The 55888-nt window shown below is 54.2% G+C and carries 60 protein-coding genes and 1 pseudogene (2 of these 61 running past the window's edge); 39 read left to right on the top strand and 22 right to left on the bottom strand.

Going from position 1 to position 55888, the window contains the following annotated elements:
• From B5D39_RS01070 to B5D39_RS01090, 5 genes are all read right to left on the bottom strand, one after another.
• Window positions 1-1151, bottom strand: partial view of a DUF927 domain-containing protein gene (locus tag B5D39_RS01070; RefSeq protein WP_078788535.1) — the 5' portion only. 877 nt of this gene lie to the left of the window's left edge; the window shows 1151 of its 2028 coding nt (coding positions 1-1151); the start codon lies at window positions 1149-1151; its stop codon lies off the left edge, out of view.
• Between the two features lie 233 nt (window positions 1152-1384).
• Window positions 1385-1702 (bottom strand): hypothetical protein, encoded by a 318-nt coding sequence (locus B5D39_RS01075; protein WP_078788536.1) that lies wholly within the window; start codon window positions 1700-1702, stop codon window positions 1385-1387.
• Window positions 1703-1705: 3 nt separating this feature from the next.
• Entirely contained in the window at window positions 1706-1960 is a 255-nt protein-coding gene (locus tag B5D39_RS01080) for a hypothetical protein (RefSeq protein ID WP_078788537.1), read from the bottom strand.
• Entirely contained in the window at window positions 1957-2592 is a 636-nt protein-coding gene (locus B5D39_RS01085; RefSeq protein ID WP_078788538.1) for a hypothetical protein, read from the bottom strand. Before B5D39_RS01085 ends, B5D39_RS01080 begins: the two co-directional genes overlap by 4 nt.
• Window positions 2593-2613: 21 nt before the next feature.
• Window positions 2614-2865: a helix-turn-helix transcriptional regulator gene (locus B5D39_RS01090; RefSeq protein WP_078788539.1), complete on the bottom strand. Its 252-nt coding sequence runs from the start codon at window positions 2863-2865 to the stop codon at window positions 2614-2616.
• A gap of 109 nt (window positions 2866-2974) precedes the next feature.
• Here B5D39_RS01090 and B5D39_RS01095 point away from each other — a divergent pair, with 109 nt between their 5' ends.
• The 4 genes from B5D39_RS01095 to B5D39_RS17255 all read left to right on the top strand — a co-directional run bounded on the left by B5D39_RS01095 (window position 2975) and on the right by B5D39_RS17255 (window position 6037).
• Entirely contained in the window at window positions 2975-3718 is a 744-nt protein-coding gene (locus tag B5D39_RS01095) for a helix-turn-helix domain-containing protein (protein ID WP_078788540.1), read from the top strand.
• Between the two features lie 331 nt (window positions 3719-4049).
• Window positions 4050-5222 carry a type I restriction endonuclease gene (locus B5D39_RS01100; RefSeq protein WP_078788541.1) on the top strand — a complete coding sequence of 391 codons (1173 nt, stop codon included), beginning with the start codon at window positions 4050-4052 and terminating at the stop codon, window positions 5220-5222.
• Window positions 5223-5442: 220 nt separating this feature from the next.
• Entirely contained in the window at window positions 5443-5718 is a 276-nt protein-coding gene (locus tag B5D39_RS01105; RefSeq protein WP_078788542.1) for a BrnT family toxin, read from the top strand.
• The gene (locus tag B5D39_RS17255) at window positions 5702-6037 is read left to right on the top strand and encodes a BrnA antitoxin family protein (RefSeq protein WP_244161316.1); all 336 of its coding nucleotides are present in this window, start codon (window positions 5702-5704) and stop codon (window positions 6035-6037) included. The genes B5D39_RS01105 and B5D39_RS17255 overlap by 17 nt, the downstream gene beginning before the upstream one ends.
• A gap of 82 nt (window positions 6038-6119) precedes the next feature.
• Here the strand turns inward: B5D39_RS17255 and B5D39_RS01115 are convergent, their stop codons facing one another.
• Window positions 6120-6539 carry a type II toxin-antitoxin system HicB family antitoxin gene (locus B5D39_RS01115; protein ID WP_078788543.1) on the bottom strand — a complete coding sequence of 140 codons (420 nt, stop codon included), beginning with the start codon at window positions 6537-6539 and terminating at the stop codon, window positions 6120-6122.
• 11 nt (window positions 6540-6550) lie between these two features.
• The gene (locus tag B5D39_RS01120) at window positions 6551-6730 is read right to left on the bottom strand and encodes a type II toxin-antitoxin system HicA family toxin (protein ID WP_078788969.1); all 180 of its coding nucleotides are present in this window, start codon (window positions 6728-6730) and stop codon (window positions 6551-6553) included.
• 595 nt (window positions 6731-7325) lie between these two features.
• On the opposite strand from B5D39_RS01120, the gene B5D39_RS01125 reads away from it, so the two are divergent.
• Together B5D39_RS01125 and B5D39_RS01130 are read left to right on the top strand one after the other, a co-directional pair.
• Window positions 7326-7769 (top strand): DUF6932 family protein, encoded by a 444-nt coding sequence (locus B5D39_RS01125; RefSeq protein WP_139366638.1) that lies wholly within the window; start codon window positions 7326-7328, stop codon window positions 7767-7769.
• A complete protein-coding gene (locus tag B5D39_RS01130; RefSeq protein WP_078788544.1) occupies window positions 7766-8692 on the top strand; it encodes a hypothetical protein in 927 nt (308 codons plus the stop codon). The genes B5D39_RS01125 and B5D39_RS01130 overlap by 4 nt, the downstream gene beginning before the upstream one ends.
• Window positions 8693-8855: 163 nt before the next feature.
• Here B5D39_RS01130 and B5D39_RS01135 read toward each other — a convergent pair whose 3' ends face one another.
• Window positions 8856-9635: a hypothetical protein gene (locus B5D39_RS01135; protein WP_078788545.1), complete on the bottom strand. Its 780-nt coding sequence runs from the start codon at window positions 9633-9635 to the stop codon at window positions 8856-8858.
• Between the two features lie 552 nt (window positions 9636-10187).
• Complete coding sequence (locus B5D39_RS01145; protein ID WP_161947400.1) at window positions 10188-11426, bottom strand: tyrosine-type recombinase/integrase; 1239 nt, start codon at window positions 11424-11426, stop codon at window positions 10188-10190.
• Between the two features lie 130 nt (window positions 11427-11556).
• On the opposite strand from B5D39_RS01145, the gene smc reads away from it, so the two are divergent.
• The 14 genes and pseudogenes from smc to B5D39_RS01215 all read left to right on the top strand — a co-directional run.
• Entirely contained in the window at window positions 11557-15084 is a 3528-nt protein-coding gene (gene smc / locus B5D39_RS01150; protein WP_078788548.1) for a chromosome segregation protein SMC, read from the top strand.
• 57 nt (window positions 15085-15141) lie between these two features.
• Complete coding sequence (locus B5D39_RS01155; RefSeq protein WP_078788549.1) at window positions 15142-15498, top strand: roadblock/LC7 domain-containing protein; 357 nt, start codon at window positions 15142-15144, stop codon at window positions 15496-15498.
• Window positions 15498-16526, top strand: a complete 1029-nt coding sequence (gene ftsY / locus B5D39_RS01160; protein ID WP_078788550.1) for a signal recognition particle-docking protein FtsY — start codon at window positions 15498-15500, stop codon at window positions 16524-16526. Before B5D39_RS01155 ends, ftsY begins: the two co-directional genes overlap by 1 nt.
• Window positions 16527-16548: 22 nt before the next feature.
• Entirely contained in the window at window positions 16549-16794 is a 246-nt protein-coding gene (locus B5D39_RS01165; RefSeq protein WP_244161317.1) for a cell division protein ZapB, read from the top strand.
• A gap of 3 nt (window positions 16795-16797) precedes the next feature.
• Window positions 16798-17097 (top strand): cell division protein ZapA, encoded by a 300-nt coding sequence (gene zapA, locus B5D39_RS01170; RefSeq protein WP_078788551.1) that lies wholly within the window; start codon window positions 16798-16800, stop codon window positions 17095-17097.
• 261 nt (window positions 17098-17358) lie between these two features.
• Window positions 17359-17937: a 5-formyltetrahydrofolate cyclo-ligase gene (locus B5D39_RS01175; protein WP_078788552.1), complete on the top strand. Its 579-nt coding sequence runs from the start codon at window positions 17359-17361 to the stop codon at window positions 17935-17937.
• Between the two features lie 18 nt (window positions 17938-17955).
• Complete coding sequence (gene rny / locus B5D39_RS01180; protein ID WP_078788553.1) at window positions 17956-19521, top strand: ribonuclease Y; 1566 nt, start codon at window positions 17956-17958, stop codon at window positions 19519-19521.
• A complete protein-coding gene (locus B5D39_RS01185; protein WP_078788554.1) occupies window positions 19522-20307 on the top strand; it encodes a TIGR00282 family metallophosphoesterase in 786 nt (261 codons plus the stop codon).
• Between the two features lie 208 nt (window positions 20308-20515).
• Window positions 20516-21721, top strand: coding sequence for a tyrosine--tRNA ligase (gene tyrS / locus B5D39_RS01190; protein ID WP_078788555.1), 1206 nt, complete (start codon window positions 20516-20518; stop codon window positions 21719-21721).
• Between the two features lie 72 nt (window positions 21722-21793).
• Window positions 21794-22990 (top strand): class I SAM-dependent rRNA methyltransferase, encoded by a 1197-nt coding sequence (locus B5D39_RS01195; protein ID WP_078788556.1) that lies wholly within the window; start codon window positions 21794-21796, stop codon window positions 22988-22990.
• Between the two features lie 3 nt (window positions 22991-22993).
• Window positions 22994-24772: a thiol reductant ABC exporter subunit CydD gene (gene cydD, locus B5D39_RS01200; protein ID WP_139366639.1), complete on the top strand. Its 1779-nt coding sequence runs from the start codon at window positions 22994-22996 to the stop codon at window positions 24770-24772.
• Window positions 24769-26409: a thiol reductant ABC exporter subunit CydC gene (cydC, locus tag B5D39_RS01205; RefSeq protein WP_078788557.1), complete on the top strand. Its 1641-nt coding sequence runs from the start codon at window positions 24769-24771 to the stop codon at window positions 26407-26409. The genes cydD and cydC overlap by 4 nt, the downstream gene beginning before the upstream one ends.
• An 18-nt stretch (window positions 26410-26427) precedes the next feature.
• Complete coding sequence (locus B5D39_RS01210; RefSeq protein ID WP_078788558.1) at window positions 26428-26769, top strand: phage holin family protein; 342 nt, start codon at window positions 26428-26430, stop codon at window positions 26767-26769.
• A pseudogene (locus B5D39_RS01215) lies at window positions 26756-27082 on the top strand (peptide chain release factor-like protein); the annotation flags it as partial. The gene B5D39_RS01210 and the pseudogene B5D39_RS01215, both read left to right, overlap by 14 nt.
• Before the next feature lie 143 nt (window positions 27083-27225).
• Here B5D39_RS01215 and B5D39_RS01220 read toward each other — a convergent pair.
• The 4 genes from B5D39_RS01220 to B5D39_RS01235 form a co-directional block, all read right to left on the bottom strand.
• Entirely contained in the window at window positions 27226-27483 is a 258-nt protein-coding gene (locus B5D39_RS01220) for a hypothetical protein (RefSeq protein ID WP_078788560.1), read from the bottom strand.
• 71 nt (window positions 27484-27554) lie between these two features.
• A complete protein-coding gene (locus B5D39_RS01225) occupies window positions 27555-27773 on the bottom strand; it encodes a magnesium and cobalt transport protein CorA (protein ID WP_078788561.1) in 219 nt (72 codons plus the stop codon).
• Window positions 27774-27779: 6 nt separating this feature from the next.
• On the bottom strand, window positions 27780-28175 hold the full coding sequence (locus B5D39_RS01230) for a type II toxin-antitoxin system VapC family toxin (protein WP_078788562.1): 396 nt from the start codon (window positions 28173-28175) through the stop codon (window positions 27780-27782).
• Window positions 28175-28393 (bottom strand): hypothetical protein, encoded by a 219-nt coding sequence (locus B5D39_RS01235; protein WP_078788563.1) that lies wholly within the window; start codon window positions 28391-28393, stop codon window positions 28175-28177. The genes B5D39_RS01230 and B5D39_RS01235 overlap by 1 nt, the downstream gene beginning before the upstream one ends.
• A 160-nt stretch (window positions 28394-28553) precedes the next feature.
• Here B5D39_RS01235 and B5D39_RS01240 point away from each other — a divergent pair, with 160 nt between their 5' ends.
• From B5D39_RS01240 to B5D39_RS01250, 3 genes are read left to right on the top strand one after another with little or no spacing between them, the layout of a single operon-like run.
• Window positions 28554-30338, top strand: coding sequence for an ATP-binding cassette domain-containing protein (locus B5D39_RS01240; protein ID WP_078788564.1), 1785 nt, complete (start codon window positions 28554-28556; stop codon window positions 30336-30338).
• Entirely contained in the window at window positions 30335-30562 is a 228-nt protein-coding gene (locus B5D39_RS01245; protein WP_078788565.1) for a VF530 family protein, read from the top strand. Before B5D39_RS01240 ends, B5D39_RS01245 begins: the two co-directional genes overlap by 4 nt.
• Window positions 30549-31859 carry a DEAD/DEAH box helicase gene (locus B5D39_RS01250; protein ID WP_244161318.1) on the top strand — a complete coding sequence of 437 codons (1311 nt, stop codon included), beginning with the start codon at window positions 30549-30551 and terminating at the stop codon, window positions 31857-31859. Before B5D39_RS01245 ends, B5D39_RS01250 begins: the two co-directional genes overlap by 14 nt.
• A gap of 132 nt (window positions 31860-31991) precedes the next feature.
• Here B5D39_RS01250 and B5D39_RS01255 read toward each other — a convergent pair whose 3' ends face one another.
• Both B5D39_RS01255 and B5D39_RS01260 read right to left on the bottom strand, forming a co-directional pair.
• Window positions 31992-32378 carry a type II toxin-antitoxin system VapC family toxin gene (locus B5D39_RS01255; RefSeq protein WP_078788566.1) on the bottom strand — a complete coding sequence of 129 codons (387 nt, stop codon included), beginning with the start codon at window positions 32376-32378 and terminating at the stop codon, window positions 31992-31994.
• A complete protein-coding gene (locus B5D39_RS01260) occupies window positions 32375-32620 on the bottom strand; it encodes a type II toxin-antitoxin system Phd/YefM family antitoxin (RefSeq protein WP_078788567.1) in 246 nt (81 codons plus the stop codon). The genes B5D39_RS01255 and B5D39_RS01260 overlap by 4 nt, the downstream gene beginning before the upstream one ends.
• 125 nt (window positions 32621-32745) lie before the next feature.
• Between B5D39_RS01260 and B5D39_RS01265 the strand changes: the two genes are divergently transcribed.
• The 9 genes from B5D39_RS01265 (at window position 32746) to B5D39_RS01305 (ending at window position 43907) form a co-directional block, all read left to right on the top strand.
• The gene (locus B5D39_RS01265; protein ID WP_078788568.1) at window positions 32746-34434 is read left to right on the top strand and encodes a transporter substrate-binding domain-containing protein; all 1689 of its coding nucleotides are present in this window, start codon (window positions 32746-32748) and stop codon (window positions 34432-34434) included.
• 111 nt (window positions 34435-34545) lie between these two features.
• Window positions 34546-35076, top strand: a complete 531-nt coding sequence (locus tag B5D39_RS01270) for an O-acetyl-ADP-ribose deacetylase (RefSeq protein WP_139366640.1) — start codon at window positions 34546-34548, stop codon at window positions 35074-35076.
• Complete coding sequence (locus B5D39_RS01275) at window positions 35073-36302, top strand: ABC transporter permease (protein WP_078788570.1); 1230 nt, start codon at window positions 35073-35075, stop codon at window positions 36300-36302. Before B5D39_RS01270 ends, B5D39_RS01275 begins: the two co-directional genes overlap by 4 nt.
• A complete protein-coding gene (locus tag B5D39_RS01280) occupies window positions 36295-37002 on the top strand; it encodes a response regulator transcription factor (RefSeq protein WP_078788571.1) in 708 nt (235 codons plus the stop codon). The genes B5D39_RS01275 and B5D39_RS01280 overlap by 8 nt, the downstream gene beginning before the upstream one ends.
• A gap of 2 nt (window positions 37003-37004) precedes the next feature.
• Complete coding sequence (locus B5D39_RS01285; RefSeq protein WP_078788572.1) at window positions 37005-37328, top strand: YajD family HNH nuclease; 324 nt, start codon at window positions 37005-37007, stop codon at window positions 37326-37328.
• Window positions 37325-39235, top strand: a complete 1911-nt coding sequence (selB, locus tag B5D39_RS01290) for a selenocysteine-specific translation elongation factor (protein WP_078788573.1) — start codon at window positions 37325-37327, stop codon at window positions 39233-39235. The genes B5D39_RS01285 and selB overlap by 4 nt, the downstream gene beginning before the upstream one ends.
• 62 nt (window positions 39236-39297) lie before the next feature.
• A complete protein-coding gene (locus B5D39_RS01295) occupies window positions 39298-39600 on the top strand; it encodes a hypothetical protein (RefSeq protein ID WP_078788574.1) in 303 nt (100 codons plus the stop codon).
• A gap of 177 nt (window positions 39601-39777) precedes the next feature.
• The gene (gene ppdK, locus B5D39_RS01300; RefSeq protein ID WP_078788575.1) at window positions 39778-42456 is read left to right on the top strand and encodes a pyruvate, phosphate dikinase; all 2679 of its coding nucleotides are present in this window, start codon (window positions 39778-39780) and stop codon (window positions 42454-42456) included.
• A 95-nt stretch (window positions 42457-42551) separates the two neighbouring features.
• Window positions 42552-43907 (top strand): MATE family efflux transporter, encoded by a 1356-nt coding sequence (locus B5D39_RS01305; RefSeq protein ID WP_078788576.1) that lies wholly within the window; start codon window positions 42552-42554, stop codon window positions 43905-43907.
• Window positions 43908-44077: 170 nt separating this feature from the next.
• On the opposite strand, the gene B5D39_RS01310 is transcribed toward B5D39_RS01305, so the two are convergent.
• Both B5D39_RS01310 and B5D39_RS01315 read right to left on the bottom strand, forming a co-directional pair.
• On the bottom strand, window positions 44078-44329 hold the full coding sequence (locus tag B5D39_RS01310) for a YheU family protein (RefSeq protein WP_244161319.1): 252 nt from the start codon (window positions 44327-44329) through the stop codon (window positions 44078-44080).
• A 3-nt stretch (window positions 44330-44332) separates the two neighbouring features.
• Window positions 44333-44872, bottom strand: a complete 540-nt coding sequence (locus tag B5D39_RS01315) for a YaeQ family protein (protein ID WP_078788577.1) — start codon at window positions 44870-44872, stop codon at window positions 44333-44335.
• Window positions 44873-45043: 171 nt separating this feature from the next.
• On the opposite strand from B5D39_RS01315, the gene B5D39_RS01320 reads away from it, so the two are divergent.
• From B5D39_RS01320 to B5D39_RS01350, 7 genes are all read left to right on the top strand, one after another.
• A complete protein-coding gene (locus B5D39_RS01320) occupies window positions 45044-45478 on the top strand; it encodes a DUF4124 domain-containing protein (RefSeq protein WP_078788578.1) in 435 nt (144 codons plus the stop codon).
• 81 nt (window positions 45479-45559) lie between these two features.
• Window positions 45560-48016: an Hsp70 family protein gene (locus B5D39_RS01325; RefSeq protein ID WP_078788579.1), complete on the top strand. Its 2457-nt coding sequence runs from the start codon at window positions 45560-45562 to the stop codon at window positions 48014-48016.
• Complete coding sequence (locus B5D39_RS01330; protein WP_078788580.1) at window positions 48016-48303, top strand: hypothetical protein; 288 nt, start codon at window positions 48016-48018, stop codon at window positions 48301-48303. Before B5D39_RS01325 ends, B5D39_RS01330 begins: the two co-directional genes overlap by 1 nt.
• A complete protein-coding gene (locus B5D39_RS01335; protein ID WP_078788581.1) occupies window positions 48300-48983 on the top strand; it encodes a hypothetical protein in 684 nt (227 codons plus the stop codon). Before B5D39_RS01330 ends, B5D39_RS01335 begins: the two co-directional genes overlap by 4 nt.
• Window positions 48984-49025: 42 nt before the next feature.
• The gene (locus B5D39_RS01340; protein WP_078788582.1) at window positions 49026-50228 is read left to right on the top strand and encodes a hypothetical protein; all 1203 of its coding nucleotides are present in this window, start codon (window positions 49026-49028) and stop codon (window positions 50226-50228) included.
• Between the two features lie 51 nt (window positions 50229-50279).
• Window positions 50280-50966, top strand: a complete 687-nt coding sequence (locus B5D39_RS01345) for a tetratricopeptide repeat protein (protein WP_078788583.1) — start codon at window positions 50280-50282, stop codon at window positions 50964-50966.
• Between the two features lie 144 nt (window positions 50967-51110).
• Window positions 51111-51719 (top strand): hypothetical protein, encoded by a 609-nt coding sequence (locus B5D39_RS01350; protein WP_078788584.1) that lies wholly within the window; start codon window positions 51111-51113, stop codon window positions 51717-51719.
• Between the two features lie 240 nt (window positions 51720-51959).
• Here the strand turns inward: B5D39_RS01350 and B5D39_RS01355 are convergent, their stop codons facing one another.
• From B5D39_RS01355 to B5D39_RS01375, 5 genes are all read right to left on the bottom strand, one after another.
• Complete coding sequence (locus tag B5D39_RS01355; RefSeq protein WP_078788585.1) at window positions 51960-52688, bottom strand: ABC transporter ATP-binding protein; 729 nt, start codon at window positions 52686-52688, stop codon at window positions 51960-51962.
• Entirely contained in the window at window positions 52685-53650 is a 966-nt protein-coding gene (locus B5D39_RS01360) for a FecCD family ABC transporter permease (protein WP_078788586.1), read from the bottom strand. Before B5D39_RS01360 ends, B5D39_RS01355 begins: the two co-directional genes overlap by 4 nt.
• 175 nt (window positions 53651-53825) lie before the next feature.
• Complete coding sequence (locus B5D39_RS01365; RefSeq protein ID WP_078788587.1) at window positions 53826-54656, bottom strand: ABC transporter substrate-binding protein; 831 nt, start codon at window positions 54654-54656, stop codon at window positions 53826-53828.
• A 3-nt stretch (window positions 54657-54659) separates the two neighbouring features.
• Entirely contained in the window at window positions 54660-55688 is a 1029-nt protein-coding gene (locus tag B5D39_RS01370) for a TonB-dependent receptor domain-containing protein (protein ID WP_078788588.1), read from the bottom strand.
• Window positions 55660-55888, bottom strand: partial view of a TonB-dependent receptor gene (locus B5D39_RS01375; RefSeq protein ID WP_078788589.1) — the 3' portion only. 665 nt of this gene lie beyond the right edge of the window; 229 of the gene's 894 nt are visible here — the last part of the coding sequence; the start codon falls outside the window, past its right edge; the stop codon is at window positions 55660-55662. Before B5D39_RS01375 ends, B5D39_RS01370 begins: the two co-directional genes overlap by 29 nt.

Consider the following 55888-nt stretch of genomic DNA (forward strand, 5'->3'; position numbering starts at 1 on the left):
CCGGACAGGTTGGCCCGGCTCCGGCCTTTTCCGTTCAGAATGTGATAGGCCGTCATTCCTGCTATTTCTGCAGCGAGTTGCTTCATCTCATCCAGGATTAAACCAGCATCGTTACAGAGGGTGGCCACCGCCTCCAGGCCGTTGCTGGTGGCGTTCCAGGTGGTGACTATTTGGCGAGGATTACCAAACAGGCTGGCAACGATGATCAGAATGGTGGATTTTCCGATGGATGAATCCCCCAGCAGGTTGAAACCGCTGTTTTCCATCTGCAGCAGATGGAGCAGGGCGCTGGAAAAGCCGATTGAAACCGCAAACACTGGGCGGCTGTTGCCTTTGATGGGAACTGAAACGTGGTGTTGCCAGTCTTCAAGGGTGTTGTTGCTGCTGAAACGGTGGCCATCATCCCCCACGTAGTGAACCAGTTCTGAAGTCTGGCCAATGCACCGCTCTGGCGTGACATAAACCAGTTCACCGGTGGGCAGTTGCAGCCAACCGGTTTGGGCCGTGGTTCTGGCCCGGGCCTTGGGGTCTTTTTGCAGCTTGCGGTTTGCCTCAAGGATGAAGTCCATCAGCTGGCCCTTGGCCTTGTAGCTGGTGGCAATGGTCAGGCCCATGTCCAACAGGCTGGCGCGGACATCTTCTGCACCGGCCTTCAGCAGCTTCATCGGCATGATCCAGGTGTGCAGGTGCTGGTCATGGTCTCTGAACTGCACCAGCATGCCCCAGCCTTCCTGCCGGGCATCCCGTACCAGGGCAACCGGCAACAACCATGAACAGACGAAAATCTCTTTGACCACCGGCTCCTCACCGTCTCTGCCATCCTGCTGATGGAGGAAAAAGACGCCGGTGCCTTTAACGACATAGGAGCCAAAGCGTTGTATTGCTGTTTTGGCACCGGCCTTCAGCAGCGGGTGTGCAAGGGGATCACCCAGCAGGGCGGCCTCTTCCCGTACCCGTGCCTCAACTGCTGCTTTGTAATCCACCTTTGCCATGGGCGGCTGATCAGCCGGGGCTGATGCCGGTGCTTCTTCAGCCGGTGCGGTTTCTTCTGCTGCCAAAGCCGGTTTTGCAGCAGCCTTGCGGCTTTTGGCTGGCTTTGCCGGTAATACGGTTGATTTTGCTTTACTTTTTCCGGTTTTTGGGGTAGTCATAAAGGCATCCAATCTTGTTTTTCTTCAGTCTTTGAACCCTCTACTGGTTGCCTCCGGTAGGGGGTTCAGTCGTTTCGGGAGTGTTGCTATCACTAAAAACCTTAATAATTTCAGCTTGTATCGTGTGTATCAGTTTGTTACAACTTCACGAAACTGATTTTATTTAATAATTTCGGACGTATAGCAGTGTTTCAGCTGTTTCAGCGCCAAACAATACATAGGGTAAAAAAATCTTAAACTTCCGGGGCTGGGGTCTCTGGTTCGATCAGCCGGGGGTACAGCCCATCCATTTGGCACTGAATCTGTTTCAGCATCTGGCAAAGAGTTTCATCACCATGACCAGCTGCGTACTGGTTGGCGGCATCGATAGAGTCTGCCAGCTGGGAGAGCTGGTTGATGGATGGTAAGATGAGTGTTCCAAAGTGGATCGGTTCAGGCTTGGAGATACTGGCAGCATCACCAGCCAGCTGCAGCAGGCGGGCCTCATGCTCGGCGGTAAAGCGGGCAGCAATATTCTGTAGTGCTTGGGGGATCTGGTCTTGAAGTGACATGGTTTAGTCTCCTTGCTGGGTGGCAACAGGTGCTATTCTGTCGTTTGGGTAAAGGGTGTTCTGCACTTCCACCAGCATGTTCAAAACATCATCCAGCAGCCAGCCAAGCCGGTTGGAAACCTCAACGCTTTCCTCATCGTAGGCGCGACCATGCAGCTGCCCATGCTGTTCATCCGCCAGCACCAGGTAATGGCGCATGTGCTCCAGTTTTAAGGATACGTCCGGCAGTGTGCGGGTGTGGGTGTCTGGTGTATTCATTGTGTTACCCCCAATCTTTTCATTTCATGGTTGAAGCGGGTGGTGAAGGTGGTCTGAACAAACTGGGTCAGGGGTTTCAGGATTTCTGGTTTACCGATCATTGAGGCTGGAGAGATTACTGCTGATTCTGCAATGGGGAGACGTTCTTTCCCCAGCCGCCGGAAAACACCAACGTGGGTGCCGGTTGCGCTGCCCTTGCCAAACTTGACCCCTGCCAGAAACTGCCGAAGCTGGGTGGTTTTGCCTCTCTCTATCTGGACCCGGACACCTACCTTGCCCCGTTTGATTGCGGTGACGCCTTTACGGCCCCGCTTGGTCATGCCTGCCGATGTCCGGCGATATTCAACAGCCCCGAAGTAGACCAGGCTGATACCCCCAGCCAGAAAACTGATGGTTGCGGTAAGATCGTCAGTCACCCTACCCACTGCCTGGATACGTGGCTTTCCTGATGCCTTGTTCAGCAGATCTGTCTGATTGATGTTGTACCTGCCCCTGATCAGGCGGCTGGCTTCGGTAAGGGTGCTGGTCTGTACACGAGACATGGCAAGCTTTGCAGCTTTACGGACCTTGCCAACGTCGCCTTTCGCTTTTTGCATGGCCTCGTTAAGTCCCTTGACCGACATATTCATCATGGTTGACTCCTTTCTGCCTTTCTAGGCTGCCTGCTGCTGGGTGGTGTGCTGGTTTTCAGTTCGGCTGGCGATGAATGCCTGAACTGTAGAGAGACGGTAACGAACTGCTTTTCCCAGTTTGACGTATGGGGGGAGGTCGGAAGTTCCGTAGACTCTGGCACGGTTCAGGGTTGATACTGCCAGGCCAAGTACGGAGGCTGTCTCCTGGACGGTAAGCAGACGGTCACTGCTGATCGGTTCAGGTTGCTGGGTGGTAGGCGAGTTCTTTTGCATGGTGTGGACTCCTTTCGTTTAATGTGTGATAGAGTTTGACTACGATTTAAATCGTATGTACGATAAGAATCGTATGGTGTCAACGATTAAAATCGTAGGAGCGTAATAAATGGCAGCAAGACCGGCTGGTGGGGGAGTCACTCCTGAAAGAGTAGTCAAGCTTTTACGAGAGGAAGTGGCGAAAACAAGTCAGGCAGCAACGGCAAGGGCGACTGGTCTAACACTCCGGGGAGTTCAAAACTATCTCAAGGGCATAGGCGATCCCACCACTGCAACCCTGCAGAAGTTGGCTGATTATTTTGGGAAGTCTGTAGCGTATTTGAGAGGGGAAGAAACCGAGAACAGAATTTCTAAAGTCAGAATAGTAAAAGATTTGATCCAAAAGCCGGGGTTCTGTGACAATCCTCAAAAGATTGCCCAGTACATCGGTTATTACGGGCTTAAGGCTTCAGCAGAAGAGGTTTCAAGTTCGTTATTGCCTCAGGCTATACATGAGTTGACCAATGCAGGTAATGATTACGAAAAGGCCTCACAAGAGACTATTCAAAATATCGTTATTCCAATTTTAACTGAGGTAGCCTTCTTCGGAGGCACCAAAGAAGATTTTATTAACCAGTTGGAGCTTAAAGGCATTTCAATTACGGGGTACGATATTGGGCTTACATTTGCTGATGTCGAAAAGGAATTTGCAAAAATCAGAAAGGACATTGCAAAAGAGCTTGGCATTTTTGAGTCAACTTTACTGGAAAATGCAAAAGCTTTTTTGGCTATACCAGAGGAAAGACGTGAAGAAGCTCTGGCAATCCTGCAGCGTGAAGGGATCATCCCCCCAACTACAGACCCGGTGAAGTGAGGTTTTCTCACTTCACCCATAAACCATAAACCACCACCAGCCATCACCCGCCCACCTCATCACCCTGCATCCACCGTTTTTGATTTTATTTTTCCCCTTGTATTGGTTTGCCCTGAAACAGCAGCTACAGCGAAACAATGCTGAAATCATTGGACAAAACAGCATTTTTGAGTATGTAACAAGCTGATACATATGATACACGCTGATATTGTTGGTGTTTTTGGTGGTTGGGTGGGGTAATTGAGCAAGAAGATGATGAGGGCCGGTTGCAAACTGCCAAAGTCTTGCTACAGTTGGCTGTAGTTTCTGATTCTTCTAAGGAGCATTCCCCATGCCAGATTTTAAAGATCGCCTTGTCCGCCACGCTGAGCATATCAAGAACGTAAGCAGCCATTGCAGTACTGAGGAGACCACCAAGCAGGCGCTTATTCTACCCCTGCTGGATGCCTTGGGTTTTAGCCCCTATGATCCGACGAAGGTGCAGGCAGAGTACGGGGCAAATCTGCCAGGTATCAAGGCCAATGAGAGGGTGGATTATGCCCTGTTTGTGGCTGGTAATCCGGTTATGTTCATTGAGGCAAAGTCTTGTTCTGATAAGCTTACCAACCATACTGGCCAGCTGGTGAGATATTTCAACTCTACCCCTGGGGTTTCAGTGGCAGCCATTACCAATGGTCGTGAGTGGCGGTTTTACAGTGATCAGAAGCATACGAATATTATGGATACGACTCCGTTTCTTGTGGTGGATTTTGAGTCTCTTGCAGATTCTGACGCTGATAAGCTTTCTCGCTTCAGGTACGATAAATTCAATCCTGATGGTTTACGCAGTTTTGCAGAGGAGCAGACGTTGCTTGAGTGCTTTACCGCTGCTATTGAGAGTTGCTTGCGGGAGCCTGATGCTGATTTTATCCGGTTTGTGGCCACCAGATCAGATGCTGCTGGCAGGTTGACCCCGAAACAGGTTGAAGCGTACACGCCTATTGTGAAGCAGGCCTTGGTAGAGGCTATCAGCAAGGTTGTTGTGGGTGGGCTGTCTGCTCCTGTGCCTGCCCCGGCAACGGAACCGGCTGCAGTACCACGCTGTGATTGCCCCGATGGTGATGTTGTCGATCCTGATAATCCCAAGATTGTTACGACTGAGGCTGAACGCCGGGTGCTGGCACTGGTGCAGGCCATTCTGGACGGTAAGGCAGAAGAGTCTGAGATAGTGGGGAAGGATACAGAGAGTTATTTTTCTGTTTGCTATCAAGGGAAGAACAATCGCTGGCTGTTGCGCTACCACGGGGATAGAGCCACCCCGTACATCAGCTTCAATATCCCGATGACGCTTGAGCGCACGAAGCAGGCAGCCAGGGCAGGTTTGGTGGTTCAGCCAAACAATACGATCGCTCTGGTGAAGCCTGAACATCTGATGAAGCTTTCAAATGTGCTGTTTGATGCACTGGAGTTTTGCAAGAATGATGAGAATTTTAAACGGAAGGGTAATGGTGAAGAGTCAGCGTAATGGGTATACTTTGATTTTATTTTTCCCCTTGTATTGGTTTGCCCAGTTAGTGCCGTTAATCAGTTAAGTTACTGATATAAATAAGCAAAATAGCCATTTTCAACAAGTTAAGGCCGGTTAGGCGGGTTAAGTACTGATATTGTTGGTTTTTTTGGTGGTTGGGTGGTGGGATGTTAGCAGGCAGCATTGACATTATGTTATTTTGTAGTTATAAATAATCATGCGTTATGAGCGGGATGAAGATAAGCGACTGGCAAATCTTGAAAAGCACGGGCTTGACCTTGCTGATGCCGATCTGGTTTACGAGCATCAGCAAAAGCTGACGGTGCCCTGCAAAACCACCCATGAAGAACGGTGGCAGGATTTTGCAGAGGTTGACGGCATTCTTGCCGTGCTTACCTGTGTGTACACCAGGCGGAATGATACGGTACGCTTTATTTCGTTCCGCTATGCCAGTCGTAAGGAAAGGAAGGTGTATTATGGGGCAGATCGTTAGCCATACCAGTGAAGAGCTGAAGGCCATGCGCGCCCGTGGCGAATCAAAAAGCGACTGGACACGGGTAAAACGTAACTATGACGCCGGTATTGAACCTGCTGCTGACGAAGATAGCCCGGACATGTCGGCTGCTTTACGGGAGCATGTGGCAACATTGAAGCGAGGCAGGGTACTGGGCAGCGGAACCAAGGTACAGAAGACGGTACGGTTTGATATTGCGGTGTTCGAGGCGTTTAAGGCAACCGGTAAGGGGTGGCAGACCAGAATGAATGAGGCCCTTAAAACCTACCTGAAGGAACATCCGCTTAATCATGTGTGACCAGCGGATAGGCAGGCAGCAATAGAGTATTTTACCCCCCAATGCTTTCAGCATGGGTGCGAGGCGCTGCAAAGCGCCTCTGCTATTTTAAAGATCCGCCACCCGCGTGCATAATTCTGTCCATTGCAGCGTTTACCAAAAACCGGCTGCGAGTTTCACCTTTTGCAGAAGCATAGCGGTCTATCCTGCTTAAAATACGCTTGGGCATACTGATATTCACCCGTTCTGAGGTGTCATCAAGCAATGTACTGTCAACCTCAACCACCGCCCAGATCCATCCAGCATAATCAGGATCCTTTGCATAGTCTGCGACCCCCTTGGGCTCTGGTATGGTTCCACCGTCATCAAGTACGGTTTCAATCCACAAGGCTATGGCCTCTTTGCTGTTCTCTATCGCTTCATCCAGCGTATCACCGGCAGAAAAACAGCCGGGAAGATCAGGTACCTCTACGCCAAAGGCGGTGGTCTCACTGCCTGGTTCTATCACTATCGGGTATTTCATGGTTTTCCCCTTTACAGCCCTGCCTGCTTCAGTAACTTGCGTACAATCCCTATCCCCATATCCTTTTTGGGGTGAGGTACGCTGATATGTCCCGGTTTAACGGGGTGAACAAAAACATGGTGTGACCCCTTCACACTGCGTAGCGTCCATCCATCGCCCTCAAGTTGCTTTATCAGTTCGCGGCTGTTCATCTTGTGTATTATACACAATAAAATTGCTCTTTCTATAAAAAATACACACCGTACACAAAAAAACAGCAGGATCTTGTGGCTGGAAAACCTCGAAAGCCACTGATCACGAATCAGCCCCCAAAAACTGACGCTCTTTTCCTGTGCCTGGGCTTCCTGCCATATCATTCCCCGATATGAAAAACTGACGCTATTCAGGTGACACGTCCGTTTCTCCGCGTTCAGAAAAATCTCATTCGTAGCCAAACGTCGGGGTCTTGTCAGCCCGCATGGAAGAAACCCCAGGGAGGACCCGCCACTATATATGGTGTGCAACTCCAATTGGCACCCAACATACAGTAGATCAACCATTACCAGAAAATCTTGTAATGGCGCCCAGAACTTGAGGGTTAGATTCTATTCTGGATAGGAGTAGCAGGGGTGTGCTGTGCCTGCCATGTGGCCATGTGAGACAAAATTGCGACGCGGGATATCCTGATCATCTGGGGCGCGGGGGGCTGCGATAATTTTTAACAAACATAACGAAAGTTGTACATTTTGCATCTTCGGTTATAGTAATTGTAGTTGAGTCCAACACATAAATTTTCTATGGGGACTTATGGAACACGAGCCTTTACTTCCTCCAGGTATCCACGACATCACTGAAGATCAACTCGATAATCATTTTCTGAGTTCATTTTCAACGTCAACTACACGGCAGCCGTTAATAAACGGTTTAAAGTCCTTTATAGCGTTCCTGCGTAAACTCGGCATTCCGTGTGAAATGTGGATAGATGGATCATTTACAACCAACAAAGTCGACCCAAATGATATAGATCTGGTTGTTTTTGCTTCTGAGTCAGATGTGAATCAGCTGGATAGTGATAAGCAACTGCTATTAGCAAATCTAATAGACAGAGCATCAAGCAAACGTAGATTTGGATGTGACGTGCTATTTGCTGTGGCAGAAGATTTTGAAATGAGAAGCTACTGGCGTGGCTGGTATGGTTTTGATAGGCAAGAGAGGCCAAAGGGCGTAGCAAAAATTATGGTGACGTCATGATTGATCGTCTTCGTAAATTAAAAAATGATGCATTAAAGCATCAGATAGATCTATCTCAAAAAGCTGGAGACGGTGGTAACTTAGCTTATCAGCTAGCGGCTCAATCTATGTCTAGCCATATTGACGATCTGTCTCAACAAATTGCATTACTTGATGAAAGACCAATCTTTGAATTTTTAGAGTTTAGGTTAATTGCATCCAAATTAAGGGATGGATCTATACCTTTAAGCCTACTTGCTAAAGTAGTAGACGAAATACGACAGATGATAGGGCATGCTGCTTTAAGGCTTTCTCAGGGGGGGATGTGGAGAAAGAGGGTATCAAAAGACCTATACAATGATTTAGATCTGAGATTAGCAGCAATCTTACCAGGTTCTTCTCGGCTTGTAATTTCAACATCTGCCCAAAGAGATCTTTTTGACGACGGTCTCTCAAAAAATGCTTTTGAACGTATATTTAAAGTACTTGATAGCCAAGGAGAAGGTGGACACTTTCTTGAAGCTGTTACCGATCTTGGTCCAGCCAGTGCTCGACGCTTGCGTGAATTTCTACATCTACTTCGTAGCAACTCAGCAGAGTTGCAGCTCTCATGGCGCTACTCAGGCAACACTGTAAAGCAGTGGAACGGGGATTCAGAATCGATTGTAAATGTTGCCTTTGCTCTTGATTCAACGGAATTAATTGCAAAGGATAGCATAGAACTTGAAGGCTACATTGAATTGTTAAGTAAGCGAGAACGCATACACTTAACCACCGACGATTCAAGGACAATTAGGATACTTTTCCCCAAAAGACTTTTAAGGGCAGTTTCAGAACTTCACTTGGATCAACGGGTCAAACTTCTCTGTTCGGTTACTGAAACAGAAAATCCCTTAACTGGCGAATCTTCCATTTTTTATGAACTTGAAGATATCATTGACTGATGTATGTCCGTAACTATTACGGATCATTTACTACTATTTCCTAATCCTATACTAAAAGAGCAGCTATCAGGCAAAGGTGAGTATGTCTTGGCTATATGGTGCGCGGAGGCAGGTGCCTCAGATGATCAGGGCTCTTTTATGGCGGATATCCATTGGAAACAACTTACTTTTTAGGTGATGACATGTTTTTAAACGTCAAGTTTGACTCACTTGATTGACCCTTGGCACCAACTGGACCAGAACTCAGCACAACACCAATCACAATTGACACAATAGAGATCAGTATTCCTCCTATGGCTAGGTATGTGCCTGTCTTATGTCGCCTGTCGGCTTGTATTTGGGCCTGTGTTTGGGCTTGCTTTTGCTCAGCATCATACGCTGCCAAGCTTGCCATATGTCTTAATATCTCATCCTTTACATTAACAAGTTGATCAGCAGCCTTCTCATATTGCGAAAACTGCTCCTCTTCTTCAGCTTTACATGTAACGTCTTTTCTGCATTTTTCAGCTGTAACAAGTGTTTTTGCCTCTTCAAACGGCCTAATTATCTTTGCTGATGCATCTGGTATCACAACAAACAGTGTGTTTTTAGAGAATGAATCAAGATATTCGTCAATCTCTTCAGCAAGTGCAATTGCTATTACGTCATAAGCATCATATGCGGCCCGGTATAGATGTCCATGCGCTTTATCAAGATTCTTATGGCAATATTTAAACTCATCACCTTCGTATTCCTCAGCAATAGGAAGCTGATACAGCACAGCATGAGCTCGGGCGACATGGTCAAACGCCGACCTCAACTCCACTATTGCCGGCACTGAAAGCTTCTGTTCCTTATTAGCTCTTTCAGACGTAATGACGATCTGCTTGACCTTCTGATAAAACCCAATAAGGTCGATGTATTCAATTCTGAGCTGTTCTTGCTGTTCTGCTGTGAGTGGCATTAATTAACCTACCCCGATTGATTATTTATCTGACAAAAAAAAGGAGCCAAATTGGCTCCTTTAGACGCGTGTGTAGTAGTTTAACGTAGCGCTTTAGGCGTATGCTGACGAAGCTTTTCCCTCTTGGCGTTAAGGTCACCGGTACCAACCAAATAATCAGCGTAGCAACGGGTGCTCTGCCTCACGAGAATACCATGTGGGCAGCAAGCATCGTCTGAATTATAGGCCGACCTAAAATTTGTGCCGAAGAGTTCCTTTTCGCTGAGCCCAGTAAGCCTCTTGGCTATATTGCTCATAACCCTTCTCTCCCTTTTGATAAAACAATGAATTAAAAAAATGACTAAATTTTAAACTTACATGTAAGCTGTCAATGAACTGCACTTTTTATATTATATCGGCGAATTGTCAAGCGCTTTTAGGTAATACCAAACCCCACCATCATGTATTTTGTATACAGAACTTACACCACCACTATATCTATGGATTATCAGCAGTTTTTTATTTTAAAACTGTATTTATACGAGTGGCTACTAAACCTTACCACCAAACAGCCTATATGCAAGCGCCTGCCACCAGATTCTTGTCCCCAACTGAAGGGGCATCAGCAATCAATTCCGTGATCCTGTCCGCTATTTTTTGCATCGGCCCCCGCAGCCGTTCTGTTGTGATCTGGATATACCCACCGGTAACATCATTCCCCATGCTGTGATTCAGTAAAGCCTTCAAGCTGTAGTGTGGCACGTCCAGGCTTTCAGCAATAGTGATGAAGGTACGTCGAAGGTCATGGAAACAGAACTGGACATCGGTTACAGCTATGATGTCCCGCTTGTAGTTGTCAGGATTACTCAGGAATGGCGAGGGATGCTTGCCGGGGAAGATATATTCATTCTCATACCCGGCAGCCCGACGCTTCAACAGCAACTTGTAAAGCTGTTCTGACATAGGCATGGTCACCTGATCGTCTTCCGGCTTTTCACCCCGCTTCTTTTCAGGAATGAAAGAGAATGCCTTCCTCTTAAAATCAATGTCAGACCATTTTAAGCGGGCCGCTTCATTACGCCTTAAGCCGGTGTATAGCAGCAACAGCATGTAATCCCGCCCCTTGGGGTTATTGTAATCATTCACCGCTTTAAACCATACCGGCAAGTCTTCAGGCGTGATGAAGGTGGTACGGCGCTTCTTCTTCGCCCAATCACGTTCTCGGACCTCCCGCACACCGTCAACAGGATTCCTGTGGATCACCCCAGGGTGTAAGGCTAGGCCAAACCGGAAAAGGCTTCTGAGCAGCTTGACGGCGTTGATTGCCTGTGACTTGCCGTTGATGATTTCCAGCTGTTCCAGGCGATCCAGAACCATGCTGCCGGTTATAGTGTCCGCTGGTAGTGTCAACCAGTCCTTGAAGTGGTTCTCCATCCAGGCGTTATATTGACGGATTGTTGCCGGGGCCAAGGTCTTCTTGGTAGACATATATTGACGGTGGAGGTCTGCAACGGTTATTGTCTCAGCCTTCGGCTGGCGGCCAGGATGGGGATCAATACCGGACTTGAGCTTTTGCAGATACGTGGTAGCCTCTGATCTGGCCTGTTCACAAGTGAAGAGACCAAAGGCTCCGATAGGTATAAACGGTTTTTTGGTAGTGCCGCGTTGTCTGGAACGGACGAAGAAGGTTAAGGCGTCCTTGGTTGCACGCACACCAAAACCAGCTAAGTCAGTATCAAAATAATCTACCTGGCCGGCTGTCGGCTTGACTATATTTTTAAGGTTGGCCTTGGTGATTTTTAAGCTTGGCATAGTAGCCCCCTGTAGTGTCCAACTCAGTGTCCTTAAAGTGGCCACTGTGACAAAAATACAGTAACAAATGAGCATACTCTATGCAACAGCTTTCAAGTAAATATCATATGTTAGATAACACCATCATACTATGAAAATCAAACGACTCGAGATAGCGGGATTTAAATCATTTGCAGACAAGGTTGTGCTGGACTTCCAGCAGGGCGTAACCGGCGTGGTGGGTCCCAACGGCTGCGGCAAATCCAATATTGTTGATGCCATCCGCTGGTGCATGGGAGAGCAGTCCGCCAAAAACCTGCGTGGCAAGGCGATGGAGGATGTGATCTTCCTTGGCAGCGAAAACCGCAAGCCCTTAGGAATGGCCGAGGTGTCACTGGTCTTTTCCACCGAAGATGGCCGTGCTCCGGCCAAGTATCTGGAATTCATCGAGATCCAGCTGACCCGCCGACTTTACCGCGATGGTGAAAGCGAATACCTGATCAATAAAACCCCCTGCCGCCTGCTGGATATCTCTGAACTGTTTATGGATACCGGGGTCGGCACCAAGGCCTATTCAATCATAGAGCAGGGCAAGATCGGCCAGATCCTGCATTCACGGCCTGAAGAGCGTCGCCTGCTGATTGAGGAGGCTGCCGGTGTCACCAAATACAAGACTAGAAAACAGCTGGCCCTTAAAAAGATTGATGCCACCCGCCAGAACCTTTTGCGGCTTTCTGATGTATTGGGAGAAATCAAACGACAGCTGAATGCCCTGCAACGGCAGGCCAAAAAGGCAGAGAAATTTCGTGAACATCGAGAAGAACTGCGGGAGATTGACCTGCTCTTTACCCTGCATCAGGCCGATAGCCTGCAGGCCGAGCATCAACAGACCCAACAACAGCTTAGTGAGCAACAACAGCGGATACAGGAGGTCTCAAGCGCTGCTGATACGTCAGAAAACCTGGTAGAGTTGCAACGTCTGGCCATGCTGGAGTCAGAAAAAGGGCTGTCTGCACAGCAGGAAGAGCTGTTCCGGGTGAGAAGCGAGGCGGTTGCCTGCGAGAACGGGCTGAGTTTTCGCCGCAAAGAGCGTGAGACCATCACCGAGCGCCTAGCCCGGCTCGAACTTGAGCAGCAGACGATCACAGAACGGCGCGAAAACCTGGTTGCCGAACTGGCCAGGCTGCAGCAGCACCAACAGACCACCGGCAGCGACCTGGCGGCTGCAGAAGCCCAGCTCGCCACTCTGCAGGAAGAACAGCAAGAACAGGAACAGGGCTTTGAGACCTTAAGCCGCCGGATAGAGACCCAACGTCGTGACCTGTTCAGCGCCACCGGTGAGGCCGCGCAATACCGCACCCGCCAGGAGACGGCCCAGAAACGCCTCGCAGTTTTGGCTGAACGGCTTGAGCGTCACAGCCATGAACAGATTGTTGTCATGGAAAAGCAGCATGAAAACAGAAGTTGTTACACCACCCTGACTGAGCAGCTTGAGCTTCGCAGACAGGCACAACAGGCCGCTGCCGCACAGATCACCCTGCTGGCAGAGCAGGAGCAGCTTCTGAAGACAAAGGTGCCGGAACTGGACAAGCTGGTCCAGGCCCAGCGGGATGAACTCAGTCGCAACAGCTCACGGCTGACCTCGCTGCAGGAGCTTGAGGCCCAGTTTGCCGGGTATGGACAAGGGGTGCGGCAGTTAATGACCGAATCCCCACTGCGTGAGCGGTTGGGCGGCATGCTGGCTGATACCCTGCTGGTGCCGGAAGAGTATGAACTGGCTGTCGAATCGGTGCTGGCTGAACGGCTGCAGGCGGTGCTTTGTAACAACCAGCAGGACCTGATCAGCGCACTCCAGTATCTGCGTGAACAGGCAACAGGACGCGCTCAACTGACAGCACCGCAGCAGCAACCGGTCACGCCGCAACAGATTAGCGGAACCACTCCGTTGCTGGCACTGCTTGAGGTTTCCGGACAGGCAGCCACGCAACTGCAGCGGATGCTCGCTCCGGTACATCTGGCCGACTCCCTTGAGGCCGCCCTGGACCTGTCCCGCAGCTATCCTGACCTGACCTTTGTGACACGGGCTGGCGAGGTCGTCGCCTCCGACGGTACCGTCAGCGGTGGCCCACCGGAATCAGCTCAGGGCGGCATTATCCATAAAAAGCGGGAAATCAGGTCGTTAGAGCTGCTGGTGCAGGAACTGTCCCAGACTCTGGCCAGCAGCGAGGCAGAACAGAAGCGGGTCCGATCTGAACTGCAGGAGGTGGGGCAAGAGCTGCAGGCCGCCCGTGCCGATCAACACCAGCTTGATCTGCTGCTGTCAGGACTGATCAAAGATCAGCAGCAGCTTGATGCCGAGGCCGGACGGCTTGCTGAACGCCTGGAACTGCTGGTGCATGAACGGGCAACCCTGGAGGAAGAACAAACTGGCCTGCAGGAAGAGCAGAGAGCGGCAACCATCGGCCAGCAGGAAGCCGAGGCCCGCGCCAAAAATCTTGAGCAGGAGTCGCAGACATTAAGTGCTGAACTTGAAGGCCGCCGCCTGATCCTTGCCGCAGCCCGTGAGGCGCTGACGGCCCAACGGGTGGCTGTTGCCACCCTGCGTGAACAGGGCGAGGCCCATCAGCGAACGGTTATTTCACTCACCTCCCAACTGGCTGAACTGGACCTGCGAATTCAAAACAGTTCAGCAGAACGCGAACAGACCGAAAACAGTCGTCAACGTCTGAATAGCGAGTTGGAGAGCGAGGAACAACGGCTGCAGATCCTGCTTGAACAGCAGATCAAACAGGATGAGCTGCTACAGGTCGTACGCCAACAGCACGAAGCTGCAGCCATGCAACTGGCCACAGCAGAGCATGATGCCCGCCTGCGCCGGGAAGAGCGAGAGGCGATCCGCCAACTGCATGCCGATCTCTCGCTCAAGGTCTCCTCACTGTTACTGCAGCAGGAGCACCTTGAACAGTCACTACAGGATCGCCACCGGCTGAGCCTGAGCGAGGTACGTGAACGGCTGGGTGAGCGGGAACTTGATCCGGTCGCAGCCCGCATCCGCCAGACCGACCTGGAGCGGCTGATCGACGAACTGGGCGAAGTCAACCTGATGGCAATTGAAGAGTACGCCGGCATGGAACAGCGCTACGACTTCCTGGCCGGCCAGAAGGCGGATCTTGAAGAATCCCTGAATGACCTGCAACAGGCGATCCACAAGATTAACCGCACCACCCGCAAACGGTTCCTGGAGACCTTCACCCTGATCAATGAAAAGTTCCAGGAGGTCTTTCCGCGGCTGTTCTGCGGCGGCAAGGCAGAACTGCGTCTGACCGATGAACAGGATCTGCTTGAGACAGGCATTGATATTATCGTACAGCCTCCCGGTAAAAAGCTGGCCAACGTGATGCTGCTGTCCGGTGGAGAAAAGGCGTTAACCGCCGTTGCTCTGATCTTCTCAATCTTCCTGATCAAGCCGACCCCGTTCTGCCTGCTGGACGAGGTGGATGCGCCGCTGGACGATGCCAATATCGGCCGTTTTAACGACATGGTACGGGAGATGAGCGCCATCTCCCAGTTCATCATCATTACCCACAACAAGACCACCATGGCGGTTGCCGACACCCTCTACGGCATCACCATGGAGGAACCGGGGGCCTCACGGCTTGTGTCGGTCCGATTGCATTAAGCCGATAGTTCTGGTATGTAAAACGATCATTTCTGCAGCCATTGCGAGGAACAGACAATGCCGTTTCAGTCCGTATTAAAAGAGCTGGTGGATTCCGTACCCCATGCCGTGGGTGCCATTCTGGTTGATTGGGAAGGGGAGGCGGTTCAGGAATACTGCCATTGCGATTCCTACGACATGCGCTTTGTTGCTGCCCACAAAGGGATTGTGCTCTCACGCCTGCGGGAAACCCATGCTGACAATCAGGGTGGAGTTATTGAGGATGTGGTGGTCACCTCAGAACGCCAGATTTTGCTGATCGGTGTCGTTGACCCAGACTATTCACTGGTATTACAGGCAGATAGAGCTTGTCCAATGGGAGTGGCACGCTACCACTTCAACAATGCCCTGACACGCCTGAAAAAGGAACTTTGATGTCTGAAGAAAAAAAAGGATTTCTGCGGGGCATGTTTGAGCGGGTAACCGGAACTGCTCCTCAGGAACCTGAATCCCCACAGCAAGTTACGGATGATACCCAGAAAAAGCCAGGGCTGTTTGAGCGACTGAAGTCAGGCCTCAAAAAAACCACTGATGGACTGGTTGGTCGGATTGATGCCCTGGTGTTAGGTAAAAAAGAGATTGATGCCGATACGTTGGAGGAGCTGGAAGAGATCCTGATCACCTCTGACATCGGGGTTAAGACAACGGTTGAACTGATCCGCAGCCTGGAGCAGCGCCTCTCCCGCAATGAGCTGAAAGATGGCGCTGCCCTGCGCGGGGCACTGAAGGAAGAGCTGCTCTCGCGCCTGCTGGCACATCATACCCCGCTGCAAACCGATGGTGCAGCACCGTTTACCATTCTGGTGGTGGGGGTCAATGGTGTTGGCAAGACCACCACCATCGGCAAACTGGCAGCAAAATTTGCTGCCGAAGGCAAGAAAGTTCTGCTGGCTGCCGGTGACACCTTCCGCGCTGCAGCCGCAGAACAGCTTGAAATCTGGGGAGAACGGGCCGGAGTAGCGGTCATCCGTCACCAGGAAGGGGCCGACCCTTCGGCCGTCGCCTTTGATGCCTGCAAGGCAGCGGTCAGTCGCGGCACTGAGATACTGATCATCGACACAGCCGGACGGCTGCACACCAAAGTCAACCTGATGGAGGAGATGAAGAAGATCCACCGGGTTATCGGACGTGAAATACCCGGCGCACCCCATGAGACCCTGCTGGTTCTGGATGGTGCCACCGGCCAGAATGCCCTTTCACAGGCCCGTCTGTTCAAAGAGTCTGCCGGGGTGACCGGTATTGCCCTGACCAAGCTGGATGGCACTGCCAAAGGTGGTATTGTAGTGGCAGTATCCCATGAGTTCAGCCTGCCTGTTCGCTACATCGGCGTAGGTGAAGGGGTTGACGACCTGCGTGTATTTGACCCTAACGAGTTTGTGGATGCCCTCTTCCAGACCTCATAACCGGCATAGCACGGAACCGCCCATGCAAATGGGCCTTGACTTTATTCAGGAAAATCAATACATTATTGCACCCTCAGAAGGAGATTGCTCCGTGGAAACAGAACTTTTTGAAAAACTTGAAGAAAAAATCAGCAACCTGCTGACTAACTATGCTGCTTTAAAGGAAGAAAACCGGATTCTGGCAGATGAAAACGAGCGCCTCCGGCAGGAGCGTGAAGGCCTGAAAGGCCGCGTTGATGCTATCCTGAGTAAACTAGAAGGCGTGTAAGGCATGATCAAGGCCCATCTGGTTACGGTACTGGGACGAGAAATCCCGGTCCGCAGCTCCGCACCGGAAGAAAAGGTGCGGGAGGTTGAGGCCTTTGTAAATACCCGGATCGAGGCGATCCGTGAGCGGCTGACCACAGCCGACCCGCAACTGTTGGTAACCCTGGCCTTGCTGAACCTGTCAGAATCCTATCTGGAACTGCAGGGACGCCAGGACGGTTCAAACAGGCTGGAAGCCCGTATCACCAGCATGCTTGAACAACTTGATAATGCATTGCAACCACAAGGCACCAGTTTGAGCTAAAAGCAGGACAAGCACGTGGTCTCTTCAGGGAGACTTTGATATATAAACCACCAACGCATTAACTATTTGTACCTGTTCAGTTTCCGTGGCATCAGCTGCGTACTGATATCTGCACTGGCTTATATATCCCCGGTATGTAAGGGGCCTTCGGCAGACAGAACCATTGGGAACTGCCGAACTATCCTTCCATCCTCCCTGCAGCAGACCAGACCCGACACCCGGGTAACCCCCTGTTTGTGCGTGTGTTATTGTGAGGGCCCTATGCCTAAAAAGGCCTTACGACGTGACCTGCTTGCGCGGCGTCGCGCCATGGATCAGGCCACTTGGCAGACTGCCAGTGGGTCTGCCCAACAACGTTTAGCTGACCTGGAGCTGTTTCAGCAGGCAGCCTGTATCGCCCTCTACTCGCCGATTCAGCAGGAGGTTGACACCGAGCTGCTGTTTGCAACGGCACGCGCTGCAGGAAAACGGGTTTTGTACCCGCTTGTCTGCGATAACAACCTGCAGTTCCGGGAAGTTACCGAAACAGGTCAGCGTACCGCAGGTGCCTTTGGTATCCTTGAGCCCTGCAGACTGGGTGAGGACCACACCCTTGAAACAGTAGACCTGATCGTGGTCCCGGGTGTTGCCTTTGATCTACAGGGGCATCGGATCGGTTTTGGCAAGGGCTACTATGACCGCTGCCTGAGCCAGCTTCAAAAACATGGCATCCTTGTTGGTTTGTGTCATGATTTCCAGCTGTTGGAGCAGATCCCGGCAGAGGGTCATGATATCAGAATGCAGTATATTGTTACGGATAAACGGATTGTCCAGGTAGTGACCGGCAGCCTGCCGGATTAACATAAAGGAGGATGACGTATGATAACAAGTATCGTTATGGCACTGGTAATCGTTGCGGTCGCAGGTGCGGCATATTTTGCCGGCAACCGTTTTGGACGCAAGAGCACTGAAGGACTTGTGGCACAGGCTGAAGAGCTTGCTGCCCGGCTGCTTGAGGATGCCCGGCGTGAGGCAGATAATATTGCCAAGGAAGCAGAACTGAAGGCCAAAGATGCGGCCCTTGAGGCAAAAGAAGCAGCAGAAGGCGAACTGAAGGAAAAAAAGAGAGAAATTCAGGTTCAGGAAAAACGGATACAGCAGAAAGAAGAACATCTGGACAAAAAAGCGGTGCTGGTTGATCAAAAAGAGATGGATCTGCTCAAAAAAGAACAGACTGTATCAACAAAAGAACAAACCCTGACTGCCAAGGAAGAAGAGTTGAACAAGGCAGCTGGCGAGCAGCGTGCAAAGCTGGAGCAGATCTCCGGTATGACCTCTGAAGAGGCAAAAAACTCCTTGATCGAGGCGATGGAAAGTGAAGCCAAGCACGATGCGGCCAAACGGATCAAGCTGATTGAGGATGAAGCCAAAGAAACCGCTGACAAGAAGTCAAAAGAAATCATTGCCGCAGCGATTCAACGCTATGCTGGCGAATATGTTTCAGAAAAATGTGTTTCCGTGGTGCCGCTGCCCTCCGATGAGATGAAAGGGCGGATCATCGGTCGTGAAGGCCGTAACATCCGTGCCCTGGAGGCAGCCACCGGGATTGACCTGATTATTGACGATACCCCGGAAGCAGTGATCCTGTCCGGTTTCAACCCGGTACGTCGTGAAGTTGCCCGTTTATCATTGGAAAAGCTGCTGGCCGATGGCCGGATTCACCCGGGCCGGATCGAAGAAGTGGTTTTAAAATCAGAGGAAGAGGTTGAAAAAGCGATCAAAGAGGCTGGCGAACAGGCCGCCTTTGACCTGGGTGTCCATGGCATTCACCCCGAAGTGCTCAAGCTGATCGGTCGCCTCAAGTACCGCACCTCCTACACCCAGAACGTCTACCAGCACTCACTGGAAGTTGCCTTCCTGTGCGGCATCATGGCAGCCGAGCTGGGGATCAACGTCAAGCAGGCCAAGCGGGCCGGTCTGTTGCATGACCTGGGCAAGGCAGTTGACCATGAGGTGGAGGGCTCCCATGCCGTAATCGGTGCTGACCTGGCCCGTAAGTACGGTGAATCACCAAAGATTGTCCACGCCATTGCAGCCCACCATGAGGATGAAAAACCATCCACCATCCTGGCGGTACTGGTCCAGGCAGCAGATGCCCTGTCCGGCGCACGTCCCGGCGCACGGCGCGAGATGATGGAATCCTATGTCAAGCGGTTGGAAGATCTGGAGCGGATCGCCACCTCGTTTGACGGCGTACAGGGCTCCTTTGCCATCCAGGCCGGTCGTGAGATCCGGGTTATGGTCTCCAGCGACAAAGTCTCCGACGAGCAGTCGGTTCTGATGGCACGTGAGATTGCCAAAAAGATCGAGAGCGAAATGACCTATCCCGGCATGATCAAGGTCAACGTCATCAGAGAAACCCGTGCCACCGAGTACGCCAAGTAAATGTCAGTCAGAATTCTTTTTATAGGTGATATTGTTGGCAGCCCAGGCAGGACGGCCATCAGCCGGGAATTACACCGGCTGGTGGACCGTCATGCCATTGATCTGATTATAGCCAATGGCGAGAACGCTGCCGGTGGTTTCGGCATCACCCCTGACACCGCTGCAGAGCTGTATCGTCACGGGGTCCACCTGCTGACCAGCGGCAACCATATCTGGGACAAGAAGGACAACTCCGGTTTTCTGGATCGGGAAGAGCGGATCATCCGGCCGCTCAACTACCCCCCTGGCACACCGGGCCGTGGCTCAACAGTGGTAGAAACTCCTGCCGGTATCAAGGTTGGGGTACTGAATCTGGAAGGTCGGGTTTATATGAAAAACCTGGACTGTCCCTTCCGTTGCGCCGATGCAGAGCTGGAACAGCTACGAAAGAAAACATCCATCATCCTGCTGGACTTTCATGCCGAGACCACTTCAGAAAAGGCATCTCTGGGCTGGTATCTGGATGGCCGGGTCTCTGCCGTAGTGGGTACCCACACCCATGTCCAGACCGCCGATGAACGGATTCTGCCGGGCGGCACCGCCTACATCACCGATGTGGGAATGACCGGCTCCTTTGATTCGGTCATCGGGGTAGATAAAGGGCAGGCGATCCAGCGCTTTCTGACCCAGCAGTCGGTCAAGTTTGATATCCCCAAAAAGGATCTGCGGATCAACGCCGTGGTGATCGGGGTAGACACAAAGACCGGCAAGGCCGTCAGTATTGAACGAATTAATGCAGCTTGTTGAACAGCTAAAACAAGCTTTTAACGCAGAGAAAAATGAGAGAGATACGAGGCGCAGAGATTATATTTTCAGGCAAGATCAGCTAGTTAGTTCTCTGCGTCTTTGCATCTCTGCATCCCTGCGTTAAGTTTTTTATCCGTGGCAATCCGCTCAATCAGCGTCATCCGCGGTCTATTATCATGGCTTTTCATGCCTTTCACGGAGTATTACCATGAGTATCCCCGCTGCCGAACAGATCGCCGTTATCAAGCGCGGCTGTGTTGAACTGCTGATCCAGAAGGAACTGGAAGACAAACTGGCCACTGGCCGCCCGTTGATCATCAAGGCCGGTTTTGACCCCACTGCGCCTGACCTGCACCTGGGTCATACGGTACTAATCCAGAAACTGCGTCAGTTTCAGCAGTTAGGCCATGATGTCCACTTCCTGATCGGCGACTTCACCGGTATGATCGGCGACCCAACCGGCAAGTCCGAGACCCGCAAGGTGCTGACCCGCGAAGATGTTCTGCGCAATGCCGAAACTTACAAAGAGCAGGTCTTCAAGATCCTTGACCCGGAAAAGACCAAGGTGGTTTTCAACTCCTCCTGGCTGAACGAACTGGGCTGCGGCGGCATGATCGGCCTGGCCTCCAAGTACACCGTGGCCCGGATGCTAGAGCGGGACGATTTCCACAAGCGCTACACCACCCAGCAGCCGATTGCGATCCATGAATTTCTGTACCCCCTGATCCAGGGCTATGACTCAGTGGCAATGAAGGCGGATCTGGAGCTGGGCGGTACGGACCAGAAGTTCAACCTGCTGATGGGGCGTGAGTTGCAGCGTGAGTGGGGGCAGACACCCCAGTGTGTCTTGACCATGCCGCTGCTAGAAGGCCTGGATGGCGTCAACAAGATGTCAAAATCATTGGGCAACTACATTGGCATCAGCGAGGCACCCGATGAGATCTTCGGCAAGGTCATGTCCATCTCTGATGAACTGATGCTGCGTTACTATGAACTGCTCTCTGACAAGAGCATTGCCGAAATCGAGCAACTGAAGGTTAATCTGGCTGATGGTTCCCTACACCCGATGGCAGCCAAAAAGGCGCTTGGCCGGGAGATCGTGACCCGCTTCCACGGGGCTGGTACCGGTGATGCTGCTGAAGAAAACTTTGTCAAACGGTTTAAGGAAAACGAGATCCCGGATGAGATGCCCCAGGTCAGCTATGGCATGGCAGATTGCCCGCTGCTGCTGGCCAAGGCCTTGACTGAGGCCGGCCTGACCAAGTCCAATGGCGAAGCCCGCCGCTCCATTGATCAGGGCGGAGTCAAGCTGAATGGTGAGAAGGTCAGCAACACCAATCTGGAGCTGACCGCCAGCGGCGAGTACATCGTCCAGATCGGCAAACGCCGCTTTGCCAGGATCGTAATCGGATGACCGTAATGACTTAATAATCAATCTGTGCAAAAGGGACTGCCTCGGTGGTTCCTTTTGTGTTTGGAGCAGCAGATGGAACAGCGGATAGTAGGACAAGATACGGTCAGGATGCTGGAACTGGGCCACCCCTGGATCATTGCAGACAATTTCACCAAGCGTTGGCCCAAGGGTAAAACTGGTGATCTGGTACAGCTGACTGATGAACGGGGCAAACCTATGGCCATTGCCCTGCTGGACCCAGCTGACCGGATCGTGGCACGGGTGCTGAGCCATCAAGCGATGCAGTTTGACCGTGGCTGGATCAAAAAGAGGCTGCAGTCCACCATCAGCCTACGGGAAAGACATGCTGACCTGAGCAACACCACCGCCTACCGTCTGGTGAATGCCGAAGGTGATGGCCTGCCCGGCCTGACCGTGGACCGCTACGGGGAGTATCTGATGATCCAGCTCTACTGCGAAGGCTGGCGTCCCCACCTGAAACTGGTGACCAGTGTATTGCAAGAGCTGCTGCAACCGCTCGGAATCTATGAAAAAGCACGTCCCCATAACACCCGTGAGCTTGAGGCGGTCAGTGACAGCAAGAAGTACGGCAGATTGCTGGCAGGCAGCGCAGCACCGCAACGGCTGGAGGTACAGGAAAACGGTCTGACCTTTCTGGTCTCACTGGAAGAAGGACTGAACACCGGACTGTTTCTGGACCAACGGGAAAACCGTCGCGGTCTGATGCCCCGCATGGCTGGCAAACGCTTCCTGAACCTGTTTGCCTACACCGGCGCCTTTTCCGTGGCTGCTGCAGCAAGCGGGGCAACCCAGGTCACCTCGGTGGACGTCTCTCCCGGTTATACAGACTGGAACCGGGCCAATTTCAGTGCTAACCGCCTTAATCACAAGAAACACCGTTTTCTGGTGGGTGACTGCATGGCCAGACTTGCGGAACTGGCAAGCAGCAAGGAACAGTTTGATATCATCATGATGGACCCGCCCTCCTTCTCCACCACGGCTAAGGGGCGCTTTACCACCCGTGGCGGCACCAGTGATCTGGTGGCAGCCTGCCTGCCACTACTGGTCGATGGCGGCCTGCTGATCTGTTCTTCCAACCACCAGAAGACTGATCTGGCTGACTACCTGAAAGAGCTGCGCCGGGGTGCCCTGCAAGCAAAGTCAGAACTACGGGTGATTGAGCAAAAGGGACAACCGGCTGATTTCCCCTACCCGGTTACCCTGCCTGAGGGACGCTACCTGAAGTATCTGGTCTGCGTGAAGGGATAAACGTTGACTGAAAAACAGGACACCATACCAAGCCACACCACCCCCGAAGCCTGGCTACGGCAACAGGCCCGCAGTGTCAAAGGCAGTATGCTGACCGCGATCCTGGCCGCCTTTATCGGTGGTCTGCTGATTATCCTGCAGGCCCGGTTGCTGGCCACTGTCTGCCAGCGTGCTGTAATTGAGGGGTTTGGCCTGGCTCCGTTGCTGCCGTTGCTGGCATGGCTGGGTCTGATCGCCCTGCTGCGGGGCTTGGCCGCCTATCTGAGCGAACATGCAGCGATCAAGGCAGCAGCACAGGTCAGACAGCAGGTCCGCACTGCCCTGTACCAGCGGCTGCTACTGCTGCGTCCGACCGGTATGGCTGGCGAAGTGGGGCCGTTGACCGAGGTGGTGACTGCCGGAGTGGAAGGTCTTGAGGCCTACATTGCCCGTTTCCTGCCCCAGATGGTGCTGGCCGGTCTGTTACCACTGGCAGTGCTGCTAGTGGTGCTGCCGTCAGAATGGCGCTCCTCACTGGTGCTGATCTTCTCGGCACCGTTTATCCCGCTCTTGATGGTGCTGATCGGCAAGGGGACCGAAACCCTCAACCGCCGCCAGTTTGCCCGGCTTTCCCGCATGGCAGCTCATCTGCTGGATCTGGTGCAGGGGTTGCCCGACCTGAAGATATTTGGCGCTGCCAAACGGGAGGCAGAGCTGGTTGCGCAGGTTTCGGACCAGTATCGGGTCGGCACCATGGCGGTGTTGCGGGTGGCCTTTCTGTCGGCCTTTACCCTGGAATTCTTCTCAACCGTGGGCACGGCAGTGGTGGCGGTGATCATCGGTTTCCGTCTGCTGGCTGGAAACCTGTCCCTGCTGGATGGCTTGTTTGTACTGTTGTTGGCACCGGAATACTACCTACCGCTACGCAACCTGGGGCTGGCCTACCACAGCCGGATGAACGGTATGGCTGCGGCTGAACGGATTATTCCGTTGCTGCAACAAAAAGATCTTTTGCCACAGAGGTCACAGAGGAACACAGAGGAAGAAATCAATACCGATACTTATTCACCTCTTCATTCCTCTGCGAACCTCCTCGTCCTCTGCGGTGAGTCCATTGAGGTTGTTTGCACATCAGTCAGCTTCCGTTACGGGGGTGATCGTGGCGGGGTACAGGATATCTCGCTGACCATCCCGGCAGGCAGCATGGTCGCCCTGGTGGGTGCCAGCGGCAGTGGTAAATCCACCCTGGCCCGACTACTGCTGGGGCTGGCCCAGCCGGAATCCGGGCAGATCACCGTCAATAACATTGACCTTGCACAGCTGGATCAGGCTGCCTGGCGTTCACAACTGGCCTGGGTGCCGCAACAGCCGTTCTTCTTCAGTGCCACTATCCGGGAAAACCTGCTGCTGGGCAGGCCCGATGCCGATGATCAGGCGATCCAGCAGGCCCTGGCAGCTGCAAGCCTGACGGGAGTGATCAACGCACTGCCGGAAGGGCTGGCAACCCGCTTGGGTGATCGCGGGGCTGGACTGTCCGGTGGTGAACTGCGACGTCTGGCCCTGGCACGGGTCTTTCTGCGGGATGCCGGCCTGGTAGTGCTGGATGAGCCGACAGCCGGGCTGGATGCAGACAACGAACAGCTGGTGCTGGATGCCATGGAGCGGCTAGCTGCTGGACGGACAATGCTGATCATCAGCCACCGCGAGGCCACCATCAGCCGCTGTCAACAGGTTGTGGTGCTGGCAGCAGGCAGGCTGGAGCAGGTCACCACCTCCCAGGAGTATCTGGAGGTGACAGCATGAGAGAACTGCTACGGATGCTGAGGCCTGCCAGACAACACTGGCGCTGGATGGCTGGCGGCATCGGGCTAGGTGTGGCGGTCATCGCTGCCAATGCCGCCCTGATGGCGATCTCCGGCTGGTTCATCGCCTCCATGGCTGTGGCCGGGGTTACCCAGGCCTCCTTTAACTACTTCTTTGCCTCAGCCTCCATCCGTGCCCTGGCCATTCTGCGGGCTCTGGGTCGCTATGGCGAGCGGCTGGTGACCCATGAGGCAGCCTTCCATATCCTGGCTTCGTTACGGGTCTGGCTGTTTAAGCGTCTGATTCCACTGGCACCGGCCGGGCTTGAAAGCTACGCTGGCGGTGATCTGGCCGGTCGGCTGCGGGCCGATGTTGACAGCCTGGAAAACCTCTACCTGCGGATTATTGCGCCGATTTTCACCGGCGGTTTAACCATCCTTTTGGCTGGGCTGTTTGTGTTTGCCTGGAGCGGTTCAGCAGCCCTGGTGTTGGTGACACTACTACTGCTGGCCGGACTGCTACTGCCGCTGCTGGCACGTCATCTGGCTGCACAGCCGGGCAAACGCTCAACAGAACTGGCCGGGGCGCTGCGCACCACGATAACGGAAGGGCTGCAGGGGGCAGAAGAACTGCTGCTGCTGGGGGCAACCGATAAACAGGCCCAGACGGTTGAGACGCTGTCCAGCGGTCTGGTGCAGCAACAGGTCCGGCTGGGGCAGATCAGCAGCCTAACCCTGGCCGGTGTCACCACCTGTGGTGCTTTGGCCATGGCTGGCCTGGCCCTGGTCTGTATCCCGCTGGTACAGGGGGGGCAGCTGACAGGCCCGAATCTGGTGATGCTGCTGCTGTTCAGCGCTGCCTCCTTTGAGGCGGTTGGCCCACTGGCCCATTCACTGCAACTGATCCCTGCCACCAGTGAGGCGATCCGTCGGATTCGGGAGCTGGCTGATGCACAGGTGCCGCTGCTAGAACCGCTGCAGCCCCGAACACCGGAGTCATGCAGGATTGTGCTGGATCAGGTCAGTTGCAGCTATGGTGGTGGGCAGGCAGTGCTGGAGCAGTTCTCGCTGGCCATCAATCCAGGTGAACGGGTGGCGGTGGTGGGCCCCAGTGGTAGCGGTAAATCCACCCTGATTGAACTTCTGCTCCGTTTCCGCCCCTATCAAGGCAACATCAGTATTGGTGGTTGTGAACTGCGTGACATTGCACCGGATCAGCTTGCCGGGCTGGTTGCCGCAGTGCCGCAGCAACCGCACCTGTTTAACAGCACGATCCGGGAAAACATCCTGCTGGGACGTGAGATTACGGATGAGCAACTGACTGCTGTCCTGTCTGACAGTGGCCTTGAACAGTGGATCGCCGACCTGCCCCAGAGGCTGGACACCCCGGTGGGTGAAACCGGCAGCGCCGTGTCCGGTGGCGAGGCGCGGCGGATCGCCCTGGCCCGCGCTCTGGTAACGAATGCGCCGATCCTGCTGCTGGATGAGCCAACCGAAGGGCTGGATGGCGCTCTTGAGCAGTCTGTGGTACAACATCTGACAGATCGCTTGCAGGGCACCACTGTGCTGGTGGCGACCCATCGACCGGCCTGTCTGGCACTGGCCCAGCGGGTAGTACGGATCGGCAAAACGATTTAACCTGAAGGAGAAGAGACCATGAGCTTTCTGATCAACTGGCTGTTATCCGGTCTGGCCATTATCATCACCGCCTACCTGTTACCAGGTGTGCATCTGTCCGGTATCAAAGCGGCTCTACTGACGGCAGTGGCTCTGGGGCTGATCAATGCGGTTATCAAACCGGTCTTGAAACTATTAACCCTGCCGCTGACTATTATGACCCTGGGGTTGTTCAGCTTGGCACTGAATGCCCTGTTGATCATGCTGACCGCCAAACTGGTGCCCGGCTTTCAGGTACAAGGCTTTCTCTGGGCCCTGGCCTTCAGTCTGGTATTGGCACTGGTGAACTGGGTCTTGAGTATTTTCAAACAAGATGATTGAGATTAACGAAGCAGATATCAGGGTGGAGTTCTACCGTGCCTCCGGGCCAGGCGGGCAACACCGCAACACCACCGATTCAGCCGTGCGGATCAGGCACCTGCCGACCGGGATTGTGGTGCATGCAGCCGAGAACCGCTCCCAGCTGCGTAACCGTGAAGTAGCTATGGAGCGGCTACGGCTGGCGCTGGAAAAGCGTAACCGGGTGGAAAAGAAACGCTTGGCAACCAAAGTACCCAAGGGGCAGAAACTGCAACGGGTTGCGGAAAAGCGGATGGCGGCACAGCGCAGGAAGATGCGGAAACCGGAAGAGTAACAAACAAAACTTATATTTACCGCAGAGAGCACAGAGGTTCGCAGAGGAAAGCTGAAACGCAGATATAATTATAAACGACAGGCTATTTACTGTTTATTTAAATAATCCTCTGTGTTACTCCGCGTCCTCTGCGGTGAACTGTTTTACATCAAAAACGATGCGGCTACCGCCTGATCAGTCCCTTTCAGTCGCGTCACCATCTTGTGCCGCTCTTCCGCCGGGATCAGAGCGGCCAGGTGATCACGGGCACTGTCCGGACTGCCGGCAATGGCAGATGCCATCTGAAACATGATCTCAAGAGAAAGCCCGGCACGATGGCCTTCAACCAGCTTGCCTATTTCAGCGCGGCGTTGGTCCTCACTCCAGGTTTTATAGATATCAACACCGATATTTGCGAGCATGGGGTGATCCCTTCAGATTGGATTGAAGTTGCGTTGGTAGCACGGGACAGCAATGGATGGCAACCGCAAAACTAACGTATCAGGCGGTCCAACAGCCGGTCGATCTCCTCAATCACGACAGTTGGCAGTTGATCGGTCTGGACAATCCGGTTCACCAGATCAGCCTGGATAAAACCGGGCAGCAGTTTCAGGATCTCTCCGGCATGTTCGGCAGGCAGGCGGGACAAGGCTACCGCAATGGTCTGGGGATGTTCATTCAGCAGCTCTTTGGCGATACGACGGTAGTCCATGGGTGATTACGGTGCAATAAGCAGACGGCTTATTTCGTCATAAAGCAGAAACTGTTTATCTGCACTGATAACAGGAAGATGATGAGTGATTGATGTTGCGATAATCAGACGATCCTGGGGATCTTTATGATGTTCCGGCAGAGAAGCAGCAAGCCGGGCTATTTCAGCGGTAATTGGCAGGCAGTTGACACCAGCTTCAGAAAACACACCTGAAAACCACTCATCCAGACTGATCTCCAGTTCAATTCTGCCATGTCTGACAAGCCATTCTATTTCAAAACATGAAATTGCAGAAACAGCCAGTGACTCTGCTTCTTCGATAGTTGCAACCAAAGGTGAAGGCAGCTTTCCAGCAGTGCCATTGATCCACCAAAGCAGGATATGCGTGTCAAGCAACAGCATCAGGCAATGTTCCAGTCCTGGGCTGGAGCAGACGACATGACATCGCCAATCTCGCGCAGTTTTCCGCGAAGATGCGCAGGCACTTTGTTCTTCTTCGCTGGCAATGGGGTGTCAAGGAGCAGCATGATTACTTCAACGGATTTGCCGGGCGGCAGCAGCGGCAGGCCGGTAAGATGACCAGTCGAATCTGTCTGCGTTACAATTCGTTGGGCTTGCATGTCAGATAACCTCCTTTTACTTTGTTGAAATATAGCCCAATACTTCAGATATAACAAGCGGTCCTGAATTTCGGGTTGTGGTGCATTTTAATGGAAGCTGGACAGAATCAGTGTTAAAAAATCTCTCTACTACGAATAATCAAATGATGGAAAACAAACTATGGCCCTGATTACCCTGCGCGACATATCCCTGGCCTTTGGCGGCCCTCCGCTTTTTGATGGTATCAACCTGCAGATAGAACCGGGGGACCGGCTCTGCCTGATGGGCAGAAACGGTACCGGCAAATCCACCCTGATGAAACTGATCAGCGGAGAGATCCCGCCTGAAGGGGGCGAAGTCATTCGCAGCCAGGGGCTACGGGTTGCGCTGGTCTCCCAGGAGATCCCCCAGGGGGTGGCTGGTACGGTCTTTGAGGTGGTGGCGCAGCATCCCCATGCGGCCATCGGCGCTGAGCAATGGGAGCATGAGCAGCAGGTGGAGCGGGTGCTGAACCGGCTGCATCTGGAGCCGGAAGCTGAGTTTTCAAGCCTCTCCGGCGGCACCAAACGACGGGTGCTGCTGGCCCGGGCACTGGTGGCTGCGCCGGATATCCTGCTGCTGGACGAGCCGACCAACCACCTGGATATTGAAACCATCCTCTGGCTGGAGGAGTTTCTGGCCAGAAACATCACCACCTGCATCTTTGTTACCCACGACCGGGCCTTTGCCCGGCGACTGGCGAATAGAATTGCCGAGCTGGATCGGGGCAGAATCTATGCCTTTTCCTGCGGGTATGATCAGTTTGTGGAGCGTCGCGAGGCGCTGCTGGAGGCAGAGATCACCCGCCTGGCCCTGTTTGACAAGAAACTAGCCCAGGAAGAGGCGTGGGTTCGTCAGGGGATCAAGGCTCGCCGCACCCGCAACGAAGGCAGGGTGCGGGCATTGAAAGCACTGCGGGAGGAATACCGCCAGCGGCGCACCCGCCAGGGTACCGCAACCATCCGGCTGCAGGAGGCAGATCGCTCCGGTCGGCTGGTGATTGAGGCAGAGCAGGTCGGTTTCAGCTATGGCGACCGCACCGTGATCCGCGATCTCTCCACCACCATCATGCGGGGTGACAAGCTGGGGATCATCGGGCCCAACGGTTCCGGCAAGACCACCCTGCTGCGGCTGTTACTGGGTGAGCTGGAGCCCCAGTCCGGGGTCATCCGCCAGGGCACCCGGCTGGAAGTGCTCTACATGGATCAGATGCGGGACCAGCTTGATCCCCAGAAAAGCGTGGCTGAAAACGTGGGGGAAGGGAATGACACCCTGATCATCGGCGGAAAATCACGCCATATTATCGGCTACCTGCAGGATTTCCTGTTCTCACCGGAGCGTGCCCGTTCGCCGGTCTCAATCCTCTCCGGCGGTGAGCGCAACCGACTGCTGCTGGCCAAGCTGTTCACCAAGCCGGGCAACGTGCTGGTGCTGGATGAGCCGACCAACGACCTGGATGCCGAGACCCTTGAGCTGCTGGAAGACCTGTTGATGGAATACTCCGGCACCCTGCTGCTGGTCAGCCACGACCGGGAATTCCTGAATAACGTGGTCAGCTCCACCCTGGCGATCAACAGCGACGGCACTGTCAAGGAGACCGTCGGTGGCTATGATGACTGGCTGCGGGAGCAACAGCTTGAGGCTGCCCCTCCGGCTGCAGCAAAACCGGCTCAGGAAAAGGGCAAACCGCAGAAAGAGCGGCCTCGCAAGCTCTCCTTCAAGGAAGAGCGAGAGCTTGAGGCGCTGCCGGAGCGGATCACCACCCTTGAGGCAGAGCAGGAGCAGATCCACAGCACCCTGGCTGATCCTGATTTTTATAAAAATCGCGGGGCCGAGGCGGTGACCTTGAATGCCCGGCTTGAAGCCATTGATGCCGAACTGCTAGCTGCCTATGCCCGCTGGGAAGAGCTGGAGGCGTTGCGATGAAAGCAGTAGATCCTTTACACGGCGTCACCCTTGAAACAATTTTAAAGGAGCTGGTCAGCCAGATCGGCTGGGCTGCAATGGGCAATGCCGTTGATATTCGCTGCTTTACCTATGATCCTAACATCAAATCCAGCCTTACCTTTCTGCGCCGCACCCCCTGGGCCAGAGCCAAGGTCGAAGAACTCTATCTTCGCCAGAAAGCGACAACCTGTGAAAAACACTGATATCTCCTTTGATTCCCTTGGCCTGCGCCCTGAACTGCTGAGCGCCATTGCCAGCCTGGGCTATACCAACCCCACCCCGATTCAGGCCGAGGCTATTCCCGTGATATTTGAAGGGGGCGACCTGCTTGCCGGAGCCCAGACCGGCACCGGCAAGACCGCTGCCTTTGCCCTGCCGATCGTCCAGATGCTGGCTGAAACCACCCCTGCAGAAAAACGCCGCAAGCCCCGAGCCCTGGTGCTGGTACCCACCCGTGAACTGGCTGCCCAGGTCAGCGACGAGATGAACCGCTATGCCCGTCGCCTGTCGCTGCGCTCCACCATGATCTACGGCGGCGTAACCATCCAGGCCCAGATTGAACGGCTGCACCGCGGCGTGGATATTGTAGTGGCAACGCCGGGACGGCTGCTGGATCATGCCGAGCGGGGCACTATTGATCTTTCTCGGATCAAGTTTCTGGTGTTGGATGAGGCAGACCGGATGCTGGATCTGGGTTTTATCGATGACATCAAAAAGGTTGCAGAGTATCTGCCTGCCAAGCATCAGGCCCTGTTGTTCTCAGCCACCTACTCCCAAAATATCAAGCAGTTGGCTGATCAGCTACTGGAGCAGCCCAAACGGATTGAGGTGGCCCGCCGCACCCTGACCGCCGAGGCCGTGACCCAGGCGATCTATCAGGTGGAGCGCAGCCGCAAACGGGAGATGCTGTCTTTTTTGATCCGCAAAAACGGCTGGAATCAGGTACTGGTCTTTACCCGCACCCGCTATGGCGCAGATAAACTGACTGAAGAACTGCTCTTTGACGGGATCAAGGCGGCTGCTATCCACAGTAATAAAAGTCAGTCGATCCGCACCCGCACCCTGGCTGAATTCAAACAGGGCACCTTCCGGGTACTGGTGGCAACCGATGTGGCAGCCCGCGGCCTGGATATCGAGCGCCTACCCCATGTGGTAAACTACGATCTGCCCCAGGTGCCTGAAGATTATGTGCATCGGATTGGCCGCACCGGACGGGCCGGAGAAGAGGGGATCGCCATTTCGCTGGTCAGCCAGGAAGAACAGATTCTGTTGGCTGCCATTGAAAAGCTGGTCAAGCAGAGCATTCCGCGCCAAAGTCTGGCAGAATTTCCTCAGTATGCGGTTAGACGGACGGTGAAGGCAAAGGAAGGCAAGCTGGCTAAAGAGCAGGCCAAGCCAAAGAAGACAGAGGTTAAAGCTGCAACCCCCAAGCGGAAAAAGGTGGTGCCGGAGCGTCCTGCCCCCAAGACCGGCCGCCGGGGACAGCGAACAAGCAAGTAGAATCTGCTATTCCGATTCCAAATCAAGAGTGATATCAAGGCGGCGAGGATTGAGGCGACGAAGGCGTACAGGCAGTACGTTGAGGAGCCGAAGACGAGCCAACGCAGAGAGCGCCTTGAGTTGAAATCGGAATTATACCGCTATAATCGTATCACTGTATCTGGCCACCTGCGCATCATGGGTTACAAGCCTGAGCGGTTCATGCAGTGCCTGTGCAACCAGCATCCGGTCAAACGGATCAGCATGCAGGGGTGCCAAAGCCTCAACAGCAACAGCGTGTTCAGGACTGATGGCCAACAGGCGATAACCTGATTCACGAAACCAGCCAAGCGCTTCAGCACTGGAAACCGGCATGTTGGTACGGCCAAGACTGTACTTGATCGATATTTCCCAGATGGAGGCTGCACTGACAAAGATCTCATTCTCTGGCGCGGTGATCAATGCCCTGGCTGCACCGGATAGTCGGGGATCATCACTAATGGCCCAGAGTGCAATATGGGTATCCAGCAATAGTCTCATACTGCCTGCCCCGCGAACAGCCTGGCAATAGCCTCATTATCAGCGTCAAAGCTGTCAGGCAGTACGAATTTTCCCTTGGCAATTCCCAGCCGTTGACCCACCGGTTTTTCAGCAAGTGGCGCCAGACGGGCAACAGGTCTGCCATTACGGGCAATCACAACCTCTTGTTCACGACCGCTTTCAATCGCTTCAACCAATCGTGAAAGATTGGTCTTTGCTTCAAACATGTTTACGTTTTGCATAAATCGCCCTCCTTGCTAAACCAAGTCTAGCAGATGCGGATCTGGTTGGCAAGCAGGCTCACCCAACTACCAACCAACCTGGTGATCAGGTTGTATTTTTTCAGCTATCAGCTACACTTGGTCCCATGCAACGATTACGCATACCAATCATATTCCTGTTCCTGAGTCTCTGTTTTCAGGTCAGCGCCCTTGCCAAGACCATCATCGTGGGCGGCGATCGGGACTATCCCCCCTATGAATTCCTTGATTCAAGCGGAAAACCCACCGGTTACAATGTAGAGCTGACCAAGGCCATCGCCGAGGTAATGGGCCTGCAGGTAGAGTTCCGGCTGGGGGGCTGGTCTGAGCAGTTGCGGGATCTGAAGGAAGGCAGGATCGACCTGTTGCAGGGGATTTCCTGGTCTGAACAGCGGGCCACCCAGATTGACTTCACCCCGCCCCACACCGTTGTCAACCACGCCATCTTTGCCCGCAAGGAGTCACCTGTTGTCAGCTCACTGACCGAGTTGAAGGGCAAAAAAGTCACCCTGCACCGCGACGGGATCATGCATGAGCAACTGCTCCGCCAGGGCTACGGCCCGGATCTGGTACCCACCCCCACCCCGGCCGATGCGTTGCGGCTGCTGGCTTCAGGGCAATGCGACTACGCCGTGGTTGCCATCGTGCCGGGTATGTATATCATCCGCGAATACAAACTAACCAATCTGGTGCCGGTGGCCCGCAGTATCGCTTCACAGAAATACGGCTACGGGGTTCGTAAGGACAATGCTGAACTGCTAGCCAAGATGACCGAAGGGCTGGCAATCCTGAAAAAAACCGGCCAGTATGACGCTATCCATGCCAAATGGCTGGGGGTACTGGAGCCTGAAGGGCTTGCACTGGGCAAGGTGATCAAGCTGGCCGCTCTGGTGCTTACGCCGCTGGTGCTGGTACTGGGGGGAATGGCGTTCTGGTCCCGCTCTTTGCATAAACAGGTTGCTCTGCGCACCGCTGACCTGACCCATGAGATTGCTGAACGGACCGCTGCCGAGCAGGAACTGCGGCGCAACCAGCAGCAGTTGGTGCAGGCCGACAAAATGGCAGCCCTGGGGGTACTGGTCTCCGGGGTGGCCCATGAGATCAACAATCCCAACGGACTGATTTTACTTAATATGCCTATTCTGAAGGATGTCTGTAATGATGCCCTGGCGGCCCTTGAGCAGCAGCAGAACCAGATTGAACTGGGCGGCCTGTCGTTTAACCGTGTCAAGGACGAGCTACCCCTGATGCTGGATGAGATGCAGGACGGAGCACGACGGATCAAGCGGATTGTGGAGGACCTGAAGGACTTTGCCCGTCAGGATGATGCTGCCCTGATGGAGCCGCTGGAACTGAATCAGGTGACCCAGGCTGCGGTGCGGCTGGTGGATCGCTCTTTACGCACGGCAACCAACCGGTTTGAGGCTGAGTACACCGAACCGCTGCCGATGATACAGGGCAACAGCCAGCGGATTGAACAGGTACTGGTCAACCTGCTGCTGAACGCCTGCCAGGCATTAACCGACCAGAATCGTGGTGTTTTCCTGCGCACCTTTATCGATCATGCAACCAATAGTGTAGGAGTTTTAGTCCGGGACGAAGGTTGTGGCATTGCGCCCGAGCATCTGGACCGCCTGACTGACCCGTTCTTCACCACCAAGCGGGAGAGCGGTGGCACCGGTCTGGGGCTGTCGGTCTCGACCGGGATCGTCAAGGAACATGGCGGCAGTCTGTTGTTTTCCTCACCACCTGGCCAGGGGACCACGGTCACATTACTGCTACCTATTACCCAGTAACAAACAAAGCTAAGTGCTTTGGCACGCAGAACAACTGCTTTTCCCAGGGGAATTGACAGCATGCGGTGATCAGGCCTATGCTGTCGCTATTACACGATGAGGAATACAGGTATGCCATCCGCAATCATAGAGATCATCCAGGGCGATATCATCACATTAGCGGTTGATGCCATTGTCAATGCTGCCAATAACACCCTGCTGGGTGGTGGCGGTGTGGATGGTGCCATCCACAAGGCTGCCGGTCCCCGGTTGGTGCAGGAATGCGCCAGCCTGGGGGGCTGCCCGACTGGCGAAGCGCGCATTACCAAGGGGTACAACCTGCCTGCCCGGTTTGTGATCCACACCGTAGGGCCGGTCTGGACCGACGGGACAAAGGGCGAGCCGGAGCTACTGGCGGCATCGTACCGGAACAGCTTTGCGCTGGCCCGTCAGCACGCTATTCGCAGTATCGCCTTTCCAGCCATCAGTTGTGGGGTGTTTGGCTATCCCATGAAACAGGGTGCGGCCATTGCCCTGCAGGAGTCACTTTTGGCCGCCCAATCCGGCGATTTTGACCGGATTATCCTGATCCAGTACAGTGTCCCGGCCCTTGAATGTTTTCAGGCCGTTGCCCGGCAACTGGCGATCCCCTTCCATCCATGAGCAACGTTATCCAGGCATTGCGCATCGCCCTGCGGGCCTTGCGGATCAACAAGATGCGTTCCTTCCTGACCATGCTGGGGATCATTATCGGCATTGCGGCGGTGATCGCCATGATGGCGGTCGGTTCCGGCGCCAGCTATGTCATCTCGCAGCAGATAGCCAGTATCGGCAGTAATATCCTGCTGGTTTTGCCCGGTTCCATGACCAGTGGTGGTCTGCGTACCGGTAGCGGTGGGGTGCAGACCCTGAAGGCAGATGATGCCAGGGCCATGATGAGCGAATGCCCTTCGGTTGACCTTGCCGCATCGGTGGTGCGCAGCTCCGGCCAGATCGTCTACGGCAACCAGAACTGGTCCACCCTGCTGATGGGCACCACGCCGGAGCTGTTTATCATCCGTGAATGGCCGCCAGCCATTGGACGCAGCATTACCAGCTCGGACAATGATGGCGCTGCCAAGGTCTGTCTGATCGGCCGTACCATTGCCCAGAACCTGTTTGGCGCAGAAGATCCGCTGGGCAAGATGATCAGGATCAAGAAGGTGCCGTTTACGGTGATCGGTGTGCTGGAGGGGAAAGGGCAATCGCCCCAGGGCACTGACCAGGATGATGTGATCTTTGTGCCGCTACGCACGGCCCAGCGTAAATTGATGGGCAGCCAGTTCCCGGACACGGTCGGTTCCATTCTGGTTAAGGCCAAGAGCGAAGAACAGCTTCCCAAGGCTGAAAAAGAGATCAATGACCTGCTGAACCAGCGTCATCGCACCAGTAATAGCAAAGAACCTGATTTTACGGTGCGTAACCTCTCAGAAATACTGGCCGTGGCAGAACAATCCTCCAAGGCGATGTCACTGCTGCTGGGGGCGGTTGCCTCCATCTCCCTGATTGTTGGTGGTATCGGTATTATGAACATCATGTTGGTCTCGGTCACGGAACGGACCCGAGAGATCGGCATCAGAATGGCGATTGGGGCCAAAAAGAACGATATCCTGCTGCAATTTTTGACTGAAGCGGTACTTTTAACGGTCATGGGCGGCCTGATTGGTATCGCCCTCGGGGCTGGCGGCGCCACGGTGGTATCCCGTATCCTCTCATGGCCTACCCTGATTTCCCCCCTTTCCATTACGGTCGCCGTGCTGTTTTCCGGCGCCGTGGGGATCTTTTTTGGTTTCTATCCGGCCCGCAAGGCTGCCGGTCTGAACCCGATTGAGGCGTTACGGTATGAGTGATGACAAACCACGTATCATGCTGGTGGAAGATGAGCTGCATCTGGCACGGGGGATCTGTTTTAACCTGGAGCTTGATGGCTATGTGGTCAGCCATTTTGACCGGGGCGAGACTGCGCTGGAGGCGTTGCGAGTGGAACGCTGCAATCTGATTATTCTTGATGTGATGCTGCCCGGCATGGATGGTTTTCAGGTCTGCAAGGAGATGAGGGAGCTTGATTCACGGGTGCCGATCCTGATGCTCACCGCCCGCTCTGAAGATGTGGACCGGGTCAGTGGTCTTGAGAGTGGCGCGGATGATTACCTGACCAAGCCGTTTAACCTGGCCGAGTTTCTGCTGCGGGTCAAAGGAATGCTGCGCCGTTCCTCCTGGTACCGTCCTGATCCGGTGGAAGAAGGCTACCAGTTTGGTGTCAACGAGGCCTACCTGCTCTCTTATCGGGCCAAGACCGCCCAGGGCGAGATCGATCTGACCGAGATGGAGGTGCGGGTGTTGTCACTCTTCTTTCAGCGGGAAGGACAGGTGATTCCCCGTGGTGAACTGCTGGAATCGGTCTGGGGTTACAGCTCTGACACCGAGACCCGTACCTTGGACAACTTTGTGGTGCGGCTGCGTAAGTATTTTGAGCCAGACCCGACCCGTCCGACCCACTTCCTGACCGTGCGCGGGGTGGGTTACCGTTTTTCCCGTAGTGGAGCCTGATCATGCCCCCGCGTCGTCCCCAATCCCGTAAACTCCCTTCTGCTGAAGAACTCAGTCAGTTGGTCAATCAACTGAAATCAGGTAATAAACCCACTAATGCCAACTACCGCGAGCAATCCCTCAAGATCCACGGTTGGATCTGCGCCAAGTGTGGCCGGGAATTTGAACGGGAAAATCTGCAACTGCTGACCGTCCACCACAAGGACGGTAATCACCACAATAATCCCCCCAATGGTTCAAACTGGGAAAATCTCTGCGTCTATTGTCATGATGATGAGCATAGCCGTCTAATTCTGGCGGAGTATCTGAACGGAACCAAACCATGAAACACCTGATCCTCGGCACAGCCGGACATATTGACCACGGCAAGACCTCGTTGGTTAAGGCACTGACTGGTACTGATACCGACCGGCTGAAGGAAGAGAAGGCCCGTGGCATCACGATTGAGCTGGGTTTTGCCCACCTGCAGCTGCCGGGTGGGATTGAGTTTGGCGTGGTGGATGTGCCGGGCCATGAGAAGTTTGTGCGGGCCATGGTGGCCGGTGTGGCCGGCATGGATCTGGTGATGCTGGTGATTGCTGCGGACGAGGGGATCATGCCCCAGACCCGTGAACACCTGGATATCCTGCGGCTGTTGGGGGTGCATACCGGTCTGGTGGCATTGACCAAGTCCGATATGGTGGAGCCGGATTGGCTGCCGCTGGTGCAGGAAGAGGTGCGGGAGTTTGTGGAAGGTACCTTTCTGGAGACTGCCCCGATTATTCCGGTTTCCTCCAAAACAGGGGCCGGTCTGGATGACCTGAAGGCAGAGCTGGCACGTCTGGCTGAGGGTGCAGCGGAAAAGAAGCGGGACGGTGCCTTTCGGCTGCCGGTGGATCGGGTCTTTACGGTGGCCGGTTTTGGCACCGTGGTAACCGGTACCCTGCTGGCCGGTGAGATCAAGCTGGGCGATGAGCTGGAGTTGCTGCCGCGGAAGGTCACCGGTCGGGTGCGGGGTATTCAGGCCCACGGCGCCAGGACAGAGGTCGGGCAGGCAGGTCAACGGCTGGCAGTGAACCTGCAGGGGATCGATCTGGATCAGGCCCATCGTGGTGATGTGGTGGTTCCAACCGGGATCTTCCGCACCAGCCGCCGGGTGGATGTGCGGCTGGATCATCTGGCTTCGGCAAGCCGTGACCTGAAACATCGTTCAACAGTACGGTTCCATTCCGGCACCTCTGAGGTCACCGCCCAGATTATCCTGCTGGAACATGATGCCCTGCCGCCGGGCCAGAGCGGCTATGCCCAGTTACGGTTGGATCAACCGCTGCTACTGGTGTCAGGAGATCCGTACCTGATCCGGGCCACTTCACCCTCGATTACCATTGGCGGCGGCATCGTGCTTGACCCGTTTCCTCCGGCGCGCCGACGGCGCAGTGAAGATGCCCTGCGGTTGCTGGTGTCGCTGGATGCAGCAGAACATCAGCGCACCTGCGGCCTGATTGTTGCCCAGGCACTGCTGTCCGGTGTCTCATTTGATGAGATCGTGCTGCGCTCCGGTATTGCCCGCAAGCAGGCTGAGGCCGCTTTGCAGGGGCTGTTGACGACAGGCGAAATTATACAGATGACCCGTGAGCCGCGTATCTTTCTGGCCAGGTCTGCTGTTGCCAGCCTGAAGCAGTTGCTGGTGGATGAGTTATCCGGCTATCTTGCGGCCAATCCACTTAAGAATGGCATCGGCAAGGAAGAGTTGAAGACCCGTATCCCCAGGCGCAGTGATCAGCGTTTTTTTGCCCCGCTGCTGGCAGAGCTGGAAAAAGAGGGCGCACTGCTTGCCGACCGGGAGTTGGTCCGGCCGGTTGGGATAAAAAAACAGACGGGTGCGCACTCTTCAGGGCTTGGCACCAGAATCTGTAAGCTGCTGGCAGAGCATGGGATTGAGCCGCCCACCATCAGGGAGCTTGGTGACGCACTGCGTTGTACAGAAAAAGAGGTCCGGAATCACCTGGCAGCCTTGGTTCGTGAGGGTTTGGCGGCACGGGTTTCGGGAGATATCTTCTATGATGCCAAGGTGTTGGATGGTATTCGAGATCAGTTGACCAGTCATCTCAAGGCAAAGGGCGAAATCATTCCTGCTGAATTTCGTGAGCTGACCGGGCTTTCACGCAAGTTTATGATTCCACTGCTTGAATTCTTTGATAATGAAAAGCTGACTATCCGGGTTGGTGACAAGCGTATTTTAAGAAAGCGCTAGCACTTGCTTTTATGAAAATCCACGGTACAGTTGTGCCATCACGTCATTTTGAGGAGGATTAAATGAAAGCTGGAGCACTGATTGTTTGCGGTATGGCACTGCTGATGCTGGCTGGCTGCGGTAAAACCAAAGAGACGTATGAAAAGAGTTTTAAAGACTCCTTCAAGACCAGTTTTGTTAAATCCTGTACCGAAAGTGCCAAGAAGGGCGGCCTCAAGGAGGATCAGGCCAAGGCTAAATGTGACTGCGTGGGCACCTATCTGGTGGGTAAATATTCATCCATTGAACTTACCAAATTGTCTGCCAATACTGAATCCGCCTCAAGTAAGCAGATCTTTGATGAGGCCATTAACTCCTGTAAATAGCCGTGCTATTTTCAAGGGTTATTAGTTGCGGGGCGCTACGTGCGCCCCTTTTATTTTCTGGTACAATAAAGGCTTGAGAATTTGCCGCAAATCGTATAGATTCTATAAGTTGTTGATTATACTAATAATAAAACCTTTTCATGGATAGTAAAACCGATCTAATTCAAGGAGGACGCAATGGCAGAGAAGTACGTGTACTTTTTCGGGAATGGCAAGGCTGAAGGCCGGGCCGACATGAAGAATCTGTTGGGCGGCAAAGGGGCCAACCTGGCCGAGATGACCAGCATCGGGTTGCCGGTGCCGCCGGGCTTTACCATCAGCACCGATGTTTGTACCTACTATTATGCCAATGGCGAAACCTATCCAACCTCGTTAAATGATGAAGTTGAAGCCAACCTGAAGCAGGTTGAAGCGATTATGGACCGTGTTTTTGGTGATGCCAAAAACCCGCTGCTGGTTTCGGTCCGTTCCGGCGCCAGGGCCTCCATGCCCGGCATGATGGATACCATCCTGAATCTGGGTCTGAATAACACAACAGTACAGGGGATCATTGCCCAGTCCGGCGATGAGCGCTTTGCCTATGATGCCTACCGCCGCTTTGTACAGATGTATGCCGATGTTGTGATGGGGATGGATAAGCATGCCCTTGAGCATCTGCTGGAGCTGAAAAAGGCAGAGAAAAATGTCCATCTGGATACCGATCTGACCGCTGCAGACTGGAAGGATCTGGTGGCCCAGTTCAAGGCCAAGATCAAGCAAGACCTTGGACAAGAGTTTCCTGAAGATCCCAAGCAGCAGCTGTGGGGCGCCATCGGCGCGGTGTTCGGTTCCTGGATGAACCAGCGCGCCATCACCTACCGCAAGCTGAACAACATCCCGGCTGATTGGGGCACTGCCGTTAACGTGCAGTCCATGGTCTACGGTAACATGGGCGAGGATTGCGCCACCGGCGTGGCCTTTACCCGTGACCCCTCCACCGGCGACAACTACTTCTATGGTGAGTATCTGGTCAATGCCCAGGGCGAGGATGTGGTGGCCGGTATCCGCACACCGCAGCCGATCAACAACCACCAGAAAAAGCCGGGCGACCTGCCTTCCATGGAAGACGTGCTGCCTGAATGCTACAAGCAACTGGCTGATATCAGAAACATTCTTGAGAAGCATTACAAGGATATGCAGGATATCGAGTTTACCATTGAAAAGGGCAAGCTGTTCATGCTCCAGACCCGTAACGGCAAGCGGACCGCCACCGCTGCCATCAAGGTTGCCGTTGATATGGTGCAGGAAGGGCTGATTGATGAAAAGACCGCTGTGCTGCGGGTGGCTCCTTCACAGCTTGACCAGCTGCTGCACCCCTCCCTTGATCCCAAGGCGGAGAAAAAGGTGATCGCCAAAGGTCTGCCTGCCTCCCCCGGCGCTGCCGGTGGTACGGTTGTCTTTACTGCTGATGAGGCAGAAGAACTGGCCAAGAACGGCAAGAAGGTGATTCTGGTTCGGATCGAGACCTCACCAGAAGATATCCACGGCATGCATGCGGCCCAGGGCATTCTGACCGCCCGTGGCGGCATGACCTCCCACGCTGCTGTGGTTGCCCGTGGCATGGGCAAGTGCTGCGTTGCCGGTTGCGGCGATATCAAGGTTAACTATGCCGATCAGTCCTTTGTTGCCAAAGACGGCGTTGTGGTTAAAAAGGGGGATATGATCACCCTGGACGGCTCCACCGGACAGGTTATGCTGGGTGAAGTCAAGACCGTACCGCCGCAACTGACCGGTGACTTTGGCAAGCTGATGGTCTGGGTTGACCAGTTCCGTAAGCTGAAGGTCCGCACCAACGCCGATACCCCCCACGATGCCAAGGTGGCCCGTGAGTTTGGCGCTGAAGGGATCGGCCTTTGCCGTACCGAGCATATGTTCTTTGAGGCTGAGCGGATCGCCGCCGTGCGTGAGATGATTCTGTCTGCTGATGTTGAGGGTCGTGAGAAGGCGCTGGCCAAGATTCTGCCAATGCAAAAGGGCGATTTTATTGGCCTCTTCCGTGAGATGAAGGGGCTGCCGGTTACCATCCGTCTGCTTGATCCGCCACTGCATGAATTCCTGCCCCAGGAAGATAAGGATATCAACGAACTGGCCATTACCATGAAGGTTCCGGCCCAGACCCTGAAGGCCAAGGTGGAGTTCCTGCATGAGTTCAACCCGATGCTGGGCCATCGTGGCTGCCGTCTGGGGATCACCTATCCTGAGATCTACGACATGCAGGTGCGGGCCATCATGGAAGCTGCCTGTGAGTTAGTTAAAAATGAAGGCTTCTCCATTGTACCGGAGATCATGATTCCGCTGATCGCCACCGTGAAGGAGCTGGCCGTATTGAAGGCCAACGCCGTTAAGATTTGCGATGAAGTGATTGCCCAATATGGCGTTAAGCTGGAGTACCTGATCGGCACCATGATCGAACTGCCCCGCGCAGCCCTGACCGCTGACGAGATCGCGGTTGAGGCAGAGTTCTTCTCCTACGGCACCAACGACCTGACCCAGACCACCTTTGGTCTGTCCCGTGACGATGCCGGTCGGTTCCTGCCGTTCTATGTGGATGCAGGCATTCTGCCGGAAGATCCGTTTGTCTCCCTGGATCAGAACGGCGTCGGTCAACTGGTCAAGATGGGCTGCGAAAAAGGTCGTTCCACACGTCCCAACATCAAGCTGGGAATCTGCGGCGAGCATGGCGGTGATCCTGAATCGGTCATCTTCTGCCACAAGATCGGCCTGGATTATGTCTCCTGCTCACCATTCCGGGTGCCTATCGCCCGTTTGGCAGCAGCCCATGCCGCACTGGGTGGGGGCACTGATAATACCAAGTAACCTGGCCTGACGCATAACAACCAGAAAGGGCGGGATCGAGCTGATCCCGCCCTTTTTATTGACGCCTCCTGTCATCAGGGGCTACAGTTCTCCCCATGTCTGCCCTGCTGCGCCGCATATTCCCCTGTCTGGATGGTAAACCTGCCTCAATCCGCTGTTCGGTCTTCCGGCTCTCCATGCCGGTGCTGCTCTCTTCCCTGTTTCAACGTCTGGTTGCCATTGTTGATATCTTTCTGACCGGTGGCTTGGGGGCCTCGGCCATTGCCGCCACCGGGCTTGGTCAACTGCAAATATTCTGCATAATGACAATATTCTGGGGGCTGTCCACCGGCACCACCGTGGTGATCGCCCACCTGACCGGTGCGGGCCGACACGAAGATGCCAGGCGGGCTGCCGGTACTGCGGTGCTGTTCTGCCTGGGTTTGACTGCGATCGTTTCGCTGATCGGGGCCTATGGCGGTGGTGAGCTGGCTCGTCTGATGGGGGCAGCGCCAGAGGTACAGCGGTTGGCCCATGAGTATATCCGGCTGGTCTTTCTCTGGCTGGTCTGGACCACCGGGGTCAACATCCTCTCGGCCATTATGCACGGCGTGGGCAATACCCGCACCCCGATGGAAGGGATTCTGTTGGTTAACATCCTGCACGTACTGCTGGCCTGGCCGCTGATCTACGGCAAACTGGGGATGCCTGCACTGGGGGTTAAAGGGGCGGCAATCGCCATTAACTGCTCGGAATTCATCGGTTGCTCCTATCTGCTCTGGCAGGCATTCCGGCGTGGCTACCTGACCATCGGGCTGCCGGATCGGGAGCTGTTCAGCAGGATCTGGCAAGTGGGTTGGCCGGTGGCACTGGAACGGGTGGCCCAGCAATCCGGCCAGCTGGTCTACTCCAGCGTGGTGATCGCCTATGGCACCACCGCCTATGCTGCCCATCAGATCGGACTTTCCATTGAATCGCTCTCCTTTATGCCCGGTGCCGGGATGGGGATCGCTGCCGCCACTCTGATGGGGCAGTCGCTGGGGGCAAAGAAATACCAGCGTGCCCACGTTAGCCATGTCGAGGCGTTACGGCTGGCCCTGGTGGTGATGGGGGTCATGGCGTTGATTTTTCTGCTGATACCGCAGTATCTGGTGATGATCTTTACCCATGACCCGGAGGTGATCCGGCAAGGTTCAGTATTTCTGCGGATTGTGGCCTTTGCCCAGATTCCGCTGGCAATTTCCTTTGTCTATGCCGGTTCGCTGCGGGGTGCCGGGGATACCTTCTACGTCTTTATCGTGACGTTGCTCACCATGTGGGGGGTGCGGGTGCTGCTGGCCTGGATCGCCGGGCCGGTGCTGCACCTGTCACTGTATGCGGTCTGGGGGGTGTTTCTGGTGGATTGGTATGTGCGGGCCGCCGCCTTTGCCTGGCGGTATCACAAGCGGGATTTACATGGGGTAATGTTATAAGCCTAGAAAAGCAGTTGCACGCGGAGGCGCGGAGACGCGAAGAATAAAATATTTAGTTACGGTATGTTACTGTTTCATCTGTAGGGTTATTCCTTGTTTTCAGGTAACTACTTGATTTTCTCCGCGAGCTTCGCGGCTCCGCGTGAGTAACTGCCGTTTTCAGGATAAAACTACTGCACTGGGACAATATTCCAGCTTCCTGATGTCAGATCAAACAGTATCCGCGCCTGTCCGGCCTTCAACTGCTGCAATACCTGCTCAATCTTCTCCTCCAGGGTAAAACCGGCATCAGACAGCTCAGACCACTCCCGGCTGACAAAATCAGCCAGCAGGGCCTGCAGGATCTCTGGATCAATCCGTTCCAACGGGATCTCAACACCCTCTTCTGTTGCATCAGCCCGGTATTGTTCATCTTCCACCATCAGCTAGCCCTGTGCATAACGTTTGGGTGTCGTTTCCAACGTCTCGTTGCCGTCCTGCAGGTAGAGGTTGCCTTCGGTTATGGTGATTGACCAGGTAACAGCACGCTTAAGTCGGCTAACCAGTTGGTTGATAAACTCCTGTTCCAGGATGATGACCGTGATATTGCTGCTGTTAATCAGCTTGTCCAGATGCTGGCGTTCCCAACCGGGCAGCTTTGCACCAAAGGCAACCAGTGCCACCTGATCAGCATGCCGCCGGGCCTTCAGCAGCCGCTCAGGATCAGGCAGGCCCACCTCAATCCATGATCTGATCCGGTCGTCCGGCGCCTTTGACCAGAGATCCGGCTCATCCCCCTCACTGATCCCCTTGGTAAAGACAAGCCCCTCTTCATACAGCAGGGCATAGGCCAGCAGTCTGCCCACCAACCGCTCCTCGGTCTCAGACGGGTGACGGGCCGCCGTGGCCTGCAGGGTTTCATAGATACCGCGATCAAGATCGGAAAGCTGGATAGTTGCCTTATATATGGTTACCGGTAATGCCATCTGGCAGATACTCCTTGGTCTGTTGGTGGGCTACAGTATCACGGACAACCTGAATGGTGCGTAAAAACTGGTCTGCGGCAGATTCAGCACTAAAACCGGACTTTTAGCTTGATGATTACATGGTTATGGGTAGTATTGGTGTAGGCCAACCGCCCTGTTAAAGGATAGCCCATGAAAAAACTGATCCTGTTCTTACTTCTGCTGGCAACAGCAGCCCACGCAGAAACCTACAAATGGACTGACAGTGCCGGCACAATACACTTTTCAGAATCTCTGGCAGAGGTTCCGGCCAGCTACCGCAAGAGCGCCAGACCGCTGGGGATCAGTACCTCGACAGCCAGCCCGGCTGCCACTTCCGGCTCCACAAAAAGCAGTAATGACTTCAGCGGTGTAGAAAATCTGAAAGAACGGATGCTGCAGGATCAAGGGGCGATGGAGCAGATCCGCGCCTTGCAAAATGATCCTGAAATGCAGGCCCTGTTGAGCGATCCTAATGTCATACGGGCAGTACAATCAGGTGATTACAGCGTGCTGGTCAATAATCCTTCCTTTTTACGGCTGCTTAATAATCCACGGGTTAAAGAGATAGGGAAGCGGATGCAGTAGGCAACAAAATACCGATTAATCAGGAGAATATCCTGATTTGCCACCATCTTTATTGAAGAAAATACGGAGAATCATCTGTTTATGAAAAGTATGTATATCGGCATTGATCTTGGTACGACCAATTCAACAATCGCATCCTTTGACGGAGAGGCCGTAAACGTGATTGCCAATCCGTTCGGTGAAAATCTGACGCCTTCCGTGGTCAGAATCGACCCGCGGGGTGGTACCACGATAGGCCGGCGTGCCTACCGTTTTTTGGAAAGTGACCCGCTTAATACCCGCAGTGAGTTTAAACGCCTGATGGGAACGGAGACAAAACTGGAGTTTCCGATGGCGCAACAATCGTTTCTGCCTGAAGAACTTTCAGCACAGGTGCTTTCATCACTTTTGTCCGATGCCAGCGATCTGCTCGGCTACCAACCGAAAAAGGCCGTCATTTCGACCCCGGCACTTTTTGAGCTTCCGCAGAATCATGCCACCGTGCAGGCCGGTAAACTGGCCGGGCTGGAAGAGGTGGTGCTTATTCAAGAGCCGATTGCAAGCGCTATTGCGGCAGGGTGGCGGAAAGAACTGGGCGGCATGTGGCTTATCTTCGATCTTGGCGGCGGCACCCTTGATGTCTCGCTTCTGGAGACAAAAGATGAGCGGCTACGAGTGGTTGACCACGGCGGCGACAATTTTCTCGGGGGCAAGGATTTTGACAATGCCATGGTTGACTGGGCATTAGCGAAGCTGCATGAACAGTTTGGCCTGAGCGAGGTCCGGCGTGACAATCCTGAGAGCCGATCCATTCTGAACCGGTTGAAGGCAGCCTGTGAACAGACGAAGATTGAGTTGTCCCGTGTACAGAGGTCCATGATATCAGTGCCGGAACTGTGCCGCGACGCAGCGGGCAACAGTGTGGAGGTTGAGCTTGAGATAACGCGGGCCGATTATGAGGCGCTGATAGAATCGCTGGTGGCGCGCGGTCTTGCGGTCTGTTTAGCATTGTTGGAAAAGGCAAAAGTAACACCGGACGAAATCATTCATGTTGTCTTTGTTGGTGGCCCAACGTTGACACCGTTGTTGCGGCAACGGATAGGCGATGCTTTTGGTGGTCGAATCGCCGAAGGTATTGATCCAATGACTATTGTTGCACGGGGGGCAGCGCTCTATGCGGCAACCGCCGGTCTTGATGCCCGGCCAAACGAACCGGCAGCGCAGCAGCCTGCCGGGCTTGCCGTCCGGGTTGAATACCCGCCTGTTACCGCCGATGCCGAACCGTTTGTGGTTGGGCGCTTCATTCCCGGACCGGACGAATTGCTGCCGGCAAAAGTCCTTATTAAACGGGATGATAGCCAGTTTAGCACCCCTGAAGCAACAGTCACCGCCGAAGGAACCTTTGTCCTGCAGCTTCAGCTTCAGAGACATGTGCGGAATCTCTTTCACCTTAGCGCATTCAGTGAGACCGGTGCGCCTATCCCGATTCAAGCGCCTGATTTCGCTATTGTGCATGGGGTTTCCATTGCAGACCCGCCGCTGTCACGATCAGTGGGCGTTGCCCTCTCCGACGACACCGTGCATGTCTATTTCAAGAAAGGCACGGCCCTTCCTGCGCGCAAAACCTTTGCCCACCAGACCATCAGAACGGTAGTGGCGGGAAGTGCAGAAGACCTGCTCTCGGTTCCCATTATTCAGGGAGAATTCCACCGCGCCCACCGCAACGGACTGATCGGCACCCTGACCATTGGTGGCGTGAAGCAAACCTTACCAGCGGGGAGCCGTATGGAGGTCACGCTCCATCTTGACCGCTCCGGGCAGATGCAGGCCCGGGCTGATATTCCCTCAATCGGCCAGAGCTTTGAAAACATTGTCCATATTCTGGTCCCAACCGCCACACTTGAAACGCTGGAACAGGGGCTGGCATCGACTGAAAAGCGCTCGGCTGATCTGCTGCGTAAAGGGTTTTCCAGCGGCGAAAAATCAGCAGTAAAAATACTGGAATCAGTGCCGGGGCTGATGTTGGAGGCTCGCCGCTGCATTGAATCAGCTCGTGGTGACGACCCTGATGCGCAGCAGCGGTTGCATCGTTTGCTGAACGAAATAGACTCAGCGCTTGATGCTGCAGAAGAAGCATTCGAGTGGCCGCAACTGGTTAATGAGGCGAACGAACAGATCCAGATTGCGATGGCGTGGGTGTCGGGCTGGGGGACACCTGCAGAGCAGCGCTTGCTTGACCAGGCCATGGAAAAAGCTTCTACAGCACTTCAGACAGCGGACGCCCTTGAACTTGATCGACAGGTCAAGTCGATCAAAGCGGTAACCCTGGCGGCAGTAAACCGCAATCCAGAATCGGTCTATTATGATTTTGAATGGTATGTGGAAAATATCACCCTTGCCACCGATCTGCCCCGCGCAACAGAGCTGATCAACAAGGGCCGTGGTGCAGCCAGCAACCGTGACCGCGATGCGTTGCGGGCCATCAATCGGCAGCTGTATCCCCTTTTCCCCGGTACAGAAGAAGAACGAAGCAAAAGTTACGGTTCTGGAGTGCATTAATGCCTGAAAAGAATCTTGCTGCAGAAAATATGCTGCGGCGGCATCTGGCCAATCCGTTTCTTGTGCTTTCACTTCCGGTTGATGCGGGCATTGAGCAGATTGAGCGCCAGGGGCAGAAAATCCTGATGATGCTAGCGGCAGGCATGTCTGAATCCGCCTCGTACGAAACGCCACTTGGTACCCGTTCCCTGTCTGAAGAACTGGTGCGCGAGGCGATTGCAGAACTGCGCGATCCAGACCGGCGGCTGATCCATGAATGGTGGGCACGGGCCTGGAGGAAGCCATGAACATTGGCGCGATCCTGCTCATTATGTATCTCTTCAGCCGATTTTTTAAAAACAAGGAGACAACAAGCCCTGTAAGCATACTGGCCGGACAGGAAATCTCATCTCGGACCATCATTGTATCGGTCTACACGGTGGTCTTATTTTTTATTGTTACCTACACGACCATGGTGTACTGCCAGTCCTATCTGGATCAAATCCGCTCCAGCTGGCTTCGTGACATCGCATCGTTCCTTGTCTATATCGTCATCCCCATCATACTGCTTCGTTGCGTACCGCCCTGGCTGGCATGGCGGGTACTGCGTCATCTGGGGCATTCACTTCCCGCACGGTTTATCTTCTGGTTTACGCCTGGCAAGGGAAAGGCTGACCTGGTCGGTTTTGGCCGTCTGGTTGAGGCATCACGTGGACATGATCCCAGCGCCACAAAGCCTCCACCTTCAACGCTGAAGAAAAGACTCCGCGTTTTTTTTATGCTGGGCGAGCAGGAACCACAGGGAGACCTTGATGCCTGGGCAGTTGCAGCAGACGCCCTGTATGCAGAGATCTCCGGCGACACGCAAAAAGCGGGAAACTACAGACATTCCTTTAACCTGCTGCCCCGGCGCTCGCAAGTTCCCCGGCTGATACGGATCTTTGCCTTTGAACAGTTTGCCCTGCATGCCGCCCGGCGCGGTGCCTAGGGAACGGTTGACAACTGCGCTGCCTTCGGTGCGGGACGCAGTATGCCTCTGCTCAGATTACTGGCCAGGGGCCACCTGACCGGCAGCTGTAACCGGGCATTGCTGGTGCTGTACTGGATCATTGCGCCATGCCGTCTGGCCACCTTTCCGTATCTGCGATCATTGCTGTCACCGCAGAAATCTTCTGATGTTCAGACCGTAACACCGCCTGATGAGACCTTCCAGATTGCGCATTTGCGTTTGCTGAATGATGCTGCCGAAGGCAGGCCGATTGAATTGGCACAGGTGCTTAGTATTGCTGCAGCATGGCAATCGACGTTCACCAGTGAGAGTTATGCCGCCACCCTTGCCCGTGGCATGGAAGTCGGCGCGCGGGATTCCCATGGTGTTGCTGATGCGATCCCCGAAGAACTGCTGGCCGAGTTGGAGGAGTTAGTTGCAGTAGCAACCGGCGGCTTACCGGAGGAGCTACTTGAAAATTGGGAGGAATGGCGGGAAACCCTGGTGGGAACGCTTGTAATCCGGCTTCGCAGCCGCCTTTTTCAGAAACTGGAAGAATCGGCGGACCATTTTTTTGATGGTGATGCTGAACAGGCGCCCCCATTGCTGCAATGCTGGGATACGTGGCTGGCCATGCATGACGCGACAGAACGGCTCGGCTATCTGATGGGTACTGAAGATGTGGCAACCGCCTGGTACGGTGGTCTCCAGATCACCGCCTGGAACGGCGCCTGCCGGGTATCCAACACCTACGGCAGTAAAGGTAACTGGATCAGTTACCTTATGTTTTCATGGGTGGTCAGGGTAGCCGATATTGTCGAAGATGCAGAAGCGGCCAGAGTCAACCGGAATAACGCCGCCACCTGCGGCATTCCGCTCTACACGACCTTTGAATCGTTCCTGCGTTTGCCACTAAGAATCTACAAATGGTTTCTGGGGTGTCTCATGCGGGTCTGCTCCTTTGCCTGGTGGGGTCGGGAAACACCCCGTTTTTTGCTCAATATACGCAGCGCACTAGTGAACCGCATAACCATTGTACTGCCTGCGGGAGGCGCTGTAGTTGCCGTCTCTATATTCTTGTCTCTATGGTCATTCAGCGATCTTATAGTGAGCTCACTAATGGGGCTTCCGATACTGGTAGCCGGGATCGCCCTGCTCTACATCCTGGCCTTGCGGATAGAGAAGAAACGGCAACGGGAGGGTAGTCACATGGCACCGGAAAAAGAGGCGGAGGAAATAGGCTAAGCGGCGTTCCGGTTGTGTCGTAAATACAGAGTTACCCACAAAGGAAGAAAGATGAGAACTATTATCTTCACCGCGTTGCTTTTGGGAGTGTCTATGAGTGCTTTTGCTGATCTTGAGAACGGAATAAAAGCATATAACGCAGGGAATTTTGACACGGCACGAATTGAGTTTTCAAAAGCCGCGCAAAAAAATGATCCGAAGGGCAAACACTTGCTAGCATCCCTTTATTATCAGGGACATGGGGTGAAAAAGGACATAAAGAAAGCTGTCACACTGTTTACAGAGGCCGCAGAAGGTAATTACGGTCCCTCGCAAGCAAACCTTGGGTTAATGTATCACAATGGAGACGGTGTGGCGCCTGATATGAAGAAGGCAATTCATTATTATGAGGCTGCTGCAAACAAAGGAGATTTACAGTCAACTTTTAACTTGGGCCAGATTTACCGTAAAGGCGAGGGAGTAAATCAAGATATGAACAAGGCCGTTCATTACTACAAAAAAGCCGCCGATGTGGGCCATATCCCAAGCATCAACGAGTATGGCTTACTTTTCGCTCAAGGAACTGGCGTAAGATTAGACTATGTTGAGGCATACGCCTGGATTTCGTTCGCCGCTGCTTCTGGCGACGCCCAAGCCTCAAAAAACCTGAAACAGCTTGAGCAGATACTTGGCGGAGAAGTCAAGAAAGGGAAAAAGAGGGCCGATGAAGTTCGTAAGATGATCCAAAAGAAAGGCTAACCAGCGCCAAGACCGGCCGATAAACCGGCTGGTTACGCTTATGCCGTTAAGCCCCGCAGCTCTCTCCCCATCCACATTATGTTCAAACCATGCGCGTCAAAAGCCGATATGAATGTCATGTATGACATGCTTCAGGAGGCGGATATGGTCAGCTCGGTTGGAACATTTTTGAATCCAGTGCCGGAAACCAAGGCAGGCAATTCTTTTACATCCGCCAGCAAATCAGATTTTGATACCATCCTGGCAAGTCTCAAGCACAATACTGAAAACAGCGCTGCTGCAGAAACGGATAAAACTGATCTGGTAAAACCGGCCACGGTACAGGTTGATCAGGAAGACGAGGCTGCTGCAACAAAAGAGCTGCTAGCATTAATGAAAATGCTGATGTTTGGAAAAATCGACTACAGTGTTCTCGGCAATTCCGATACCAATAAGCAGGTGGCTGACGGTCCTGTGCGGGCCGAGCTGGAGAGGTTAAAAACTGTTATCAGAAAGATCATGGACCCAAGCGGTGAGAGCGGTTCTTCTGATCAGGACAAGCTGTCACTAAAAATCCTCTTTGATAACCTGCCGGACGAAACTAAAGCGTTGTTAAAAAGAGCTTTTCCAGACCTTGAGCAGCTGCTTAAAAAAGAAGAAAAGAAAATTGCCGAAGAAAAGGCGAAGAATGTCGAACAGTTCCTGAATGCTAGTGTGCCAGTAGCCATGAGCGAATACATGCCTGAAGCCGCCGCTGCGAATACCTTCCTCTAATTACGAGACAATGACTGGAATAACCCTAGAAAAAGCAGTCGCACGCGGAGCCCCGGAGACGCGAAGAGTAAAATCGTATGGTTACGGCATGTTATTGTTTCACCTGCAGGGCTGATCCTTGATTTTAGGTAACTACATGATTTTCTCCGCGAGCTTCGCGGCTCCGCGTGAGTAACTGCCGTTTTAAGGATAACTGGGTTTGACTGACTTTTTTATGGGTCAGTTCATGCCCTTCACTCCTTACCCGCCAATCCCCGCCACCTGAAAGCCCGGATCAAGATCAAAGGTTTGCTGCACCAGTTGTTGAGTCAGTATCTCTGTTGGCAGCCCATCGGCCAGTAGCTGCCCCTGGCGGATCACCAGCAGGCGATCCAGATTGCGGGCCAGGATCAGGTCATGCAGTGAAATCATGACCGTCAGGTTGTGGGTCTGGCAGAGTGACCGCAGCAGGGTCAGCAGTTCATACTGGTAGCGCAGGTCTAACCCGGCCAGCGGTTCATCCAGCAGCAGGGTCTTACCCCCCTGAGCCAGGATCATGGCAATAAAGGCCCGCCGTCGTTCGCCGCCGCTGATCTGGGCCAGCGGGGTCTGTTCGTGCCCTTCCAACCCCACCGCAGCCAGCACTTCTTTGCAGGAAAGCAGATGATCTTTGCGGGCTGCAGCACGGCCCATCTCCACCAGTTCACCCACACGAAACGGTAATGGCGCTTCAATGGATTGGGGCAGGTAGCCAAGACGGGTAGCCCGCTCTTCACCCTTCCAGGAACGGACCGGTTTGCCATCCAGCTGAACTTGCCCAACTGTGGGGGTCAGTAAACCAGCGCCCAGCCGTAGCAGGGTGGATTTGCCGGAGCCGTTGGCGCCGATCAGCCCCACTAGTTCACCCTTGGCCAGATTGCAGGAAAACTGCACCACGCAGGGGGCGCTGCCGTAGCTGAAACAGACCTGATCAAACCTGAGGCTGCTCATCGCATACCTCCATTGGTGGCCCGGCGCAGCATGATCAGAAACCAGGGGGCGCCGATCAGGGCGGTGACCACCCCGGCCGGGATCTCCACCGGCGGCAGTACGCTGCGGCCGACCGTATCAGCCAGGCAGAGCAGCATGCCGCCCCCAATGGCAGACAGCGGCAGCACCCGTCGGGCATCAGCACCCACCAGGGCACGCACGGCATGGGGCACCATCAGCCCCACAAACCCGACAATGCCACCCAGGGCTACCGATGCAGCAGTCAGCAAGGAGGCTGCCAGCACCAGCAGGGTCCGTTCCCGTCCCGGCTCCAGGCCCAGGCCAAAGGCCACTTCATCCCCCAGGGCAAGGGCGTTCAGGCCCCGCCTCCGGGCCAGTGCCAGCACAAAGCCGAATAACATCAACAGGCTGGCCATTGGCACCACTGACCAGTCTGCCGCGGCCAGATCACCGGCCATCCAGAGCAAGGCCCGTTTGACCCCATCGGCCTGGGCCAGGGACATGACCAGCATCAGGATGGCAGACAGGAAAAAGCCGATCCCCACCCCGGCAAGTAGTAAGCGCTCTGCTCGTACCCCCCAGGCATCCCGTCCCAAGGAGACCACCACAGCACTGGTGACCAGGGCTCCGGTCAGTGCCAGCAGCGGCACCAGCCAAACCCCGGTCCCCTGGGTTGCCAGCAGTCCAAAGGCAGCGGCCAGGGCAGCACCGCTGGAGGTGCCCAGCACATAGGGATCAGCCAACGGGTTGCGAAAGACCCCCTGCAGAATCGCTCCGGCCACACCCAGTGAGCCCCCCATCAGCAACGCCACCACAATTCTGGGCAGGCGCAGATCCAGCACGATCTTCAGTTGCAACGGGTCAAGGTTAAAGGGATTAATGGTCTGTTGACCAAGGGAGAGCGACAGCAGCAGGACCACACCCAGGCAGCCCAGCATGATGAACAGGGGATGGCGTTTCATGGATAACAACACCTAAAACGGTAGATTGCCGCAAAAGATCGCAAAGAGTTAAAAGAAAACAACTTGTTATAAAATAAAAACAGTCGGGCAAAGCAGTAACCCAAAACAATACTGAAACACCAATAAGATCTTTGTGTTCCTTGCGTTCTTTCGCGGCTGAAACAGTTTTGGAGGTTCATGGTTTACCGCCTTTATGAGCCAGTTCCAGGCAATGCCTCAGCTCAGCGATCCCTTCCGGGATGCGGGGGCCGGGGCGGTAGAGGGCATCGCTGACCATGCAGACCCGGCCTTGTTTGACAGTATCCAGTGAATTCAGGTGCCCCAGCATCCGCTTCATCGGTCCGGCCAGTTTTTCCCCCTGGCCTGCAATGATCAGCTGCGGGTTGCGGGTGATGACCGCCTCCAGTGAAAGCCGGGGATAACCGGAACGGGCATCACTGGCGATGTTGCTCATACCGGACAGTTTCATGGCATCATCCAGCATGGAACCGGGACCGGCAGCCACCAGCGGGTCTGGCCAGATCACAAACATGGTCTTGACCGGCGAAGTGGTTTTAAGCGGTTTCAGTGACTGCTCAATCCGGCTTGCCAACTGGTTTGCCGGTTGTTGTACCCCAAGATCGCTACCCAATTGCCTGACTGCCGGTGCCAGCTTGTCCAGACGGGAACCGTGGAAGGTGACCGTCCTGATCCCCAGTTTTTGCAGCCGTTTAGCCAGCTTGGAGCCGATTCCCTCTTCATCCACCAGCACCACATCCGGCTTTAGGTTCAGCACCGCCTCCAACGACGGGTTGGCCGGTCCCCCCACGGTAGGCTTGCCTTTGATCGAGGCTGGCCGGTCGCAGAAGGTGGTTACCCCCACCAGATTTTTCTCCAACCCCAGCGCGCAGGCCATCTCGGTCAGGCTGGGTGCCAGCGAAACGATCCGCCTGGGCGGCTCCCCGGCAAAACCGGGGAGCGCCACCAGCAGGATAAGGCAGCTTATGCAGAGACATAGCTTTTTCATCAGTTAAAACGATACCTTTACGCCGCCATAGGCACCAATGCCGGGGGTGCCATAACCGGCCACCTCTTCATATTGGCGGTCAAACAGGTTGTCGACACGCCCGAAAACCTGCAGATTTTTGGTAATATCGTAGGAACCAGCCAGATTCACCAGCAGATAGTCTTTCATCTTTTGGGTGTTTGAAGCATTGGCATAGCGAGTGCCCACATAGACCAACCCAAGATTGACGTTCGCCTTTTTCAGGAAGCTGTAGTTGATGTCAAAGCTTGCCTTGTTCTTGGGGCGGCGTACCAGCTGCTTGCCGCTGATGTCATCCCTGGTCTCCAGATAGGTGTAGGACACCTTGAAGGTCAGGTCATCCACCGGCTGCAGTGCGGCGGTCAGCTCTAGCCCGTGGGTGTGCGCCTTGGCAATGTTGTTATATTTATAGGTGTTCATATCAAAATCAATCATCTGTGAATATTCATTTCTGAACCAGGTGGCCCCCAGGGTGGTCTTCATAAATGGCAGACCCTGCTCTACACCAACATCCCAGCCGATGCTCTTGTCCGGTTTCAGGTCCGGTGAGCCGTAGCTTGAATAAAGCTGGTACAGCGAAGGTGCCTTGAAGCCAGTGCCGTAGCTGCCCTTCAGTCTGGTGTCAGTCTGTTTGATCAGGTAGGCAGTGGTGAAGCGGTAGGTGGCCTCAGTGCCAAACTTGCTGTGATCATCCACCCGAACACCGAAGGTGGAGAACCAGGCATCGAACAGATTCAGCTGATCCTGCAGATAGACACCGGTGGTGCGGGCAAATTTTTCATCAAAATTATTAGTCCCCCATAAACTACTATAAGAGTCAGTTTTGGCATTGTCTTCAGATGTCTCAATGCCAAGCACCAGAGTGGTTGTTTTGTGCAGTTTCAGGGTATGCTGCCAATCCAGTTTGACGCTCTGGCCATGGAACGAACTGCGAAGAATTTCCAAGTTTGTATTATCGAGGTCATTGTCATCACGCCAGCTGATATCACTGAACGATACCCCCCAGTTTCTGATCCCACATCCCGTTAAACAGTGATAACCAGCCCTGACTGCGGAAAAACAGTTCGTCTGACTTCATGATGTGGTTCGGGTCGTCTTTACCCGCGCCGCCGCCGTTGTCAACCGAGGTACGGGAGCGGTCATAACGCAGGGTCAGGTCGATCTCCGAATTGCTGGTTGGCGTAATGCCCAGTCGTCCGGCCACTGCTGTGTTC

The organism is Trichlorobacter thiogenes (assembly GCF_900167465.1).
In the GTDB taxonomy this organism is placed as follows: Bacteria; Desulfobacterota; Desulfuromonadia; order Geobacterales; family Pseudopelobacteraceae; genus Trichlorobacter; species Trichlorobacter thiogenes.

Bases quoted from the DNA above. Each gene is read 5' to 3' on its own strand.
- B5D39_RS01075 (WP_078788536.1), bottom strand. From the start codon at position 1,702: ATGTCACTTCAAGACCAGATCCCCCAAGCACTACAGAATATTGCTGCC.
- B5D39_RS01080 (WP_078788537.1), bottom strand. From the start codon at position 1,960: ATGAATACACCAGACACCCACACCCGCACACTGCCGGACGTATCCTTA.
- B5D39_RS01085 (WP_078788538.1), bottom strand. From the start codon at position 2,592: ATGATGAATATGTCGGTCAAGGGACTTAACGAGGCCATGCAAAAAGCG.
- B5D39_RS01090 (WP_078788539.1), bottom strand. From the start codon at position 2,865: ATGCAAAAGAACTCGCCTACCACCCAGCAACCTGAACCGATCAGCAGT.
- B5D39_RS01095 (WP_078788540.1), top strand. From the start codon at position 2,975: ATGGCAGCAAGACCGGCTGGTGGGGGAGTCACTCCTGAAAGAGTAGTC.
- B5D39_RS01100 (WP_078788541.1), top strand. From the start codon at position 4,050: ATGCCAGATTTTAAAGATCGCCTTGTCCGCCACGCTGAGCATATCAAG.
- B5D39_RS01105 (WP_078788542.1), top strand. From the start codon at position 5,443: ATGCGTTATGAGCGGGATGAAGATAAGCGACTGGCAAATCTTGAAAAG.
- B5D39_RS17255 (WP_244161316.1), top strand. From the start codon at position 5,702: ATGGGGCAGATCGTTAGCCATACCAGTGAAGAGCTGAAGGCCATGCGC.
- B5D39_RS01115 (WP_078788543.1), bottom strand. From the start codon at position 6,539: ATGAAATACCCGATAGTGATAGAACCAGGCAGTGAGACCACCGCCTTT.
- B5D39_RS01120 (WP_078788969.1), bottom strand. From the start codon at position 6,730: ATGAACAGCCGCGAACTGATAAAGCAACTTGAGGGCGATGGATGGACG.
- B5D39_RS01125 (WP_139366638.1), top strand. From the start codon at position 7,326: ATGGAACACGAGCCTTTACTTCCTCCAGGTATCCACGACATCACTGAA.
- B5D39_RS01130 (WP_078788544.1), top strand. From the start codon at position 7,766: ATGATTGATCGTCTTCGTAAATTAAAAAATGATGCATTAAAGCATCAG.
- B5D39_RS01135 (WP_078788545.1), bottom strand. From the start codon at position 9,635: ATGCCACTCACAGCAGAACAGCAAGAACAGCTCAGAATTGAATACATC.
- B5D39_RS01145 (WP_161947400.1), bottom strand. From the start codon at position 11,426: ATGCCAAGCTTAAAAATCACCAAGGCCAACCTTAAAAATATAGTCAAG.
- smc (WP_078788548.1), top strand. From the start codon at position 11,557: ATGAAAATCAAACGACTCGAGATAGCGGGATTTAAATCATTTGCAGAC.
- B5D39_RS01155 (WP_078788549.1), top strand. From the start codon at position 15,142: ATGCCGTTTCAGTCCGTATTAAAAGAGCTGGTGGATTCCGTACCCCAT.
- ftsY (WP_078788550.1), top strand. From the start codon at position 15,498: ATGTCTGAAGAAAAAAAAGGATTTCTGCGGGGCATGTTTGAGCGGGTA.
- B5D39_RS01165 (WP_244161317.1), top strand. From the start codon at position 16,549: ATGCAAATGGGCCTTGACTTTATTCAGGAAAATCAATACATTATTGCA.
- zapA (WP_078788551.1), top strand. From the start codon at position 16,798: ATGATCAAGGCCCATCTGGTTACGGTACTGGGACGAGAAATCCCGGTC.
- B5D39_RS01175 (WP_078788552.1), top strand. From the start codon at position 17,359: ATGCCTAAAAAGGCCTTACGACGTGACCTGCTTGCGCGGCGTCGCGCC.
- rny (WP_078788553.1), top strand. From the start codon at position 17,956: ATGATAACAAGTATCGTTATGGCACTGGTAATCGTTGCGGTCGCAGGT.
- B5D39_RS01185 (WP_078788554.1), top strand. From the start codon at position 19,522: ATGTCAGTCAGAATTCTTTTTATAGGTGATATTGTTGGCAGCCCAGGC.
- tyrS (WP_078788555.1), top strand. From the start codon at position 20,516: ATGAGTATCCCCGCTGCCGAACAGATCGCCGTTATCAAGCGCGGCTGT.
- B5D39_RS01195 (WP_078788556.1), top strand. From the start codon at position 21,794: ATGGAACAGCGGATAGTAGGACAAGATACGGTCAGGATGCTGGAACTG.
- cydC (WP_078788557.1), top strand. From the start codon at position 24,769: ATGAGAGAACTGCTACGGATGCTGAGGCCTGCCAGACAACACTGGCGC.
- B5D39_RS01210 (WP_078788558.1), top strand. From the start codon at position 26,428: ATGAGCTTTCTGATCAACTGGCTGTTATCCGGTCTGGCCATTATCATC.
- B5D39_RS01220 (WP_078788560.1), bottom strand. From the start codon at position 27,483: ATGCTCGCAAATATCGGTGTTGATATCTATAAAACCTGGAGTGAGGAC.
- B5D39_RS01225 (WP_078788561.1), bottom strand. From the start codon at position 27,773: ATGGACTACCGTCGTATCGCCAAAGAGCTGCTGAATGAACATCCCCAG.
- B5D39_RS01230 (WP_078788562.1), bottom strand. From the start codon at position 28,175: ATGCTGTTGCTTGACACGCATATCCTGCTTTGGTGGATCAATGGCACT.
- B5D39_RS01235 (WP_078788563.1), bottom strand. From the start codon at position 28,393: ATGCAAGCCCAACGAATTGTAACGCAGACAGATTCGACTGGTCATCTT.
- B5D39_RS01240 (WP_078788564.1), top strand. From the start codon at position 28,554: ATGGCCCTGATTACCCTGCGCGACATATCCCTGGCCTTTGGCGGCCCT.
- B5D39_RS01245 (WP_078788565.1), top strand. From the start codon at position 30,335: ATGAAAGCAGTAGATCCTTTACACGGCGTCACCCTTGAAACAATTTTA.
- B5D39_RS01255 (WP_078788566.1), bottom strand. From the start codon at position 32,378: ATGAGACTATTGCTGGATACCCATATTGCACTCTGGGCCATTAGTGAT.
- B5D39_RS01260 (WP_078788567.1), bottom strand. From the start codon at position 32,620: ATGCAAAACGTAAACATGTTTGAAGCAAAGACCAATCTTTCACGATTG.
- B5D39_RS01265 (WP_078788568.1), top strand. From the start codon at position 32,746: ATGCAACGATTACGCATACCAATCATATTCCTGTTCCTGAGTCTCTGT.
- B5D39_RS01270 (WP_139366640.1), top strand. From the start codon at position 34,546: ATGCCATCCGCAATCATAGAGATCATCCAGGGCGATATCATCACATTA.
- B5D39_RS01275 (WP_078788570.1), top strand. From the start codon at position 35,073: ATGAGCAACGTTATCCAGGCATTGCGCATCGCCCTGCGGGCCTTGCGG.
- B5D39_RS01280 (WP_078788571.1), top strand. From the start codon at position 36,295: ATGAGTGATGACAAACCACGTATCATGCTGGTGGAAGATGAGCTGCAT.
- B5D39_RS01285 (WP_078788572.1), top strand. From the start codon at position 37,005: ATGCCCCCGCGTCGTCCCCAATCCCGTAAACTCCCTTCTGCTGAAGAA.
- selB (WP_078788573.1), top strand. From the start codon at position 37,325: ATGAAACACCTGATCCTCGGCACAGCCGGACATATTGACCACGGCAAG.
- B5D39_RS01295 (WP_078788574.1), top strand. From the start codon at position 39,298: ATGAAAGCTGGAGCACTGATTGTTTGCGGTATGGCACTGCTGATGCTG.
- ppdK (WP_078788575.1), top strand. From the start codon at position 39,778: ATGGCAGAGAAGTACGTGTACTTTTTCGGGAATGGCAAGGCTGAAGGC.
- B5D39_RS01305 (WP_078788576.1), top strand. From the start codon at position 42,552: ATGTCTGCCCTGCTGCGCCGCATATTCCCCTGTCTGGATGGTAAACCT.
- B5D39_RS01310 (WP_244161319.1), bottom strand. From the start codon at position 44,329: ATGGTGGAAGATGAACAATACCGGGCTGATGCAACAGAAGAGGGTGTT.
- B5D39_RS01315 (WP_078788577.1), bottom strand. From the start codon at position 44,872: ATGGCATTACCGGTAACCATATATAAGGCAACTATCCAGCTTTCCGAT.
- B5D39_RS01320 (WP_078788578.1), top strand. From the start codon at position 45,044: ATGAAAAAACTGATCCTGTTCTTACTTCTGCTGGCAACAGCAGCCCAC.
- B5D39_RS01325 (WP_078788579.1), top strand. From the start codon at position 45,560: ATGAAAAGTATGTATATCGGCATTGATCTTGGTACGACCAATTCAACA.
- B5D39_RS01330 (WP_078788580.1), top strand. From the start codon at position 48,016: ATGCCTGAAAAGAATCTTGCTGCAGAAAATATGCTGCGGCGGCATCTG.
- B5D39_RS01335 (WP_078788581.1), top strand. From the start codon at position 48,300: ATGAACATTGGCGCGATCCTGCTCATTATGTATCTCTTCAGCCGATTT.
- B5D39_RS01340 (WP_078788582.1), top strand. From the start codon at position 49,026: ATGCCTCTGCTCAGATTACTGGCCAGGGGCCACCTGACCGGCAGCTGT.
- B5D39_RS01345 (WP_078788583.1), top strand. From the start codon at position 50,280: ATGAGAACTATTATCTTCACCGCGTTGCTTTTGGGAGTGTCTATGAGT.
- B5D39_RS01350 (WP_078788584.1), top strand. From the start codon at position 51,111: ATGGTCAGCTCGGTTGGAACATTTTTGAATCCAGTGCCGGAAACCAAG.
- B5D39_RS01355 (WP_078788585.1), bottom strand. From the start codon at position 52,688: ATGAGCAGCCTCAGGTTTGATCAGGTCTGTTTCAGCTACGGCAGCGCC.
- B5D39_RS01360 (WP_078788586.1), bottom strand. From the start codon at position 53,650: ATGAAACGCCATCCCCTGTTCATCATGCTGGGCTGCCTGGGTGTGGTC.
- B5D39_RS01365 (WP_078788587.1), bottom strand. From the start codon at position 54,656: ATGAAAAAGCTATGTCTCTGCATAAGCTGCCTTATCCTGCTGGTGGCG.